Source organism: Caulobacter sp. AVps18, assembly GCF_058681425.1.
Window position 1 is genome coordinate 733,187 of the sequence record NZ_CM178737.1, and the last position, 54,257, is coordinate 787,443.

At 66.5% G+C, this 54,257-nt stretch carries 60 protein-coding genes and 2 pseudogenes (2 of these 62 running past the window's edge); 24 read left to right on the forward strand and 38 right to left on the reverse strand.

Annotated features, from left to right (window positions below):
- Nucleotides 1-475 carry the 5' portion of a pirin family protein gene (locus tag ACW179_RS03410; RefSeq protein ID WP_492062905.1) on the reverse strand. 356 nt of this gene lie to the left of the window's left edge, so only the first 475 of its 831 coding nucleotides appear in the window; it begins with the start codon at nucleotides 473-475; its stop codon lies off the left edge, out of view.
- Nucleotides 476-596: 121 nt separating this feature from the next.
- Between ACW179_RS03410 and ychF the strand changes: the two genes are divergently transcribed.
- From ychF to ACW179_RS03445, 7 genes are all read left to right on the forward strand, one after another.
- Nucleotides 597-1,697, forward strand: a complete 1,101-nt coding sequence (gene ychF / locus ACW179_RS03415) for a redox-regulated ATPase YchF (RefSeq protein ID WP_492062906.1) — start codon at nucleotides 597-599, stop codon at nucleotides 1,695-1,697.
- Between the two features lie 65 nt (nucleotides 1,698-1,762).
- Complete coding sequence (locus ACW179_RS03420; protein ID WP_492062907.1) at nucleotides 1,763-2,587, forward strand: hypothetical protein; 825 nt, start codon at nucleotides 1,763-1,765, stop codon at nucleotides 2,585-2,587.
- A 182-nt stretch (nucleotides 2,588-2,769) separates the two neighbouring features.
- Nucleotides 2,770-3,627 carry a hypothetical protein gene (locus ACW179_RS03425; RefSeq protein ID WP_492062908.1) on the forward strand — a complete coding sequence of 286 codons (858 nt, stop codon included), beginning with the start codon at nucleotides 2,770-2,772 and terminating at the stop codon, nucleotides 3,625-3,627.
- 124 nt (nucleotides 3,628-3,751) lie between these two features.
- Nucleotides 3,752-4,588: a hypothetical protein gene (locus ACW179_RS03430; protein ID WP_492062909.1), complete on the forward strand. Its 837-nt coding sequence runs from the start codon at nucleotides 3,752-3,754 to the stop codon at nucleotides 4,586-4,588.
- Between the two features lie 18 nt (nucleotides 4,589-4,606).
- The gene (locus tag ACW179_RS03435; protein WP_492062910.1) at nucleotides 4,607-5,110 is read left to right on the forward strand and encodes a hypothetical protein; all 504 of its coding nucleotides are present in this window, start codon (nucleotides 4,607-4,609) and stop codon (nucleotides 5,108-5,110) included.
- 51 nt (nucleotides 5,111-5,161) lie between these two features.
- Nucleotides 5,162-5,842 carry a dienelactone hydrolase family protein gene (locus ACW179_RS03440; RefSeq protein ID WP_492062911.1) on the forward strand — a complete coding sequence of 227 codons (681 nt, stop codon included), beginning with the start codon at nucleotides 5,162-5,164 and terminating at the stop codon, nucleotides 5,840-5,842.
- Nucleotides 5,842-6,519: a dienelactone hydrolase family protein gene (locus ACW179_RS03445; RefSeq protein WP_492062912.1), complete on the forward strand. Its 678-nt coding sequence runs from the start codon at nucleotides 5,842-5,844 to the stop codon at nucleotides 6,517-6,519. The genes ACW179_RS03440 and ACW179_RS03445 overlap by 1 nt, the downstream gene beginning before the upstream one ends.
- Nucleotides 6,520-6,557: 38 nt before the next feature.
- Here ACW179_RS03445 and ACW179_RS03450 read toward each other — a convergent pair.
- Both ACW179_RS03450 and ACW179_RS03455 read right to left on the reverse strand, forming a co-directional pair.
- Nucleotides 6,558-7,859 (reverse strand): annotated as a pseudogene (locus tag ACW179_RS03450) (methyl-accepting chemotaxis protein); the annotation flags it as partial.
- 72 nt (nucleotides 7,860-7,931) lie between these two features.
- Nucleotides 7,932-8,465, reverse strand: a pseudogene (locus ACW179_RS03455) (MCP four helix bundle domain-containing protein); the annotation flags it as partial.
- A gap of 355 nt (nucleotides 8,466-8,820) precedes the next feature.
- Here ACW179_RS03455 and ACW179_RS03460 point away from each other — a divergent pair.
- Together ACW179_RS03460 and ACW179_RS03465 are read left to right on the forward strand one after the other, a co-directional pair.
- Nucleotides 8,821-9,584 (forward strand): IS5 family transposase gene (locus ACW179_RS03460; RefSeq protein WP_492059466.1). Its coding sequence is split into 2 segments (ribosomal slippage): nucleotides 8,821-9,156 and nucleotides 9,159-9,584, totalling 762 coding nucleotides; the frame shifts between segments, so codons are not numbered across the junction.
- A 226-nt stretch (nucleotides 9,585-9,810) separates the two neighbouring features.
- A complete protein-coding gene (locus ACW179_RS03465; RefSeq protein WP_492062913.1) occupies nucleotides 9,811-10,566 on the forward strand; it encodes a hypothetical protein in 756 nt (251 codons plus the stop codon).
- 61 nt (nucleotides 10,567-10,627) lie between these two features.
- On the opposite strand, the gene ACW179_RS03470 is transcribed toward ACW179_RS03465, so the two are convergent.
- Genes ACW179_RS03470 through petA form a run of 3 tightly spaced genes read right to left on the reverse strand, consistent with a single transcriptional unit; the run spans nucleotide 10,628 to nucleotide 13,313 of the window.
- The gene (locus ACW179_RS03470) at nucleotides 10,628-11,473 is read right to left on the reverse strand and encodes a cytochrome c1 (protein WP_492062914.1); all 846 of its coding nucleotides are present in this window, start codon (nucleotides 11,471-11,473) and stop codon (nucleotides 10,628-10,630) included.
- A gap of 5 nt (nucleotides 11,474-11,478) precedes the next feature.
- A complete protein-coding gene (locus ACW179_RS03475; protein ID WP_492062915.1) occupies nucleotides 11,479-12,756 on the reverse strand; it encodes a cytochrome b in 1,278 nt (425 codons plus the stop codon).
- 5 nt (nucleotides 12,757-12,761) lie between these two features.
- The gene (gene petA, locus ACW179_RS03480) at nucleotides 12,762-13,313 is read right to left on the reverse strand and encodes a ubiquinol-cytochrome c reductase iron-sulfur subunit (RefSeq protein WP_492062916.1); all 552 of its coding nucleotides are present in this window, start codon (nucleotides 13,311-13,313) and stop codon (nucleotides 12,762-12,764) included.
- A 205-nt stretch (nucleotides 13,314-13,518) separates the two neighbouring features.
- On the opposite strand from petA, the gene ACW179_RS03485 reads away from it, so the two are divergent.
- Nucleotides 13,519-13,977 (forward strand): tRNA (cytidine(34)-2'-O)-methyltransferase, encoded by a 459-nt coding sequence (locus ACW179_RS03485; RefSeq protein WP_492062917.1) that lies wholly within the window; start codon nucleotides 13,519-13,521, stop codon nucleotides 13,975-13,977.
- Between the two features lie 164 nt (nucleotides 13,978-14,141).
- Here the strand turns inward: ACW179_RS03485 and folP are convergent, their stop codons facing one another.
- The 10 genes from folP to ACW179_RS03535 all read right to left on the reverse strand — a co-directional run bounded on the left by folP (nucleotide 14,142) and on the right by ACW179_RS03535 (nucleotide 23,915).
- Nucleotides 14,142-14,966: a dihydropteroate synthase gene (gene folP / locus ACW179_RS03490; RefSeq protein WP_492062918.1), complete on the reverse strand. Its 825-nt coding sequence runs from the start codon at nucleotides 14,964-14,966 to the stop codon at nucleotides 14,142-14,144.
- A 69-nt stretch (nucleotides 14,967-15,035) separates the two neighbouring features.
- Nucleotides 15,036-16,907 carry an ATP-dependent zinc metalloprotease FtsH gene (gene ftsH / locus ACW179_RS03495; protein ID WP_492062919.1) on the reverse strand — a complete coding sequence of 624 codons (1,872 nt, stop codon included), beginning with the start codon at nucleotides 16,905-16,907 and terminating at the stop codon, nucleotides 15,036-15,038.
- Nucleotides 16,908-16,983: 76 nt separating this feature from the next.
- Complete coding sequence (gene tilS / locus ACW179_RS03500) at nucleotides 16,984-18,237, reverse strand: tRNA lysidine(34) synthetase TilS (protein WP_492064246.1); 1,254 nt, start codon at nucleotides 18,235-18,237, stop codon at nucleotides 16,984-16,986.
- On the reverse strand, nucleotides 18,234-19,085 hold the full coding sequence (gene ybgF / locus ACW179_RS03505; protein WP_492062920.1) for a tol-pal system protein YbgF: 852 nt from the start codon (nucleotides 19,083-19,085) through the stop codon (nucleotides 18,234-18,236). Before ybgF ends, tilS begins: the two co-directional genes overlap by 4 nt.
- 159 nt (nucleotides 19,086-19,244) lie before the next feature.
- On the reverse strand, nucleotides 19,245-19,805 hold the full coding sequence (gene pal / locus ACW179_RS03510; protein WP_492062921.1) for a peptidoglycan-associated lipoprotein Pal: 561 nt from the start codon (nucleotides 19,803-19,805) through the stop codon (nucleotides 19,245-19,247).
- Between the two features lie 198 nt (nucleotides 19,806-20,003).
- Nucleotides 20,004-21,302: a Tol-Pal system beta propeller repeat protein TolB gene (tolB, locus tag ACW179_RS03515; RefSeq protein ID WP_492062922.1), complete on the reverse strand. Its 1,299-nt coding sequence runs from the start codon at nucleotides 21,300-21,302 to the stop codon at nucleotides 20,004-20,006.
- A 20-nt stretch (nucleotides 21,303-21,322) separates the two neighbouring features.
- Entirely contained in the window at nucleotides 21,323-22,129 is an 807-nt protein-coding gene (gene tolA / locus ACW179_RS03520) for a cell envelope integrity protein TolA (RefSeq protein ID WP_492062923.1), read from the reverse strand.
- A gap of 7 nt (nucleotides 22,130-22,136) precedes the next feature.
- Nucleotides 22,137-22,655: an ExbD/TolR family protein gene (locus ACW179_RS03525; protein WP_492062924.1), complete on the reverse strand. Its 519-nt coding sequence runs from the start codon at nucleotides 22,653-22,655 to the stop codon at nucleotides 22,137-22,139.
- Between the two features lie 3 nt (nucleotides 22,656-22,658).
- Nucleotides 22,659-23,360 carry a protein TolQ gene (gene tolQ, locus ACW179_RS03530; protein ID WP_492062925.1) on the reverse strand — a complete coding sequence of 234 codons (702 nt, stop codon included), beginning with the start codon at nucleotides 23,358-23,360 and terminating at the stop codon, nucleotides 22,659-22,661.
- A gap of 111 nt (nucleotides 23,361-23,471) precedes the next feature.
- Entirely contained in the window at nucleotides 23,472-23,915 is a 444-nt protein-coding gene (locus tag ACW179_RS03535) for a YbgC/FadM family acyl-CoA thioesterase (protein WP_492062926.1), read from the reverse strand.
- A gap of 144 nt (nucleotides 23,916-24,059) precedes the next feature.
- Between ACW179_RS03535 and ACW179_RS03540 the strand changes: the two genes are divergently transcribed.
- Nucleotides 24,060-24,239 carry a hypothetical protein gene (locus tag ACW179_RS03540; RefSeq protein ID WP_492062927.1) on the forward strand — a complete coding sequence of 60 codons (180 nt, stop codon included), beginning with the start codon at nucleotides 24,060-24,062 and terminating at the stop codon, nucleotides 24,237-24,239.
- A 57-nt stretch (nucleotides 24,240-24,296) separates the two neighbouring features.
- Here ACW179_RS03540 and ruvB read toward each other — a convergent pair whose 3' ends face one another.
- From ruvB to ruvC, 3 genes are all read right to left on the reverse strand, one after another.
- On the reverse strand, nucleotides 24,297-25,340 hold the full coding sequence (gene ruvB / locus ACW179_RS03545) for a Holliday junction branch migration DNA helicase RuvB (protein WP_492062928.1): 1,044 nt from the start codon (nucleotides 25,338-25,340) through the stop codon (nucleotides 24,297-24,299).
- Nucleotides 25,341-25,461: 121 nt separating this feature from the next.
- On the reverse strand, nucleotides 25,462-26,079 hold the full coding sequence (gene ruvA, locus ACW179_RS03550; protein ID WP_492062929.1) for a Holliday junction branch migration protein RuvA: 618 nt from the start codon (nucleotides 26,077-26,079) through the stop codon (nucleotides 25,462-25,464).
- Nucleotides 26,076-26,597 (reverse strand): crossover junction endodeoxyribonuclease RuvC, encoded by a 522-nt coding sequence (gene ruvC, locus ACW179_RS03555; protein ID WP_492064247.1) that lies wholly within the window; start codon nucleotides 26,595-26,597, stop codon nucleotides 26,076-26,078. The genes ruvA and ruvC overlap by 4 nt, the downstream gene beginning before the upstream one ends.
- 122 nt (nucleotides 26,598-26,719) lie before the next feature.
- On the opposite strand from ruvC, the gene ACW179_RS03560 reads away from it, so the two are divergent.
- A complete protein-coding gene (locus tag ACW179_RS03560) occupies nucleotides 26,720-28,132 on the forward strand; it encodes a M20/M25/M40 family metallo-hydrolase (protein ID WP_492062930.1) in 1,413 nt (470 codons plus the stop codon).
- Between the two features lie 253 nt (nucleotides 28,133-28,385).
- Here the strand turns inward: ACW179_RS03560 and ACW179_RS03565 are convergent, their stop codons facing one another.
- The 8 genes from ACW179_RS03565 to ACW179_RS03600 all read right to left on the reverse strand — a co-directional run bounded on the left by ACW179_RS03565 (nucleotide 28,386) and on the right by ACW179_RS03600 (nucleotide 34,990).
- Nucleotides 28,386-29,333 carry a nucleoside hydrolase gene (locus ACW179_RS03565; RefSeq protein WP_492062931.1) on the reverse strand — a complete coding sequence of 316 codons (948 nt, stop codon included), beginning with the start codon at nucleotides 29,331-29,333 and terminating at the stop codon, nucleotides 28,386-28,388.
- A gap of 142 nt (nucleotides 29,334-29,475) precedes the next feature.
- Nucleotides 29,476-30,231 (reverse strand): YebC/PmpR family DNA-binding transcriptional regulator, encoded by a 756-nt coding sequence (locus ACW179_RS03570; RefSeq protein ID WP_492062932.1) that lies wholly within the window; start codon nucleotides 30,229-30,231, stop codon nucleotides 29,476-29,478.
- A gap of 75 nt (nucleotides 30,232-30,306) precedes the next feature.
- Nucleotides 30,307-31,128 carry a TIGR00282 family metallophosphoesterase gene (locus ACW179_RS03575; protein WP_492062933.1) on the reverse strand — a complete coding sequence of 274 codons (822 nt, stop codon included), beginning with the start codon at nucleotides 31,126-31,128 and terminating at the stop codon, nucleotides 30,307-30,309.
- Between the two features lie 30 nt (nucleotides 31,129-31,158).
- A complete protein-coding gene (locus ACW179_RS03580; protein WP_492062934.1) occupies nucleotides 31,159-31,755 on the reverse strand; it encodes a 5-formyltetrahydrofolate cyclo-ligase in 597 nt (198 codons plus the stop codon).
- Nucleotides 31,752-32,000, reverse strand: coding sequence for a hypothetical protein (locus ACW179_RS03585; protein ID WP_492062935.1), 249 nt, complete (start codon nucleotides 31,998-32,000; stop codon nucleotides 31,752-31,754). The genes ACW179_RS03580 and ACW179_RS03585 overlap by 4 nt, the downstream gene beginning before the upstream one ends.
- A 221-nt stretch (nucleotides 32,001-32,221) precedes the next feature.
- The gene (locus tag ACW179_RS03590) at nucleotides 32,222-34,195 is read right to left on the reverse strand and encodes an alpha/beta hydrolase family protein (RefSeq protein ID WP_492062936.1); all 1,974 of its coding nucleotides are present in this window, start codon (nucleotides 34,193-34,195) and stop codon (nucleotides 32,222-32,224) included.
- A 90-nt stretch (nucleotides 34,196-34,285) separates the two neighbouring features.
- Nucleotides 34,286-34,624 carry a cell division protein ZapA gene (locus ACW179_RS03595; RefSeq protein WP_492062937.1) on the reverse strand — a complete coding sequence of 113 codons (339 nt, stop codon included), beginning with the start codon at nucleotides 34,622-34,624 and terminating at the stop codon, nucleotides 34,286-34,288.
- A 3-nt stretch (nucleotides 34,625-34,627) separates the two neighbouring features.
- Nucleotides 34,628-34,990, reverse strand: coding sequence for a DUF4164 family protein (locus ACW179_RS03600; protein WP_492062938.1), 363 nt, complete (start codon nucleotides 34,988-34,990; stop codon nucleotides 34,628-34,630).
- Nucleotides 34,991-35,207: 217 nt separating this feature from the next.
- Between ACW179_RS03600 and gap the strand changes: the two genes are divergently transcribed.
- The 4 genes from gap (at nucleotide 35,208) to fba (ending at nucleotide 39,420) form a co-directional block, all read left to right on the forward strand.
- On the forward strand, nucleotides 35,208-36,215 hold the full coding sequence (gene gap / locus ACW179_RS03605) for a type I glyceraldehyde-3-phosphate dehydrogenase (RefSeq protein WP_492062939.1): 1,008 nt from the start codon (nucleotides 35,208-35,210) through the stop codon (nucleotides 36,213-36,215).
- 90 nt (nucleotides 36,216-36,305) lie between these two features.
- Nucleotides 36,306-36,965, forward strand: a complete 660-nt coding sequence (locus ACW179_RS03610; protein ID WP_492062940.1) for a DUF6891 domain-containing protein — start codon at nucleotides 36,306-36,308, stop codon at nucleotides 36,963-36,965.
- Between the two features lie 9 nt (nucleotides 36,966-36,974).
- On the forward strand, nucleotides 36,975-38,165 hold the full coding sequence (locus tag ACW179_RS03615; protein WP_492062941.1) for a phosphoglycerate kinase: 1,191 nt from the start codon (nucleotides 36,975-36,977) through the stop codon (nucleotides 38,163-38,165).
- Between the two features lie 163 nt (nucleotides 38,166-38,328).
- Nucleotides 38,329-39,420 (forward strand): class II fructose-bisphosphate aldolase, encoded by a 1,092-nt coding sequence (fba, locus tag ACW179_RS03620; protein ID WP_492062942.1) that lies wholly within the window; start codon nucleotides 38,329-38,331, stop codon nucleotides 39,418-39,420.
- 58 nt (nucleotides 39,421-39,478) lie between these two features.
- On the opposite strand, the gene ACW179_RS03625 is transcribed toward fba, so the two are convergent.
- From ACW179_RS03625 to ACW179_RS03635, 3 genes are all read right to left on the reverse strand, one after another.
- A complete protein-coding gene (locus ACW179_RS03625) occupies nucleotides 39,479-40,132 on the reverse strand; it encodes an NrsF family protein (protein WP_492062943.1) in 654 nt (217 codons plus the stop codon).
- A 164-nt stretch (nucleotides 40,133-40,296) separates the two neighbouring features.
- A complete protein-coding gene (locus ACW179_RS03630) occupies nucleotides 40,297-40,932 on the reverse strand; it encodes an NrsF family protein (RefSeq protein ID WP_492062944.1) in 636 nt (211 codons plus the stop codon).
- Complete coding sequence (locus tag ACW179_RS03635; protein WP_492062945.1) at nucleotides 40,919-41,458, reverse strand: sigma-70 family RNA polymerase sigma factor; 540 nt, start codon at nucleotides 41,456-41,458, stop codon at nucleotides 40,919-40,921. The genes ACW179_RS03630 and ACW179_RS03635 overlap by 14 nt, the downstream gene beginning before the upstream one ends.
- A 184-nt stretch (nucleotides 41,459-41,642) precedes the next feature.
- On the opposite strand from ACW179_RS03635, the gene ACW179_RS03640 reads away from it, so the two are divergent.
- From ACW179_RS03640 to ACW179_RS03665, 6 genes are all read left to right on the forward strand, one after another.
- Nucleotides 41,643-41,921, forward strand: coding sequence for a BufA1 family periplasmic bufferin-type metallophore (locus tag ACW179_RS03640; protein ID WP_492062946.1), 279 nt, complete (start codon nucleotides 41,643-41,645; stop codon nucleotides 41,919-41,921).
- A 145-nt stretch (nucleotides 41,922-42,066) separates the two neighbouring features.
- A complete protein-coding gene (bufB, locus tag ACW179_RS03645; RefSeq protein ID WP_492062947.1) occupies nucleotides 42,067-42,897 on the forward strand; it encodes an MNIO family bufferin maturase in 831 nt (276 codons plus the stop codon).
- Nucleotides 42,890-43,657, forward strand: coding sequence for an HvfC/BufC family peptide modification chaperone (locus ACW179_RS03650; protein ID WP_492062948.1), 768 nt, complete (start codon nucleotides 42,890-42,892; stop codon nucleotides 43,655-43,657). The genes bufB and ACW179_RS03650 overlap by 8 nt, the downstream gene beginning before the upstream one ends.
- Entirely contained in the window at nucleotides 43,654-44,097 is a 444-nt protein-coding gene (locus ACW179_RS03655; RefSeq protein ID WP_492062949.1) for a DoxX family protein, read from the forward strand. Before ACW179_RS03650 ends, ACW179_RS03655 begins: the two co-directional genes overlap by 4 nt.
- Before the next feature lie 128 nt (nucleotides 44,098-44,225).
- A complete protein-coding gene (locus ACW179_RS03660; protein WP_492062950.1) occupies nucleotides 44,226-44,714 on the forward strand; it encodes a response regulator in 489 nt (162 codons plus the stop codon).
- Nucleotides 44,711-45,136: a chemotaxis protein CheE gene (locus ACW179_RS03665; RefSeq protein ID WP_492062951.1), complete on the forward strand. Its 426-nt coding sequence runs from the start codon at nucleotides 44,711-44,713 to the stop codon at nucleotides 45,134-45,136. The genes ACW179_RS03660 and ACW179_RS03665 overlap by 4 nt, the downstream gene beginning before the upstream one ends.
- Before the next feature lie 17 nt (nucleotides 45,137-45,153).
- Here the strand turns inward: ACW179_RS03665 and ACW179_RS03670 are convergent, their stop codons facing one another.
- A complete protein-coding gene (locus tag ACW179_RS03670) occupies nucleotides 45,154-45,726 on the reverse strand; it encodes a tryptophan-rich sensory protein (protein ID WP_492062952.1) in 573 nt (190 codons plus the stop codon).
- Nucleotides 45,727-45,919: 193 nt separating this feature from the next.
- Between ACW179_RS03670 and ACW179_RS03675 the strand changes: the two genes are divergently transcribed.
- On the forward strand, nucleotides 45,920-46,426 hold the full coding sequence (locus ACW179_RS03675; protein ID WP_492062953.1) for a GNAT family N-acetyltransferase: 507 nt from the start codon (nucleotides 45,920-45,922) through the stop codon (nucleotides 46,424-46,426).
- On the opposite strand, the gene ACW179_RS03680 is transcribed toward ACW179_RS03675, so the two are convergent.
- Nucleotides 46,427-46,879 carry a hypothetical protein gene (locus ACW179_RS03680; protein ID WP_492062954.1) on the reverse strand — a complete coding sequence of 151 codons (453 nt, stop codon included), beginning with the start codon at nucleotides 46,877-46,879 and terminating at the stop codon, nucleotides 46,427-46,429.
- Between the two features lie 159 nt (nucleotides 46,880-47,038).
- On the opposite strand from ACW179_RS03680, the gene ACW179_RS03685 reads away from it, so the two are divergent.
- Complete coding sequence (locus ACW179_RS03685) at nucleotides 47,039-48,826, forward strand: methyl-accepting chemotaxis protein (protein WP_492062955.1); 1,788 nt, start codon at nucleotides 47,039-47,041, stop codon at nucleotides 48,824-48,826.
- A 4-nt stretch (nucleotides 48,827-48,830) separates the two neighbouring features.
- Here the strand turns inward: ACW179_RS03685 and bfr are convergent, their stop codons facing one another.
- From bfr to obgE, 6 genes are all read right to left on the reverse strand, one after another.
- A complete protein-coding gene (gene bfr / locus ACW179_RS03690; protein WP_492062956.1) occupies nucleotides 48,831-49,316 on the reverse strand; it encodes a bacterioferritin in 486 nt (161 codons plus the stop codon).
- A 143-nt stretch (nucleotides 49,317-49,459) separates the two neighbouring features.
- Nucleotides 49,460-49,645 (reverse strand): (2Fe-2S)-binding protein, encoded by a 186-nt coding sequence (locus tag ACW179_RS03695; protein WP_492062957.1) that lies wholly within the window; start codon nucleotides 49,643-49,645, stop codon nucleotides 49,460-49,462.
- A 156-nt stretch (nucleotides 49,646-49,801) separates the two neighbouring features.
- Entirely contained in the window at nucleotides 49,802-51,337 is a 1,536-nt protein-coding gene (locus ACW179_RS03700) for a UbiD family decarboxylase (RefSeq protein ID WP_492062958.1), read from the reverse strand.
- Nucleotides 51,338-51,433: 96 nt separating this feature from the next.
- On the reverse strand, nucleotides 51,434-52,456 hold the full coding sequence (locus tag ACW179_RS03705) for a cupin-like domain-containing protein (protein ID WP_492062959.1): 1,023 nt from the start codon (nucleotides 52,454-52,456) through the stop codon (nucleotides 51,434-51,436).
- Entirely contained in the window at nucleotides 52,453-53,607 is a 1,155-nt protein-coding gene (gene proB, locus ACW179_RS03710; RefSeq protein WP_492062960.1) for a glutamate 5-kinase, read from the reverse strand. The genes ACW179_RS03705 and proB overlap by 4 nt, the downstream gene beginning before the upstream one ends.
- A protein-coding gene (gene obgE / locus ACW179_RS03715; protein ID WP_492062961.1) for a GTPase ObgE crosses the window boundary here: on the reverse strand, nucleotides 53,604-54,257 show its 3' portion. The gene runs 411 nt beyond the window's last position; the window shows 654 of its 1,065 coding nt (coding positions 412-1,065); its start codon lies off the right edge, out of view — the gene reads right to left on this strand; its stop codon occupies nucleotides 53,604-53,606. The genes proB and obgE overlap by 4 nt, the downstream gene beginning before the upstream one ends.

Sequence of the window (54,257 nt, forward strand, 5' to 3'; positions counted from 1 at the left end):
CTCCCGAGATCACCTTGACCGTGACGCCGCCGTCGCGTGCCGCGACCGGGATCGCGTCGCTCTCGAACTCGCTATAGCCCGGCGCGCTCATCTTCAGCTTTGCGGGCAGGTTCACCCACAGCTGGAAGCCGCGCATCCGGCCCTCGCTCTGCTCGGGCATTTCGGAATGGACGATGCCGCGCCCGGCCCGCATCCACTGGATGCCGCCCGGGCCGATCACGCCTTCGCGCCCGGTATTGTCGCGGTGCCGCATCCGGCCTTCCAGCATGTAGGTCACGGTTTCGAAGCCGCGATGCGGATGGTCGGGGAAGCCGCCCATATAGTCGGAGGCCTGGTCGTTGTCGAAACAGTCCAGCATCAGGAACGGATCGAACATCTGGGCTTCCGCCGTGCCCAGCATGCGGGTCAGGCGCACGCCGTCGCCGTCCGAGGCGGGGACGCCCTTTACGATCTTCACCACGGGTCGAAGGCTCATGTCGCCGCTCCTTGTCCGCGATCAATATCGGCAGCGGTTACAGTTGGTTCAAGTCCCCCCGCCCTTCGCGTTCGCCGTCGATCCGTGCTAGTTCGCCCCCAACGAAATTCACGAGAGTTCCATGGCCCTTAAAGTCGCCATCGTCGGCCTGCCCAACGTCGGCAAGTCCACCCTGTTCAACGCCCTGACCCAGACGGCGTCGGCTCAGGCCGCCAACTATCCGTTCTGCACGATCGAGCCCAATACCGGCGAGGTCGCGGTGCCCGAGCCGCGCCTGGACGCCCTGGCCAAGGTGGCCGGCTCCAAGGAAATCATCCCGGCCCGCATCACCTTTGTCGACATCGCCGGCCTGGTGCGCGGCGCGTCCAAGGGCGAAGGTCTGGGCAACCAGTTCCTGGCCAATATCCGCGACTGCGACGCCGTGGCCTTTGTGGCGCGCTGCTTTGAAGACGGCGACATCGTCCACGTCGAAGGCCGCATCGACCCGATCAGCGATCTCGAGATCATCGAGATGGAACTGATGCTGGCCGACCTGGAAAGCCTGGAAAAGCGCGTTCCCGCCCTGGAAAAGCGCGCCAAGGTCGGCGCCGACAAGGACAGCGCCAACACCCTGCGCCTGGCCAATATCGCCCTGGCCCTGCTGCGCGAAGGCCGCCCGGCCCGCGCCGCCAAGATCGACGCCGATGACGAGAAGGCGTGGCACATGCTGCAGCTGCTGACCTCGCTGCCGGCGCTCTATGTCTGCAATGTCGACGAAGGCAGCGCCGACAAGGGCAACAAATTCTCCGACCTCGTCGCCGAACGCGCCGCCAAGGACAACGCCAAGAGCGTGGTCATCTCGGCCCAGATCGAGAGCGAGATCGCCCTGCTGGACGCCGAGGAGCGCGCCGAGTTCCTCGAAACCCTGGGCCTGGAAGAGCCGGGCCTCAACCGCCTGATCCGCGAAGCCTATAAGCTGCTGGACCTGCAGACCTATTTCACGGTCGGCCCCAAGGAAGCCCGCGCCTGGACTATCCATGTCGGCGACACGGGCCCGCAGGCGGCCGGCGTCATCCATACCGACTTCGAGAAGGGCTATATCCGCGCCGAAACCATCGCCTTCGAAGACTTCATCGCCCTGGGCGGCGAAAACGGCGCCAAGGAAGCCGGCAAGATGAAGGCCGAAGGCAAGGACTACATCGTCAAGGACGGCGACGTGATGCACTTTCGGTTCAACGTTTGATTGCGCTTGATTTCGACTGACGCCCTGTTCCATCCTGCAGCGGGATAGGGGCAGGGCGTTATTCAATGAAGTTCGGAGTTCTGGGCTGCGCCCTTGCGGCGAGCCTTGTATGCGGCGTGGGCGCGCGCGCCCAAACCACCACGGGGTCTGCAGTCTATGTGATTCATGCGGCCCCAGCGCCCCAGGGGGAGCAGGTGGCCGAAAAGGGCCAGCCGCTGTTCACCCAGCCGATCACGGCGACGCGTGCAGCGGCGCTGGACGGCGAGACCCCCACCCCCGGCGGCTTTGGCAAGGTCAAGAGCTTCCCGCCCGGCACGAAGATGTTCGGCGTGCGCTCTGGTGCCGGCTGGGCCTATTGCGCCGTCGCTGCTTCCACCCAGCGCTGGTGGTCGGGCGACGAACTGGCCTGTTTCGAGGACACTGATCGCGACGGCGCCTTTGATCAGGTCCGCCCTTCCGGTGCACCGTTCATGGGCGTGGCGCTGTTCGTGTTCCAACTCGGCGCTTCCCGGCCCCTGGCCGAGCCGGCGCGCTATCATATGCTGCCGCATGGCGAAGGACCTTCCATCGACTTCGCGGTCAATTGGTCCGTGATCACCGACAAGCCCAAGCGAGACGCGCCGCCGCCGCCCTTGAGCGGCTATCGCGTCAGCGGAGCCTTGCAGAACCGCTACGGCTTTCAGGACATCCGTGGCGACGGCGCCGTCGCCCGTTCGCTCGATGGCAAGACCGCCACCCTCGACTATCGCGGCGCGAAGGTAACCTTCCTGGGCCTCACGCCCAGCGGCGGTGTGCGCTACCGCGTCGATGCGGGCCTGCCGAGCCAACTGAGCAGCGTCACCATGACCGTGACCACGACCACAACCTATGTGCCGATCTTCATCCGATGAACAAGCAGCTCATTTTGACTGTGACGACCGTACTGGCCGTCACGCTCCAGTCTCCGGCGGCTTTTGCCCGCCAGGCGCTTCGTGAGCCCGTCGCCCCCGCAACCGCGCCATCGCCTCCGTCTGGACTGCCGCCAGGGGGTCTCCTGCCCTACCCGGAAACCTGGGAGGATCTGCCACTTCCCTTGCGTATGCGCCTGGAAGCAGAGATGGGCCGTGAAGGTCCCGCTGCCGTTCTGCTGGTCGAGGCCGCCGTCGCCGCCGACGCCGCGCCCCGTCGGGTCGAGGTGGGCGATATGCTGAGCCTTCAGGCCGTTCGTCCTGGCAAGGGCGTCGTGTTGAAGACCGCAGCGGAGCGGGAGAAATATGGGCTGGTCGGCGACCTGCTCTGGCCGGTGAAGGTGGACGGCAAGGCCGCCTATTGTCGGCGCGCGGCACCGCCGAGCAAGGCCAAGCTTGTCGGCGTGGCGATGATGGGCATGATCCCCGCCGTCACCGGCAACGTCTATTGCTATCTCGACAGGGACGCCGACGGTCGCTTTGAGACCCTGTTCGAGAACAGCGCGGGCCCCACCGCAACCCTCCCGGGCAGCACCTTCCAGATCTCTAGCCTGGGGCGGGACGAAAAGCTTCAAACCCCGATCGCCTATGAGCCTTCCGACAAGAGCCTCGCTTTCGTTGAACAGGTTGGTCTGCGGTATGGTGGTCCCAATGCCGGCCTGGTCGGCCCTGACGGCCGCGTAACCAAGGGCTACACCCGGCTGGAACTGATGATCGGCTCCACACCTGACACGCTTGTCGTCGCAAAGACATTCTCGGTGAGGCTGGATGAGAAGGGGGCAGGCCGCCTTGATTTGCCCGGTGGCTTCGCTGTGGAAATTCTCGATGCGGGTGTGGAGGGCGGTGCCCATCTGCGCTTGTTGCGTGGCCTGCCCGCTGGGGAGGCCGCTCTGACCAGCAACGGCGCTCGGGAAGAACTGTTGCGTGCCGTCCAGGAAATGATCCGCACCCGCAACGCCGGCCAGGAGCCCGACCCGTCCTGAAGATGCCTCAGACGGCACCGGGCCTGGCTTTGCGCCTGGCCAGACGGCTTCGCGCTAATGACACTCAAAGGTCGTACAGTTGACGCGTCGTTCAAACTGAACAGAACACCGCAGAGCACGCGTTATGATGGCATCTGAAGCCTTGAGATGGCTGGGTATTCTCTGCGTCATCGCCACAGCAATCTGGGCAACAGCTGCCCAATGTCGAGAAGAACCGCTGTTGGCGCTTCCCAAACCATTGGGAAGTGAGGCGGTCAACACGCTGAAGGTTTCCGGCCCGCTTGAGGTCAGGCCATCGCCCAACCTGGAGATTGGCGATGTTCTATTGACCGTGCCAGTACGTCACGCCCTGACCGGTACGTTGTCTGTGGACATATACAGCAAGGGGCGCGTTGTCTTGCCCGTCGGCACACCGGTCTTCGGGATGCGTATTTCAAACACGATGCTCTTGCCCCAGACCGAGTGGGCTAGGCGCAACGGGGTTCCCGCGAGGAGCATCCCGATGAACAACCAGACTGTCTGGTGTACCGTCGGTCCTCACAGACTGAAGCCCGAGTCCAAAGACGTCACTGCCTGTCTCCCGATGTACGGAGCGTACTTTCGCTGGGTGGAAGCAAGCCCTGCACTCTTCCCGGCGGTGATGGAGATGTCCTCCAAAACGCCATGGGTTGATAGCTTCCCACAAGTCACGCCCGGGCCGATCGAAGGCTTGCCGGAAATGCGACTGTCCTATGCCTTTGGCGGCTGGACAGATGCCGGTTTGGAGTTGGTCAAGACGCTCGAGCAGAACGGAACGAGGTTGATGACGATACGAAGCGTCGTGCCGCGCGATGGCGGAAGATCAGTCACGCTGCGCATCCAGGGCGGGAGATTTCGGTTCTCACAAGAGACCGAAAGCATCGACAGGGCCGTCGTCTCGATCGAGCTGCCACCCTCGCCCGACATTGCTCCGTCACTCTAAACGCAGACCATTGAGCCGTTGGCCAGCAGCCCCCAGACCCTCTCCGTCCGCACCTCGCCGACCGAGGTCCTGCTGCCGATCTGCATCATCTGCGCCGTGATGGGCGTGATGAGCCTGTCGTTTGACTACATGACGCCAAGGTCGCGGCTGGTCGTCTGGCTGGGCTTCAGTGCGCTGCTGCTGGCGGCGGGGCTAGCGCAGCTGTCGGTCAAGGGCCCGCGCCTGGTTATCGCGCCCGACGGGCTGAGTTGGCGTACGACGCGGGGCGAGGCGCTGGACAGCCTGCCCTGGTCGGCGATTGCAGCGGTTCGTTTCGTGCAGCCTGCGCCACGAGAGCGCGCGCCACCCTGCCTGAGGCTCATTCTGGCCGAGAGCACGGCGCTGAAGGTCGTCAGTGCCGGTGAGACGGCCCGCCATATCGACATTCCGATCGACGGTATCGACCGGTCACGGGCCACACTGAGGCAAGCCATCCATGCCGCAGCGCCGCACCTCTTTGCGCCCGGCGACGGCAAGGCTTGACCGCCTCGCCGGGAAGGCGTTTCGATCCCCGCGACCGCGCAGGAGCCCGCCATGACCGACACCCTCACCCTGACCGCCGGTCATGACGGCTTTGGCTTCGACGCCCTGCACGCCCAGCCGACCGGCCCGCGCAAGGGCGGGGTGATCGTGGTGCAGGAGATCTTTGGCCTCGACCGCTATGTGCGCGAGGACGTGGCGCGCTGGGCGGCGCTGAGCTTTGAGGTTCTGGCCCCGTCAATGTTCGACCGGCAGCAGAAGGGCTTCGTCGCCGAGCATGATCCGGCCGGGTTTGAGGCCGGCGTGAAGTACGCCAAGGCCAACGGCCCTGACAACGCCATGGGCGACATCCAGGCCTGTATCGACTTTCTGGCGCCACGCGGCCCAGTGTTCCTGACCGGCTACTGCTATGGCGGCACCATGGCCTGGCTGGCGGCGTCGCGTTGCGAGGGCCTGGCGGCGGCGGCCAGCTGGTACGGCGGTCAGGTCGCCGGCATGGCCAGGTTCAGGCTGTCTTGCCCGGTTATCGTGCATCTGGGCCGCAAGGACCCGCACATCCCGGCCGACGAGGTGAAGGCCGCCATCGCCGCCGCCCACCCCGAAGTGGCCGTCCATATCTACGAAGCCAGCGGCCATGGCTTCAACAATGACGGCCGGCCAGACTCCGATCTCGCCGACGCCGGGCTGGCCCGCGAGCGGACCCTGGCGCTGTTTCAGGCCCAGGGCGCGGCCTGATGGGCGAGCAGATCACCCTGACCACGCAGGCGGGTGAGGCCGTCTTGGCCTATCACGCCCCGCAGCAGGATGCCCGGCGGGGTGGCCTCGTGATCCTGCATGCGATCTGGGGTGTGACGCCGCACATTCGCGAACTGTCCGACACCCTGGCCGAGCAGGGCTATGAGGTGATCGCGCCGTCGCTGATCGACGCCGCCGACGCCCCCTTTCCGGCCGCCAATACCGAGCCGGCGATCCTGGACCAGCGGATGGCCATGGGCGAGGCCACCGGCTGGGGCCTGACCGCCCTGCCCCGCGTTCAGGCCGCGATCGATGCCCTGCAGGGTCCGGTGTTCGTGATGGGCTTCTGCTATGGCGGCACCACGGCCTGGCTGGCGGCGGCGCGCTGCACGGGGCTGCAGGCGGTGTCGTGCTTCTATGGCGGCGACATCGCGGCCTATGCCGGCGAGGCGCCCCAGGTCGCCACCGCCCTGCATTTTGGCAAGACCGACCCGATGATCCCGCTGGCCGATATCGAGGCGATCCAGGCGGCCCATCCCGACCTGCCCGTCTGGCTTTACGACGCCGGTCACGCCTTTGTGGCCCCCAGCGGCCACCATGCCGACAGCGCCCGCCTGGCCATGCTGCGCACCCTGAAGCTGTTCCAGAGATCGGGCGGCAGCAAGGGCGAGGTCTGAGGCCCCGCGACCTGCTCAGTGGGGGCCGGCCGTTCGCTCTAGACAGCTTTCCAACGGGCGGTGCCGCCGCGCCCTGCGGTCTTCAGGACCGATAGGCTGGCTGAAGGGCGCGAGGGCTGTCGCGCGGCGGCGCTGTGCGTCGGGGCGTCCTGGCTGACCTGGAAGCGCCCGATGAGACGGGCCAACCCTTGGGCCTCCTGCGACATGCTCTGGCTGGCGGCGGTGGCTTCCTCCACCATCGCTGCATTCTGCTGGGTCACCTGATCCATGTGGTTGATGGCGGAATTAACCTCGTTCAGGGCTGTGGCCTGCTCCTGGGCGGACGCGGCGATCACGACGACGATGTCGTTGATCTGGTCAACCTGAACCATGATGCGGCTCAAGGCCTTGCCGGTCTCGCCGACGAGCTCCACGCCGGTTTTGACCTGCAGGTCCGAGTTCGAGATCAAGGTCTTGATCTCCTTGGCCGCCGCAGCCGATCGCTGGGCCAGCGCGCGCACTTCGGACGCCACAACCGCAAAGCCGCGACCGGCGTCACCGGCCCTCGCCGCCTCGACGCCCGCGTTCAGGGCCAGGAGGTTGGTCTGGAAGGCGATCTCGTCGATCACGCCGATGATCTGGCTGATCTCCTGGGACGATTTTTCGATACCGCCCATGGCGGCAACAGCCTTCTGGACCACGTCGCCGGACTGTTCGGCGGCAGACTTGGCCAAGCCGACGACGCTGCGGGCGTGGTCCGAACCCTCGGCGGTCTTGCGCACCGTGGCGGTGATCTGATCCAGCGCCGCAGCGGTCTCTTCCAGACTGGCCGCCTGCTGCTCGGTCCGGCGCGACAGGTCTTGGGACGCCACGGCGATCTCGGCGGCACCGGCCTGGAGGGTGGTGGTATTGCCAGACACCATCTTCATGGTGTCTTGCAGGGTGGTCATCGCAGCATTGAAATCGGCCCGCAGCTTTTCATATTCGGGCGCAAAACGGGTGCTCAGGCGATAGGCAAGATTGCCTTCAGAAAGTTGCTCCAGACCCGAGGCGACAGCTTCGACCACCAAGGCCTGGGTCCTCGCCATTTCAGCTTCGGCCTTTTGGCGTGCCGCACGTTCACTGTCGGTCATTTGACGCGCCTCGGCATTCTCCTGCTCCAGGCGAAGGGTCCTGGCGCCGGCCTCCTTGAAGACCTGCACGGCCTTGGCCATCTCGCCGACCTCATCCTTGCTTCCCAGGGACGGGACCGCGACGGACAGGTCGCCCGAGGCGAGCTTGCCCATCGCCGTTGTCAGGGCGCCGAGCGGCTTGACGGCGCGGGCCGACCACGCCGCGACGGCGACACCCAGAACCAGCGCCCCGCCACACATTGCGATGTTCAACCAGACGAAGCCGGCCGAAATGTCGTGGACTTCAGACCCGATCTGCTTGTTCTTGGCCTCTTGCAGGTCGATGAACTGATTGATCTGCTTCAGCCAGACCATGAACATGGGCCTTGCGCCGTTCATCAGTAGCGCCTTGGCGGCGTCGACCTCACCGGCCTTCTGCAGTCGGATCACTTCCGAGATCAGCGGCAGGCCCTGCGCCTGCGTGGCCTTGATGCTGTCGAGAATGGCCGTCTCATCGGGGGTCACGCCAGCGCCCTTGGCCATGAGCTCATCAAGCGGACCGGCGGATTTGTCATAGGCCGCCTCAAGGCGCCCTATGGTGGCGATGGCCGCATCAAGCTCGCCCGCATCGCTGACCAGGATGACGTCGCGAAGGCTGATGGCGCGGTCATGCACGCTGCCGCGGAAATTGATGGCGAAGCGCTGTTTGGCGCTGTTCACGTCGTTGATCGTTGTGAGGCTGCGGTCGATCGCATTGACGCGGGTTTGAGCCACCAGGCCAATGCCTGCCATCATCAAGAGAATCACGCCGAAGCCGACGGCGAGACGCTGACCAATCTTCAGGTTCGGCAGCATGGCGAAGTTTTACCCTGTAAAAGTTGCTGGCACCGGTGCTCTCCGAGGAGCTAACAGCTTCCTAAATTCAGCCCTCGGCGACGCCGAACCAAAGTTTTATTTTTCCCATACTTGGTAAACAGAGATTTCCGCGCCGATTAGTCACATAGAAATCCAGATAAATCACAGATTTGGTGGCCGTATTCATGGCCCAGGCTCATTGGATCGGGCGATCATCTTGACGCCCGTCAGAGCGAAGACCACGTAATCGGGACGGCGCGGATACCAGAACAGGCACGGGCCCTAGGAGCTGTGGACTCTAGGGATTCCCGAAGGGTGCGAAGCGTGATTCAAGACTGTCTTTTGGGAGGCGGTCTTGGGTGTGATGGATCGTTTGGTGCTGAGTGACGCTGATTGGGACCGGATGTCTGGCCTGATCATCGGGCGTCCTGACCAGAAGGGCTCGACCGGCCGCGACAACCGGATGTTCGTCGAGGGCGTGTTGTGGATCGTGAGGACGGGCTCGCCCTGGCGCGATCTGCCCGAGGTGTTCGGCGATTGGAATAGCGCCTTCCGGCGGTTCAGTCGCTGGAGCCAGAAGGGCGTCTGGCGGCGGATCTTCGAGGCGATGTCGGGCGATCCAGACTTCGAATACCTGATCATAGACTCCACCATCGTCCGCGCCCACCAGCACGCTAGCGGGGCCAAAAAGGGGGGTCTGAAGATCAAGCCCTTGGACGCTCGCGCGGCGGACTGAGCACCAAGGTCCACATGGCCGTGCGAGGCCTGGGCCAACCAGTCCGGTTCATTCTCACGGCCGGGCAACGGGGAGACGCACCTCAAGCGGGTCCGTTGATCGAAGGCTTGCCGGCCAAGGTCGTCATGGCCGACACCGCCTACGATGCAGATCATCTGCGTCAGGCGATCACCGCCAAGGGCGCCGTCGCCGTCATCCCCAACAATCCTTCACGCGCTCAGAAATATACGCTCGACCCGCACCTCTACGCCCAGCGCCACCTCGTCGAGTGCTGCTTCAGTCGCCTCAAGCAGTTCCGCCGTGTCGCCACCCGCTTCGAGAAGACGGCGAGAAACTACCTCGCCGTCCTGCACCTCGCTGCCGCAATACTCTGGATGCGATAAGTGTCCACAGCTCCTAGAGCAACGCGCGCTGAATCCAACTCGCTCGCCTTGCTCTAGCTTTTTGTTTGCGCATCGCTTTTGCGGAAAACCGGCGGCCACTTTTCCGCGCGATGCTCTAGCTTTTTACACAGAGCGCCTGCCGCAATTTTCGCCTTGCTCTCGCCGGGCTGCAGCGTGCCACTGACTCTGGTCGCGCTGTGCCCGCAGCTTGGCTAGGATCGCGGCCATGGTTCGCCGCGTCGCCCCCCTGATCTTGCTGCTGTCGCTGTCGGCGGCCGGCGCGGCCATGGCCGGCGAGACGGCCTGCTGGTTCGAGAACGGGGCCATTGTCGCGCCCGCAGCCGTCGCCGACATGACCGGCGACTTCGTAATCGACCTGTCTGCGCCCCGCACCCTGCTGCACGACACCAAGGCCCAGACCGGCGGCTATGCCGGAACCGACCTGGCCCTGCCTGTGCGTCTGGCCGGCCAAAGGCTGGAGGCTGCGCCGATCCTGGTCCGCGACCTCGACTATCGCAGCGCGGGCTTTGTCGCGCCGATCATCGGCGTGATCGGGGCTGACATTCTGGACCGCTACGTGCTGAGTCTGGACTTCGCGCCCTGCCGGCTGCGGCTGGACACGCCGGGAGCCTCGGCCAACCCCTCAGGACGCGGCCTGGTGGTGACGATGATCGGCGGCGCGCCGACAGTGCAGGCCGCTGTTTCGGAGGGCGACCACGGCCTGATCGGAGCCTTTGCGCTGGACACCGCCTCGAACGGCGGCGTGCGGGCCCGCGGCAAGGCCGAGGCACCGCGCCAGCGGCCAGTCGGAACCTTGAGCGCTCTGTCGCTGGACGGGGTGGTGTATCGCCGCCTCAAGGCCGTGGTGGCCGGAGACCTGCCCGACGGCGTGGTCGGAGCCCTGGGCGTCGACATCCTGTCGGCCTACAGCCTGCGCCTCGACCCCTGGGCCGGCCGGTTGTGGCTGGTCCCGAGGCCCTGAACTGAAAAAGGCCCGGCGTTTCCGCCGGGCCTTGATCTTGCGTCGTCTGAGACGAAACGGGTCAGTGCGACTCGTTCTTCCAGACCTGACGGTAGGCGGCGTACAGCAGCCCAGAGAACATCAGCAGATAGAGGATGACCACAAAGCCCATCTTCTTGCGCTCTTCCATCTTGGGCTCGGCGGTCCACATCAGGAAGGCGGTGACATCCTTGGCCTGCTGCTCAACAGTCGACTTGGTGCCATCGTCGAAGGTCACCAGGCCGGCCTTGAGCGGCGCCGCCATGGCGATATAGCCACCGGGCGGAACATGCTCGTGGCTGCCCGACCAGGCCGAGGTCAGGTCGCCCGCCATATAGGGGTTGTAGTGCTGGCCGGGGCCAACCTTCAGCCCCGCCGGCGGCTCCTTGTAGCCGGTCAGCAGCGAGTAGATGTATTCCGGGCCACCCGAGCGGGCCTTGGCCAGCAGCGACATGTCCGGCGGCAGGGCGCCGCCGTTGCCGGCGCGGGCCGCAGCTTCGTTGGCGTAAGGCGACGGGAAGCGGTCGGCGGCCGTGGCCGGGCGCTTGATCACGTCGCCGGTTTCAGAGTCGATATCGGCGACCTCGTAGTCCTTGGCGATCGCCTTGACCCACGGGTTGTCGTTCGAGTTCTTGTACTTGTCGTTATAGAACGGCCCGCCCTTGTCGCCCAGGTTGCGGAAGCTGACCAGGTGCATGGCGTGGCAGGCCGAGCAGACCTCGCGATACACCTTGTAGCCGCGTTGCAGCTGGGCCTGGTCGAACTTGCCGAACGGACCTTCGAACGACCAGTGGACGTCCTTGGGCGGCAGCGGGTGACCCGCGGCCAGCGCCTGGCCGCCGATCATCAGGCCCGCGACGGCGGCGATGATGGAGAGTTTGCGCAGCATCGGGTTCAGCCCTTCTTTTCAGGCGACAGCGCCGGGGACGCGATCGAGTCCGGCACGGGCAGAGGCGTTTCCTTCAGGCCCAGGATCGGCAGGATCGCGAGGAAGAAGGCGAAGTAGTAGAGCGTCGCGACGCGGCTGAGCCAGACGAAGCTGTTCAGGTCGGCGTCGATCAGCAGGAACGTCTTCAGGTGCGGGATGACCGGGTCATCGGGCAGCTTGGCGCCGCAGACGCCCAGGATGCAGCACGCCACCACGAAGAACAGGAAGTAGACCTTCGCAGTCGGGCGATAGCGCATCGAGCGCACCTTGGAGGTGTCCAGCCAAGGCAGGGCGAACAGGCAGGCGATGGCACCGAACATGGCCAGCACGCCCATCAGCTTGTCGGGAACGGCGCGCAGGATCGCGTAGAACGGCAGGAAGTACCATTCGGGAACGATGTGGGCGGGCGTCACCAGCGGGTTGGCCGGCACATAGTTGTCGGCGTGGCCCAGGGCGTTGGGCATGTAGAAGACGAAGATCGAGAAGAGGATCAGGAAGACGCTCATCGCGAAGCCGTCCTTCACCGTGGCGTACGGCGTGAAGGGCAGGGTATCGGCCTTCGACTTGGGCTCGACGCCGGTCGGGTTGTTCTGACCGACCACGTGCAGGGCCCAGATGTGCAGGATCACGACGCCCGCGATCATGAAGGGCAGCAGGTAGTGCAGCGAGAAGAAGCGGTTCAGGGTCGGCGTGTCGACGGCGAACCCGCCCCACAGCCAGGTGGTGATGCTCTCGCCCACGATCGGCAGGGCGCCGAACAGGTTGGTGATCACGACGGCGCCGTGGAAGGACATCTGACCCCAGGGCAGGACATAGCCCATGAAGGCGGTGGCCATCATCAGCAGGTAGATCACGCAGCCCAGCAGCCACAGCACTTCGCGCGGGGCCTTGTACGACCCGTAATAGAGACCGCGGAACATGTGGATGTAGACGGCGATGAAGAACATCGACGCCCCGTTGGAGTGCATGTAGCGGATCAGCCAGCCGTAGTTCACATCGCGCATGATGTGCTCGACGCTGTTGAAGGCGTCGCCCACATTGTAGTGCATCACCAGGATGATGCCGGTGATCAGCTGCGAGGCCAGGCACAGCGACAGGATGCCGCCGAACGTGTACCAGTAGTTGAGGTTACGCGGCGTGGGATAGTCGACGAAGCTGTCGTAGCCCAGACGCACGATCGGAAGACGGGCGTCGAGCCAACGCTCGAAACCGGTCTTGGGTTGATAGGTCGAATGTCCGCTCATCTCGCTTAACCGATCTTGACCTTGGTGTCGGACAGGAACTCGTACTCCGGAACCGCGAGGTTCAGCGGCGCGGGACCCTTACGGATCCGGCCGGACGTGTCGTAGTGCGAGCCATGGCAGGGGCAGAACCAGCCGCCGTAATCGCCGCCGCCGAAGGTCGGCACGCAGCCCAGATGGGTGCACGAGCCGATCAGCACCAACCACTGCGCCTTGCCGGGCTTGACCCGTTCGGCGTCGGTCTGCGGATCCTTGAGGGGCGCGCTGTCGTCCTTCACCGCGCTGGCGATTTCCGCCGGCGTGCGGTTGCGCACGAACAGAGGCTTGCCGCGCCACTTCAGCGTGACCTGCTGCCCCTCGGCGACCTTGGTCAGGTCGAACTCGGTCGAGGCCAGGGCCAGCGTGTCGGCCGACGGGTTCATCTGATCGACGAACGGCCAGACCAGCGACGCGCCAGCGCCAGCGGCGCCGGCGATGGCTGCGATATAGATAAAATCGCGCCGGCTGGGATCAGACCCATGTTCCGGTTCGTTGTTTGCGCCCACGGCGGTGTCGGCCACCTTAAGTCACCCTTCGATTCCGCCGTGCCGAGAATACGGCCGGCCAGGAGATGCGCCTTGCGGCGCCGTAACTGTTCTCGACCCGCAAGCGGATCTCCGCCACAAGGCAGCGGTCGGATCGTCCTATCGGACGCACGGCGCGAGTCCGCAAGTCCTTTCGATTCGCAGCAATGTCCCTGCTGCCTCTGTGGTTGGTTCGCTTAGAATGCGTGTCGCACTTTTTCAACCAGGCATTCCTCAAAACGTCGGTGCCGCGATCCGATTAGCCGCCTGTTTCGGGATTGGCCTGGACATTATCGAGCCTTGCAGCTTTCCGCTGGACGACAAGAGCCTGAAACGCGCTGCGCTCGATTATGGGCCGTTGGCCCACATGAAACGCCATGATTCCTGGCAGACCTTCCTGGCGGCGCCCGAGCGGTCCGAAGGGCGGCTGCTGCTGTTCACGACTCGCGGGGCCACGCCGTTCCACCGCTTCGCCTTTGAGGCGGGCGACACCCTGCTGTTTGGCAATGAGAGCCGGGGCGCGCCCGACGAGGTCCATGCCGCCGCCCAGGGGCGCCTGGTGATCCCCCTGCGGCCCGAGGCCCGCTCGATGAACCTGGCCACCACGGCGGCCATGGCCCTGGGCGAGGCCCTGCGCCAGACGGACGGCTTTTCGGGTTAGGGCAATGATGGTTTTTCTCGAAGCCTTCCTCAAAGCCGCTCCTCCCCGCGAAAGCGGGGACCCAAGCTGAGCTAACCAAGCCTTTGCCGGACATCCAGCTTGGATCCCCGCTTTCGCGGGGAAGAGCGGAGTCGATCTTCGATACCGACTAAGCGCGACTGGCTCTAGCGACCCGCGCTCTGGATCGCGGCCCATACCTGCAAGGCCTGGGCGGTCTCGCGCACATCGTGGACGCGCACCGCCGCCACGCCCGCCACCGCGCCGGCCAGATGCGCCGCCAGCGAGCCGCCCAGCCGGCCTTCGGCCGCTTCGCCCAGCGGATCGATAGAGGCAATGAAGCGCTTGCGACTGGCCCCCAGCAGCACCGGAAAGCCCAGTGCGACAAATCGAGGCAGGGCCGCCAACAGGGCCAGATTGTGCTCCAGCGTCTTGCCAAAGCCGATACCGGGATCCAGCCACAGCCGCTGGCGCGCCACACCGGCGGCCAGGGCCACCTCGACCCTGTGCAGCAGGAAGGCCTCGACCTCGCCGACCACGTCGTCATAAGCCGGAGCGGCCTGCATCGTGCCCGGCTCGCCCAGCATGTGCATCAGGATCACCTCGCAGCCCAGTTCGGCGGCCACATCGGGTGCGTCGGGCGCGAATCGCAGGGCCGCCACGTCGTTCCAGAGGCTGGCCCCGGCCGCCACGGCGGCGCGGGCCACGGCGGGCTTCATGGTGTCGATCGAGATCGTCACGTCGCTGCGCGCCCGGATCGCCGCGATCAACGGCACGACGCGCGCCAGTTCGTCGGCCTCTGAAACCGGCGTCGCCCCCGGCCGGGTGCTCTCGCCGCCGATATCGAGGATGTCAGCCCCCTCGCTGATGAGCCGCAAGGCGTGGTCCAACCCGGCCGAGGGGTCCAGGAACCGTCCACCGTCGGAAAAGCTGTCGGGCGTGACGTTGACGATGCCCATGACGCGGGGGCGGGAGATCGGGCTGAGGATCATGGGGCAGGTTCTAGGGCTGTAGCGCCCAGGAAAAAAGCCGGCCCCGCGAGGGACCGGCTTTTGCGTTCCTTAGGCCGTTACGCTGGTCGGCGAGACCGGCACCGAGGCCGAGGGGCCTGCCGGCTTGCGATCTTCCTCGTCCTTGCGGACGGGCTGGACGCCCTTCATGACGCCGATGATCTCATCGCCGCTGAGGGTCTCGAACTCCAGCAGGGCCTTGGCGACCGAGTGAAGGTTGTCCAGTTCCTCGGTCAGGATCCGGCGCGCCTCGTCCTCGCCGCCCTTGACCAGGCGACGCACTTCGCTGTCGATCTTGATCATGGTCTCGGGCGAGACGTTCTGGGTGCGCGCCACCGAATGGCCCAGGAACACCTCGTCCTGATTGTCGCCATAGGCCACGGTGCCCAGCTCGTCAGAGAAGCCCCAGCGGGTGACCATGTTGCGGGCCAGGCCCGTGGCGGCGCTGATGTCGCTGGAGGCGCCCGAGGTGATCTTCTCCTTGCCGAAGATCAGCTCCTCGGCCACCCGGCCGGCCATCATGATCGCCAGTCGCGAGGTCATCATGTCGAAGCTCATCGAGTAGCGGTCGCCCTCGGGAAGCTGCATGACCATGCCCAGGGCTCGGCCGCGCGGCACGATGGTGGCCTTGTGGACCGGATCGGCGACGGGAACGCGCAGGGCCACCAGGGCGTGGCCGCCCTCGTGATAGGCGGTCAGCTTCTTTTCAGCGTCGCTCATGGCCATCGAGCGGCGCTCGGCGCCCATCATGACCTTGTCCTTGGCGTGTTCGAAGTCGTGCATGGTGACCATGCGGCGGTTCTTGCGTGCGGCGGTCAGGGCCGCCTCGTTGACCAGATTGGCCAGATCGGCACCCGAGAAGCCGGGGGTGCCGCGCGCCAGGGTGCGCACGTCGACATCGGCGGCCAGGGGGACGTTCTTCATGTGGACGCGAATGATCTTCTCGCGGCCCGAGACGTCGGGATTGGGCACCACGACCTGACGGTCGAAGCGGCCCGGACGCAGCAGGGCGGGGTCCAGAACGTCAGGACGGTTGGTGGCGGCGATCAGGATGATGCCTTCATTGGCCTCAAAGCCGTCCATCTCGACCAGCAGCTGGTTGAGGGTCTGCTCGCGCTCGTCATTGCCGCCGCCCAGGCCGGCGCCGCGATGGCGACCGACGGCGTCGATTTCGTCGATGAAGATGATGCAGGGCGCGTTCTTCTTGGCCTGCTCGAACATGTCGCGCACGCGGCTGGCACCGACGCCGACGAACATCTCGACGAAGTCAGATCCCGAGATCGTGAAGAACGGCACGCCCGCCTCACCGGCGACGGCGCGGGCGATCAGGGTCTTGCCGGTACCGGGAGGGCCGATCAGCAGGGCGCCCTTGGGAATCTTGCCGCCCAGGCGCTGGAACTTGGCCGGATCCTTGAGGAAATCGACGATCTCCTGCAGCTCTTCCTTGGCCTCGTCGACGCCGGCGACGTCGTCGAAGATGACCTTGTTCTTGTTCTCGGTCAGCAGCCGAGCCTTGGACTTGCCAAAGCCCATCGCGCCCTTGGCGCCGCCCTGCATCTGCCGCATCAGGAAGAACCACACCCCGATCACCAGGATGATCGGCAGCAGGTTCATGATGATGGCGAACAGGCTGATGCCGCCACCCTTGAACTTGACGTCGGCCCCCTTGGCCACCAGGCGGTTGACCAGCTCGTCCGAATTGCTCGGCGCGTTGACGGTCACCACCTTGCCGGCGGTGTCCTTGGCCGCAACGATCTGGCCGGCGATTTCGGCGGACTTGATCTCGCCGTTGTCGACCTTGCTCAGCAGCTGCGAATAGCTGATCTCGCCGCCGCTTTGCGGCCGCGAGGTCTGGGTGACAAAGAAGGTGACGGCGAGACCCGCCACGATCACCAGCCAGATGGCCAGATTCCTGAAATTCATACGCGTCGTCTTCCCAACGATAGCTCTAGGCTGACAGAGATAGGACGTCCGAGGCGCTTGCGCCACGCGCGCGATGTCAGGTCACGCATTCTTGGTCGATCAGGCCGGTCGCGGCCCTGAACCGTTCCAGGAAGAGAACCTCAATTCGCACGGCCTGATGCGGTGCAAGAGCCGGACCGGCCAGTATGGGACAGGTCACGGCCCCTTCGGCGTCAACCAACACGGGCAGGGCGGGCCGGGCGGCAGCGGGGACGGCCTTCAGCGCCTCGCGCTCGGCCCTGGGCAGGCCTGCGGCCAATCCGCGCAGGGCCATGACCTGGACCTCTGCCGGCCCCGCCGTGAGGGCATAGCGGCCGTCCCAGACGCCGGCCTGGCCCGGCATCAGTCGCAGTGGGGCCAGTCCGCCCCGCACGGCCTCCCCGGCCTCGCGACAGAGGGTGATGGCACCGGCAGAGGATCCCGCCTCGATCCGCGCCCCGGCCAGGGTTGCCGTGAAGGCCTCGCCCGAGCGTAGCCGGCGAACCAGGGCCTGCACCCGATCGCCGCGCGGTGGACGCTCGGTGCCGGCCATGCACAGACAGGCCATGGCCAGCTGGGCGGCAGACACCTCGCGCGGCAGGGTCAGGACCCCGGTCTCGCTCCCGTCAAACCACGCTGGGCCAGAGTCGATGGCGTCGGACGGAGCCAGCGGCTGGAGCGCCGTTCCGCCCGCCAGCGCCTTGCGGGCCCGGGCGCGGGCATAGCGCAGGTCTTCATTGGCGGGATCGTCCAGCCAGGTCTCGCCGACCGCCAGCAACCCGTCGCGAAGGTCCTCGCGCCGCTCTTCCAGCAGGGGTCGCAGCAGGAAGACGCCCCGCCCCTCCGGCCAGACCGGCGAGGGGGACCACTCGCGCGGATCAGACACTGTCGAGCCGGCGGCCCGCATGGCGGCGGCCTCATGGCGGTCATCGGCGGTGTGGCCCAGCAGCAGCACGCGGGCTCCGGCCTGACGGGCGGCGTCGGCCAACAGGGCGTGGCGGGCGCGGCGAGCGGCGGCGGGCAGGCCCGTCAGGGGCTTGTCGCCTGTCCAGACCAGCGCCCGGGCGTCTGCGCCCAGGGCCCGGGCCTTGGCCACGGCATCGCGGGTCCAAACTCCGCTGCCGGCTTGCAGGCCATGGTCAACGGTCAGGCTCAAGACAGGCCGGCCATGGCGCCTTGCCCAGTCCAGCGTGAACTTCAGGAGGGCCAGGGAGTCGCTTCCGCCGGAAAATCCGACGGCCAGAGGAGCCTTGCTGGCCGGGTCCAGCCGCCGGTCGAAGGCGGCCAGGCTGGTGGTCAGACTGGTGTTCAGGCGCACTTGGCCGCGAGACGGGTCGCAGCCGCGCGCGACAGGACGGCCGGTGGGGCCTTGGGATAGCGCCGGGCCAGCTCGTCCAGCGTCTTGCAGGCGTCAGCGGGCTTCTTGAGCGCCACCAGGGCGCGCGACAGCTTCAGGGTGGCGTCGGGCGCCCAGCTGGTCTGGGGCCAGCCGCGCACCGCGCCCAGATAGGCGCCGGCGGCGTCGCCATAGGCCTCGCGGACGAACAGGGTCTCGCCCAGCCAGTAGCGCGCCTCGGGCGCGCGGGGGCTGTCGGGATAATTGGTCACGAAGGTCGAGAACGCCGCTTCGGCATTGGCGTAGGCGCCGTCCAGCAGCAGCTGGCGCGCCGAGTTGAAGGCCACGGCCGGATCGGCAGGCGGCGCAGGCGGAGCCGGAACCTCGGCGGCGACCGACGCGGCGGCGGCGGCGGCCTCCATATCGGTCAGCTTCTTTTCCAGCGCTGCGAGCCGGGATTCCAGGGCGTCGCCCCGGGCCTTCTGCTCGCCCGAGCCCCGGCGGGCCTGGTCCAGATCGTAGGTCAGGCTCTCGTTCTGGCGGTTGAGGCGCTGCAGGGTCTGCTCAAGATCGCCGATGCGGTCAGACAGGGTGGCGATCTGGGCGTCGGTCTCGGCCGACTGGACCACCACCGGCTTTCCCGTGTCCCGGCCTTGGAAAACGATCGAACGCAGCTCGCGCACCACCTTTTCCATCCGCTCGACGCGCTTGACCGAGCGGTCGTCCAGCGGATCGGGCATCGGGGTCTGGGCCAGGGCCGGGACGGCTCCTACGGCCAGAACGGGGGCCAGGAGGGCAGCGAGCAGAACAGATTTAACGGTCATGTCGGCGATTATGCCCTGATTGCGGACAAAAGTGGGGCAAACCCGAAAGCCCTCCCCCTTTGACGGGGGAGGGCTTGGAGAGGATCAAGGGGCGGTGCGGCATTGCCGCCGCATCACCCCCATACCTGCCGTTCCCCCATCAAGGGGAAGGCGGCGTAATCAGCGCGCGCCGTCCGTGAGGGCGGTGCGGGCATTGCGGTTCTTGGCCCAGGCTTCTTCGGTGGTCCCCGCGTCGATGGGACGTTCCTTGCCGTAGGACAGGGTCTCGATGCGCGAACCCGAAACGCCCTGGGCGACCAGGAAGTCACGCACGGCGTTGGCACGGCGGGCGCCGAGGGCGAGGTTGTATTCGCGGGTGCCGCGTTCGTCGGCATTGCCTTCGATCCGCACCTTCACCGCCGGATAGCGGTTCAGCCACTGGGCCTGACCGGCCAGAACCGGCTGGGCGTCGGCGCGCACCACATATTCGTCGGTGTCGAAATAGATCAGGTCGCCGATATTGACGACGAAGTCCTGAGTCGAGCCGGGGATCGGGCCAAGCGGGGCCTTCGGAACTTCCGGTGGGGTGTAGGGACGCTCGGGCGCGGTGGGCTGAGCGACCGGCGCGGGCACTTCCGGCGTCACCGGGGTCGGCTTCGGGCGCGAAGCGCAGGCGGCGAGCGAGGCGGCCGCAAGGCCGATCAGCGCCAGTCTAGCAGCACCCTTGGTATCGAAGTTCATCCAGCTTCTCCTCGAAAACTCCGGTTCGGACCCGATTGATATCCGTCGAGGACCTCAACGGAACAGTCAAAATGTCAGACCAAACCTCACAATGGCGTCAGAAGACCCTGCCGGGACCTTGCTCGACTTGCAAGGTGCTCCGAAAGGCCAACGCCTCCTATAGGCCAAGGTTGCCTCGGCCCGATGACAGATCGACCGTCAGTCGAGCAAAGGTGACCATGCCGGGTCGGACGCCGCGCCCTGATAGGCCGCCGGACGCAGGATCCGGCCGGTAATGTCGACCGTCCACAGGCGGGGAATGCCGCTGCCCCCCTCCCGGAAATACATCAGCACCCGGCCGTTGGGTGCCCAGGTGGGCCCCTCGTCGAGATAGCTGGTGGTCAGCAGGCGCTCGTCGCTGCCGTCGGTGCGCATCACGCCGATATGGAACTGACCGCCGGTCTGCTTGGTGAAGGCGATGAAGTCGCCGCGCGGGCTCCAGACGGGGGTCGTATAGCGGCCGCCGCCGTACGAGATCCGCCGCACCCCCGAGCCGTCGGCGTTCATCACATAGAGCTGGGCCTGGCCGCCCCGGTCGGAGTTGAAGACGATCTTCGTTCCGTCCGGCGAGAATGACGGCGAGGTGTCGATCGACGGGTCAGTCGTGATCCGGGTCGACTGCCGGCTGCGCAGGTCCAGCACATAGATGTCGCTGTTGCCCGCCTTTTCGACGGAGAACGCCACCTTGCTGCCGTCGGGCGAGAAGCGCGGGGCGAACACCATGCCGGGGAACTTGCCGACCGTTTCCTGACGGCTGGTCTCGAGATTGAGCAGGTAGATCGACGACCCGGTCGGCCGCAGGGCCATATAGGTCAGCTCCTGGCTGGTGGCCGAGAAGCGCGGGGTCATGACGATATAGGAGCCGTCGGTCAGGAACTGCGGATTGGCCCCGTCCTGGTCCATGATCGCCAGGCGCTTGATGCGGGCCATCTTGGGGCCGCTCTCGGCGACAAAGGCCACGCGGGTGTCGAAATAGCCCTTTTCGCCGGTCAGGCGCTCATAGACGGCGTCGCTGATCTTGTGGGCCACCCGGCGCCAGTTGTCGGGCGTCGAGCTGAACTGCAGGCCCAGCAGCTGCTGCTGTGAAAAGACATCCCACAGGCGGAAATCGACGCGCAGGCCACCATCGGGGCCGACCGTCACCTGGCCGTTGATCAGGGCCTGGGCCCCGGTCGCCTGCCAGTCGGGAAAGCGCGGCTGCACGTTCACGTCAGGCAATTTGTCTGACACATTGGCCACGTTCAGGGGCTGAAACAGACCCGAGCGCTCGAGATTGCCGGTAATCACCTGGGCGATCTCGGCCCCGCGTCCCGCGCCGGAAAAGGCCGGTACGGCGATGGGCAGCGGCTTGACCGCGCCGGCATTGATGTCGACCTCGATCTGGGCCGAGGCCGGTCCAGCCAGGACGGCCCCGCCCAGCAGGGCGGCGACCATCAGCATCAGGACTTTCAAGCGCATCACGTTTCCCTTCGGCGACATTATCGGGAGCAAGCCTGTTTTGCGTTGAAGTTCAGGGCGATTTTCTGACCGTAGAGGTCCGGCGGCAGATAGGCGAAGGGCGAGGCCTGCAACAGGGCGCGAACCGCCCGGTCGGATGCGGCCTTGACCACCGGGTCCGGCGACGCGGTGCCCGGCGACTCCGGCTGGCCGACCACGCGGCCGCCCGCGCCGATCACGAACACCACGCGCACATTGACGTTGGAACCGCCCTCGACCTCGCAATTGGGGTTCCAGCGGTCCTGCACCTCGCCCTGCAGGCGGCCCAGGGCCGCCGCCGACAGGCCGGTGGCCGCCCCGGCGGCGGGACGGGCCGAGACCGAGGTCTCTGCCCGCGTCGGCCCCTTGGGCGCATTGGCCACGGGCTTGCCGGTCGACTTCTGGGTCTTGGACAGCGAGGCCTCCAGCGAGGCGAAGAAGTCTTCATTGGCCTTGGCCGGCGTCGGCTTTTTGGCGGGCGACGGGGTGGGCGTGGGCTTGGGCGCGGACTTCGATGGCGGTGTCGGGGCCGGGCTTGGAACCGGCGCGGGAACGGGGGCCGGCGGCTGGGGCGAGGCCTGCGGGACCGGGTCCTCGGTCTGGGCCGTCTGCTCAACCGGCGCCTCCTGCGCCGGACGCACATTGGTGGGGCCCTGGGTGACGATGGTCACCGGCACGCTTTCGCCCAGGGTGATGGGCGTGGGCGTCTTCCACGGCCAGCCGATCAGGATCGCCGCCGCGACGGCGCCGTGCAGGGCGACCGATCCGATCAGGGCCGGCGAGAAGCCGGTGTCGCGGGAAGCGCTCATGCGCGGCCTATTGCGCGGGCCGCAGGTCGCCCGAGCCTTCGGGCAGGGCGTCGCGCGGGGTCGCGCCCGAAGACGGTCCGCCCGTCTCGGTGATCAGGTTGATCTTGCTGAAGCCGGCGCTGGACAGGGCCGCCATGGTCTGGGCGACGACGGCGTAGGTCGCTGCGCCATCGGCGCGAACGAAGATCGGCTTGTCATAGCCGTCGCCGGCGATGGCGGTGATGCGCGGGGCCAGGTTCTCGAACGGAATCTGTGTCTCGCCGACATAGATGTCGCCCTCGCGGTCGATCGAGACGGTGATCGGCTCCTGCTGGTTCTGCAGGGCGGCGGCCTCGGTCTTGGGCAGCTCCAGCGGCACGCCGGCCGTCAGCAGGGGCGCGCTGATCATGAAGATGATCAGCAGCACCAGCATCACGTCGACCAGAGGCGTGACATTGATCTCGGACAGGGCCCCGCGTGAGCGGCGGCCGCGCCGGCGACCGCGACGGCCACCGGTGGCGAAGGCGTCATTGGCAGACATGGCCATGGCCTAGACCTTCTCGGCCAGGCGACGCTGGATCGCGGTGGACAGGTCGTCGGCAAAGCCTTCCAGGCGGCCGGCATACTTGCCCGCGTCGGTCGAGAACTTGTTGTAGGCGATATAGGCCGGGATGGCCGCCACCAGGCCGATGGCGGTGGCGAACAGGGCCTCGGCGATGGACGGGGCCACCACGGCCAGCGAGGTGTTCTTCGACAGGGCGATGCTCTGGAAGGCATGCATGATGCCCCAGACCGTGCCGAACAGACCGATGAACGGGCTGGCCGTGGCGACGATGGCCAGGCTGCCCAGCCCCTCTTCGACCTTGGCGGTCTCGCGCGCGATCATGGTGTCGAGGATGCGGTCGATGCGCTGGATCAGGAAAGCCGCCTGGCTCTCATTGATCGGGCCCCGCGCCTTGGCCTCGCGCCATTCGCGCAGGGCCGCCTGCAACATGCGCGGCAGGGGATGACGCGGATTGGCCCCCGCTTCGCCCGCCACATCTTCCAGCGAGCGGCCAGACCCGACCTGGGCCTCGAACTTGTTTGCCGCGCTGTTGAGCCCACCGAACCGGAACAGCTTGTCCAGAATCACCGCCCACGAGCCCAGCGAGGCCAGGATCAGGCCGATCATCACCGCCTTGACCACCCAGTCGGCCTGCAGAAACAGGGACATGAACGAGAAACTGATGGGGGCGGCGGCTGCGGCGTCCATGCGGGGGTCCTGCTCCGTTGAGGCGTCAAAAACAATAGCGCCTTACTGACATGAAGCGGCGCTTTGGTGAAACTATGACAATTGCCGGAGGATCCCGAAAATCGATGTCGCTCAGGCTTCCAGCCACGGCGACAGCTTTGCGATCATCTCCGCCGTCGGCTTGCGCGGCCGTCCGTCCAGGGTGATGCAGACGGCGATGCCCTGCGCCTGGCAGATGATCTCGTCGCCCCGGGTGATCGTCTGGCTAACAAACAGGCGCGGCCCCTTCACCCGCTCATACAGGGTGCGCACCACCAGGGCGTCGTCGATCCGCGCCGAGCGCTTGAAGTCCAGCTCCATGCGGATGATCGCAAAGGCGGTGTCGGCCTGGGCCAGCTCGGTATGCGAGATCCCGACCAGCCGAAAGAAATCGCTCCGCCCCCGCTCGAAATAGCGCAGGTAGTTGGCGTGATAGACGATGCCGGAAAAGTCGGTGTCTTCGTAGTAGATGCGGACGGGCAACTGGTGCTCGCGGCCGTCGAAGACGCCGGCGGTGGGGTCTGGGGTGGCGCTCATGCCGATCCTTCTAACCCTCTCCCATAGGGAGAGGGAGGGGCCCATCGCAAAGCGATGGGAGGGTGAGGGGTTTCAGCGTCGGACGGCGTGCGGGCACGCCTGTTCGGACCTGAACTTCAGCTGTCGATCTGATATGTATGAAACATGCAAAAAGGACCCTCCATCTTCGATAATCCGAGTGATGCAACGGAAGCAGACGCCGATGCGCGGGCTGAGGCCGACATTAAGGCGGGTCGAGTCGTGAGCCATGAGGCGGTAAGTTTCTGGCTCTCATCGTGGGCGAATGGAGAGCCAAGAGCCGCGCCAAAGCCTGAAGCGTTTTAACCCCTCATCCTCCCACCGCTGCGCGGCGGGCCCCTCCTTCTCCCTGTGGGAGAAGGATCATGCGTCCTCCCCGAACAACCCCGCCTGCCCCGGCGACGGGGCGGGTGCCTTCAAACCCAGGTGCAGATAGGCCTTGCCGCAGGCGACCCGGCCGCGTGGGGTGCGCTGGATGAAGCCCTGCTGCATCAGATAGGGCTCGATGACGTCTTCGACGGCGTCGCGGGCCTCGGCGATGGCATAGGCGAGGGTCTCGACCCCGGCCGGGCCGCCGCCATAGTGCTCGATCAGGGCGCGCAGATAGCGGCGGTCGAGACTGTCGAGGCCGACCTCGTCGACTTCCAGCCTGGCCAGGGCCATGCCCGCCGCCTTGCGGTCGATCAACGTCGCGCCGTCAGCCTCGGCGAAGTCTCTCACCCGGCGCAACAGGCGGCCGGCGACGCGGGGCGTGCCGCGGGCCCGGGCGGCGATCTCGGCGGCGCCGTCCTCCGACAATGGCGCGCCCATCTTGCGAGCCGCGCCCAGCAGCACGTGCTTGAGCTCGGCGTGGGTGTAGAATTCCAGCCGGATCGGGATGCCGAAGCGGTCGCGCAGCGGCGTGGCCAGCATCCCGGCCCGCGTGGTCGCCGCCACCAGGGTGAAGGGGGCCAGGTCGATGCGGATCGAGCGCGCCGAGGGCCCCTCGCCGATCACCAGGTCCAGAACATGGTCCTCCATGGCCGGATACAGGATCTCCTCGACGTTCGACGACAGGCGGTGGATCTCGTCGATGAACAGGACGTCGTTGGCTTCAAGGTTGGTCAGGATCGCCGCCAGGTCGCCGGGCTTGTTCAGCACCGGACCCGAGGTGGCGCGGAAATTGACGCCCAGCTCGCGGGCGACGATCTGGGCCAGGGTGGTCTTGCCCAGCCCGGGCGGGCCAAACAGCAGCACATGGTCCAGGGCCTCGCCCCGGCCCTTGGCGGCCTCGATGAAGACGCGGAGATTGCCCTTGGCCTGCTCCTGACCGACGAACTCGGCCAGGGTCTGGGGCCGCAGGGCCTTGTCGGCGGCCAGCGGGACGGCTTCGTGGGGCTGGGCTTCGCCGGAGATGATGCGGGTCATGCAGCGCCATCCCCCTCAGTCGCTCCGCGACAGCTCCCCCAAGGGGGGAGCATCTGCTCGGGATAGATCCTCCCCCCTTGGGGGAGGTGGCCCGGAGGGCCGGAGGGGGTCAGCGCCGCCCTCACCGCCCCAGCTCCTGCAGCCCGGCCTTGATCAGCGCCTGCACCGTCGCCTCGTCGCCCAGCTTGGCCGCCGCCGCCTCGACCACGCGGCGGGCGTTCACTTCGGCCACACCCAGACCCATCAGCGCCGCGACGGCATCGCCGGTCGGTGCGGGCTTGGCCTTCGCGGGCGCGGAGCCCGAGGTCGGCGCGGTCATCAGCACCGGTCCGTCGGTAATCGGCTTGTCCTTCAGCTCGGTGACGATCCGCAGGGCCAGCTTGGGGCCCACGCCCGAGGCGCGACCAACAGCGGCCTTGTCATCACGGGCCACAGCGGAGGCCAGTTCGGCCGGCGACAGGATGTCGAGCACCGCCATGGCCGCCTTGGGACCCACGCCCTGGATGGCCTGCAGCAGCACGAAGGCCTTGCGGTCCTCGCGCGTGCCAAAGCCATAGAGCCGCAGGCCGGCGCTTTCGCTCCACTGGCTCTCGATGTGCAGCAGGGCCTCTTCGCCCAGGGCCGGCAGGCGCGACAGGGTGCGGGAGCCGCAGCGGACCACATAGCCCACGCCCATGACGTCGATCAGGGCCTCTTCCTCGCCGACCTCGGCGACGGCCCCCCTGAGACGACCAATCATGCCACCCTCCGGTTGGCGACGCGCAGATTGGCGTGGGTGATGGCGACGGCGAGAGCATCTGCGCAGTCGGCCGTGGTCTTGCCCGCCGTGGGCAGCAGGCGAGCGATCATGAAGCCGATCTGGGCCTTGTCGGCCGCGCCGGTGCCGACCACCGCCTTCTTGACCAGACGGGTCGAGTATTCAGCCACCGGCAGGCCGGCGCGCGCGGGCGCGATCAGGGCGGCGGCACGGGCGTGACCCAGCTTCAGGGTCGACTGGGCGTTGGTGTTGAGGAAAACCTCCTCGACCGCCGCCTCGTCGGGCCTGTGCTGCTCGATCACAGCGCAGATGCCTTCAAAAAGATGCAGCAGGCGCTGGGCGAAGTCGGCCTTCTCGTCGGGCACGATCACGCCATGGGCGACGTGGCTCATGCGCGAGCCCTCGACCGCGATCACGCCCCAGCCGGTGCGGCGCAGGCCGGGATCAAGCCCAAGGATCCGGATCGGGATGCGATTCATGTTCATCATGTGTTCTCGCAACATCGCCTGTTCCGCGCCCGAGGAAAAGCCCCTGTATTGCTAACGAGTGGTAAACGGGGGGCCTTGCGCACAACCGCTTTGCGGGCTCTGCTCCGGCTCAGTTCCTCGGGGAGAGAAAATCAATGCGTATGGTCGGATGGATGACGGCGGCGGCTGTGCTGGCCCTGCCGATGGCGGCGAGCGCGCAAACCGCGACCCCGCGCCCCGACCAGTTGAAATTCCGCGAGCTCTACAAGGAACTGGTCGAGATCAACACCACCCTGTCGGTCGGCAGCTGCACGAGGGCCGCCGAGGCGATGGGCGCGCGCCTTAAGGCGGCGGGCTATGCCGACAGCGATGTGCAGGTGGTGGTCGATCCGAAGTATCCCCGCGAAGGCTCGCTGGTCGCGGTGCTGCGCGGGACCGACGCCAAGTCAAAGCCGATGCTGCTGCTGGCCCATATCGACGTGGTCGAGGCCAACCGCGCCGACTGGACCCGCGACCCGTTCACCCTCGTCGAGGAGAACGGCTATTTCTACGGACGCGGCACGTCCGACGACAAGGCCCAGGCCGCCATCTGGACCGACAGCCTGATCCGGCTCAAGCAGGCCGGCTACAAGCCCAAGCGCGACATCAAGATGGCCCTGACCTGTGGCGAGGAAAGCGAAGGCTATAACGGCATCGAAGACCTGCTGAAGACTCACCGCCCGCTGGTCGACGCCGAGTTCGCCCTCAACGAAGGCGCCGACGGCCTGCTGGACGAGCAGGGCCGAGAAGTGGTGCTGGAGGTCCAGGCCGGCGAGAAGGTCTATCAGGACTTCACCCTGACCACGACCAATCCGGGCGGGCACTCCAGCCGCCCGCACGGTGCCAACGCCATCTATCAGCTGTCGGCGGCGCTGGACCGGATCGGCGCCTATCAGTTCCCGACACGCTTCAATGACGCCACCCGGGGCTATTTCACCCAGATGCAGCCGCGCGTTCCGGCGCAGCAGGCGGCGGCGATGAAGGCCCTGGTCGCCAATATCGAAGACGCGGAGGCGCTGAAGGTCGTCACTGCGGATCCGATGTGGAACTCGATGCTGCGCACCACCTGCGTCGCCACGATGGTCAGCGCCGGCCACGCGCCCAACGCCCTGCCCCAGCGCGCGACCGCCAACGTCAATTGCCGCATCCTGCCCGGCACCCCGGTCGAGGAGGTGCAGGCCAAGCTTTCCGAACTGGCGGCTGATCCCGCTGTGGCCGTGACCCTGGCCCACGCCTCCAAGCCCGCTTCGCCGCCGCCGCCCCTGACGCCGGCGATCATGGGCCCGATCACCAAGCAGGCCGCCAAGCTGTGGCCGGGCGTGCCGATCGTGCCCATCCTGCTGACCGGCGCCACCGACGGGGTGCACACCAATGCCGCCGGCATTCCGACCTATGGCGTCACCGGCCTGTTCGGCGGGTCTGACGGCGACGGCATCCACGGCCTCAACGAGCGCATCCGCGTCAAGTCACTGTATCAGGGCCGGGATTTCCTGCACGGCCTGATCCAGGACTATGCGGGCGGGAAGTAGGGGCCGCTCCGTCGCTATCTGATTGTCATCCCGGGCGGCTTAGCCGGCCCGGCCATCGCCGGGCTGCGGCCGTTAATACTGACCTCAGATGGGCCAGAATCTGAAGATACTCCGTCACCCCGGGACTTGTTCCCGGGGCCCATGGGTCAGCTTCATCGTGAGCGTTTCATTCTGTGCCGCACTTGCGGTGGAACGATGGGCCCCGGGAACAAGTCCCGGGGTGACGAGATGAATAGAGCACAAGGCGTCGAGCTCAGCGGCGGTTGGTATCAGCTGCGGCCGTCTTCGCCCCAAACAGCGTCGTCAGGATCAGCCGCTCCACCACCACGACATCGACGCTGACACACACCTCTGCATTGGACGCGCCGTCGATGCGGTCGATGCGGCCCTGGCGCAGGCCGTCGGTCGTCACCCTCAGGCGGGCCGGCTCGAAGGTGAAGGCCTCGGGCGCGATCAAGGTGGCTGCGGCCACGGCGTCGTGGGGGTGGCAGGCCTCGCTTGTGCCCCAGGCCTGGGCATGGAAGTCCATATAGGGTCCGGCCGCCCGCGCCAGCCGGGCGGAAAGCGGCGATCCGCAGCAGGCCACACCGGCCTCCAGCGCCGCGCGGGTCAGGGTGACCTGGCTTGAGACATCCATCGGGATCAGCCGGGGCCTTACGCCGGCTTCGAGAACCCGCTGCAGGGCTTCAGGATCGCTCCAGCTGTTGAAGTCGGCCCCGCCGACCGCCTTGCCCTCAACCGCAAAGGCCCCGGCCATGACCGTCGGGCGCCAGTCGCGGAAGGCGGCCGGATCGTCCAACAGCCCCTGGGCCAGGTTGGTCACGGGCCCCAGGAACAGACCGCTGATCTTGCGACGCGCCACAAAGGCCAGCAGGCTGGTCCCATGTCCCCGGTCCAGCTCCGGCAACTTCCAGCGCTGCGAGAAGCCCACGCCGTTCAGGCCATCCACCCCGTGGGCCGGACGCATCCGCTCGACCCGCCGCCGGGCCAGGCCCGAGCCGGCACCGATATAGACCTCGGCCCCGCAGCCGGCCAGGCGCAGCACGCCGCGCGCATTGGCGGCCGCCTGGTCGACATAGGTGTTGCCGAACACCGCCGACACCGAGCCCACCTCGACGACGTCGCGCGCCCGCGCCAGCAGGGCCAGCGCCAGGGCGTCGTCCACGCCGCAGTCGGTGTCGATGTGAACGCGAAGGGTCATGACGCCAGTGTAGCCGACGTCATGTGGCGGGGAGAAGCCGTCTTGGAGCGCGTTCCGAAAAGTGGGAACCGGTTTTCGGAATAAAACCCGCGTGAAAACAAAAGACTAGAGCGGGTGATCTGATTCCATCAGATCACCCGCTCTAGCCCAGGGCCGCCAGATCCTCGTCGCTGATCTCTTCGTTCGAATAGACCGCCTGGACGTCGTCATCGTCATTGAGCATGTCGAGCAGCTTCATCAGCGTGGCCACAGAATCGCCAGTCACCGGAACCTGCATCTTGGGACGCCAGCCGATCTTGGTGTTGGCAGCCGGGCCAAACTTGGTTTCCAGCGCGGCGGACACCTCATTGAGGTCTTCAAAGGCGGTATAGACCGTGTGGCCTTCGGCCTCCTCGTCCATGTCGGAGGTCACGTCGTCGGCGCCGGCCTCAATGGCGGCTTCCATCATGGCGTCTTCGCTGGCGACCTTGGCCGGATAGGTGATCTGGCCGACGCGATCATAGTTGAACGCCACCGAGCCGGTCGCGCCCATATTGCCGCCCAGCTTGGTGAAATAGGACCGCACATTGGCCGCAGCGCGGTTTTTGTTGTCGGTCAGCACCTCAACGATGATGCCGACGCCGCCGGCGGCCACGCCCTCATAGCGGATTTCCGAATAGTCGGCCGCATCGCCCATCTGCGACTTCTTGATCGCGCGATCGATGACGTCCTTGGGCAGGCTTTCGGCCTTAGCGTTGTTCACGGCCAGGCGCAGGCGCGGGTTCATGTTCGGGTCGGGCAGGCCGGCCTTGGCGGCCACGGTGATTTCCCGCGACAGCTTGGAGAACAGCTTGGAGCGCGCAGCGTCGGCGCGGCCCTTGCGGTGCATGATGTTCTTGAATTTCGAGTGGCCGGCCATTCGCGGGGCTCTTCTCTGATCTGACGATGGTGGAGTGGGCGCGCTTCTAGCCCCTGGAGCGGGGTTTTGTCACGCCTAGACGACCGGCACGCTTTCCTTCAGCCGTCCACCGACCCTGATCGGCTCGACGCGCAGCGCCAGGCCCGTGCGGTCGTCGGTCTCGACGAAGACGCCGCAGACCGTGGCCGGACCCGAGGCCGGGGTATAGCGGCCGCCGCTGATCTTGGTGGTGAAGCGCCGCAGGGGCTCTTCCTTCTGGTTGCCGATCACGCTGTCGTAGTCGGCGCAGGCCCCGGCGTCGGTCTGGTAGGCGGTGCCGCCCGGCAGGATCTGGGCGTCGGCGGTGGGCACGTGGGTGTGGGTGCCCACCACCAGGCTGGCGCGGCCGTCGCAATAGTGACCCATGGCCATCTTCTCGGAGGTGGCTTCACAGTGCATGTCGACCACCACCGCGTCGGCCACTTGGCCCAGCGGGGCCTTGTCCAGCTCGCGGTCGGCGGCGGCGAAGGGGTCATCCATGGCGTCCATGTGGACGCGGCCCAGCAGGTTGATGACCATGATGGTGCGGCCACGCTCGGTCTGGAACAGATGGCTGCCGCGGCCCGGGGCGTCCGACAGGATCGGATAGTTGGCCGGTCTTATCAGTCTGGGTTCGCGGACGATGTAGGTGAGCGCCTCGCGCTGGTCCCAGCTGTGATTGCCCAGCGTCAGACAGTCGGCCCCGGCCTCGAACAGCTCGCGCGCGGTGTTCTCGGTGATTCCGAAGCCCGCCGCCGCGTTCTCGGCATTGATGATCACGAATTCCAGATCCAGCTGGCGGCGCAGGGCGGGCAGATGATCGGCCAGACCGTCGCGGCCCGACTTGCCGACGACATCGCCGAAGAAAGCAAAACGCATCGAATTTCCTTACCAGACCCCCTTTGGGTCTCAGTCGCTCACCGCGATATACGCGTTTTCAGTGAGAATGGCGTCCAGAGCCTGATCATGCGGCTCATTGGGCAGGCCGGCTGTGTCCTGGCCGCCATAGGCGAGGCCCAGAACCAGAACCGTGCGACGGGCCCGCAGGGCCTGAAGGGCCCGGTCGTAGTAACCCCCACCCTGCCCCAGCCTCCGGCCGGTACGGTCGAAAGCCAGCAGCGGGACCACCACCAGATCGGGCTCGACGACCGGCTGACCGGGGTCGGGCGCCCTCTGGCCAGCCGCATCGCGGACCAGCGGGATCGATCGGTCCCACCGCCGAAACACCATCGCCCCCGCCTCGCCCTCGACCGACGGCAGGGCCAGGGTCCAGCCGGCGGAGGCCAGTCCTCGGGCGAGCGGTTCAGGATCGATCTCCGACCCTGCGGGCTGATAGAGGGCCGCGACCTTGCCGACCGGATCGGGAAAGGCTTCAGACAGGGCCGGCAGACCGATCACGGCGGCCTGCTGTCCAGCCTCGGGACAGTCGCGCGCCAGCAGCTTGCGCCGGGTCCGCACGAACATTCTCAGGGCAGCCTTGGCGGCGACAGGATCGGGGATCGTCAAGGCGGCGGCGCAGCGCGATAGGTCAGGGCGATGATCCCCAGGATCAGGATCACCAGACCCACCTGGGCCCACAGCCGAAAGCTGTCCGGCACGAAGGTGGTGCAGATCATGGCGATCACAAAGATCAGGGTCGTCAGCCAGCCCTGCCATCCGGTCGGCCGCGCGCCGACTCCGAAGGTCTTGGGCCCGAACCAGCCGGATTTCATCATCGCCTCGGCGAATGGGAGGAAAGGTGGCGGCGCCATGAAGAACCGTGAAGACGTTTCAATCCACTCGAACCTGTTAGTTACAGGTGGGCCCCGTGTTCCCGCAGCCACGGCCACGGGAGGGAACAGGTCCCGATAGAGAGATTAAGGTCCCTGGGAATAGAAATCTTCGACGAGGGCCACAGCAGACCCGCCGCTGAGGAATATAGGGCGTCAGGCCTCCCGACGATAGAGGCGTTCCGTCGCGGCCGACGATATCCTCAAAGCCCCAGCGAGGCCTTGAGGAACGCATCGGACTTGCCCAGCATCTCGGTCCGCGCGGCATCGTCGCTCAGCTGGTGGTCGAGTCCCTTGAACTCGATCAGCTCGACCTTGCGCCCAACGTCGCGAAGCTTGCGCGCCATCAGGCGCGACTCTCCGATCCCGACATTGGTGTCAAGATCGCCGTGGAACAGAAGAACCGGCGCCTTGATCACGGCGGCGTTCTGGGCCGGCGAGCCCTCGGTCACGTGCGGCCCCTTCCCAATGAACTCGCTGACCTGAAGGTAATTGCTGAAGTTAAGGTATTCCGCCCGCAGCGTCTCCAGGTCGGTGACCGGGGCGATCGCGACGACCGCCTTGAACAGGTCGGGATCCAGCACGGCCGATTGCAGCGCCGCATAGCCGCCGTAGGACCAACCGACGATCGCCATCTTTCCGGGCGCGGCGACGCCTTGCTGCTCAAGCCAGCGGCCGCCGTCGTTCACATCGCTGATCGCGGTGCGCCAGGACTGGAAGCCGTTCTTCTGGAACCACTGCGCCCCATAGCCACTGGAGCCGCGATAGTTCGGCTGCAGCACCGCGAAGCCCCGCTGGGCGAAGTACTGCGCCAGCCAGTCGAAGCCCCACTCGTCACGAGCGCTGGGACCGCCATGTGGCATGACGATCGCCGGCAGGTTCTTGCCGTCGCTGCCCGGCGGCAGGGTCAGGTAGCCGGGGATCTGCGTGCCGTCAGCCGCCGGATAGGTGATCGCCTTCACCGTGGCGAGCTTCATGCCCTCCAGCTGCGGGCGAGACGCCGCCAGATCCTGCAGTTTGCGGGTGGTCTTGTCGAACAGGTAGTAGACACCCGGATAGCTGTCGCCACCGGCGAAGAGCAGCAGCTTCGACTCGTCGGCCGAGGCGTCGACAAAGGTGACGATCCGCCCCGGCATGGCCTTGCCGATCGCCTGTCCCAGCTTGCGCAGCTCCGGATCGAAGAATTCGGTTTCCCGCCGGTCGGTGACGAAGGACGCTCCGACCACGCGGTTCTCCCGGCCGATCCGCACAAGGCCCGAGACGTCGACGTCCGGTCGCGCCACGACGAGGTCGCGCGTCATCGAGCCGTCGAGGGCGATCTTGTAGAGCGCCCTGCGCCCGTCCTTGTCGTCGAAACCGTAGGCGACGTTGAGCTTTTGATCGACGGCGTAGGGGTTGAACCCGCTCCAGCCGACCGAACCGCTGGTCAGCTGGCCCAGCGGCAGCCATTCGCGGCTGTCGGGCTTGCGATAGAGATAGGAGATCTTGCCGCCGGAATAGCCGGAATTCCCCCGGGTAGGCTGCATGCCCATGATCCTGACCGTCCCATGCCCGTCGCCGATATACTCGACGGCGGTGCTGAAGGGCTTCTCGACGATCTTTCGCACAAGGGTCAGCGTATCGACGCGCTCGACACCCAATCCCTCGTCTTTCCTGGTGGTGCGACTGACGCCGGCCTCCTCCAGGTACTCGCGGGTCATCAGCACCCCGCTCTGGGCGTCGTCGATCGACCAGTCGACGATGGAGCCGCCGTTCTGGGCTACACCGATGGTCCGGTTGCTGTTCTCGGCGGTCAGCATCTTCAGTTCGCTGCCGTCACTGTTGAGCGCCAGCAGGCGAGTATAGCCAACCTTGCTCTCGCCGTTCTTGATCAAGGCGTAGATCTGGCAGACCAGGCGCGTGTTGGTCGACCAGCGGCAGTAGGTCAGCCGCTCAGGATCGCCACTGGAGACCAGTATGGTCTTGGACGCCCCGGTCGTGACGTTGATGGCCACCAGCTTGGAGCCCCGAGCGGAACCGGGGACAATCATCGCCACCTGCTGACCGTCGGGCGAAAGGCTGATTTGCTGGATGTATTCCCGCGCCCCGAACGCGGCGGTCGTAGGATCCGCGCTGAACGCGGGCGCGCCTGGCGCGAGACAGACGACCGTAAACGCAAACACCGTAACAAAACGCATCGACTGCCCCACCAAGCTTGGCCTCAACGATAGGCGAGTCTGGAGGCAAGACAACCCGAAGTGCATCAGGGCGCGCGATATCGATTCAGTCTAGTCGAGCGCCAGCTTCTCAATCCGCTCGGCCGCCGCATCAATCGCGCGGATGGCGGCGATCTCGATGCGGTTGGCTTCGCGGTTCTGTTCGGTCTGCAGGCGGGCCAGCTCGCTCTGGGCGTGGGCCAGGCGCAGCTTGAGGTCGCTCATCTCGTCGGCCAGCAGCAGGGCGCCCATCAGGAACAGGCGGGTCTCGCCCAGCTGGCCGACATCCTGGCTGACCTGGCGCACCTGACGGTCGAACAGGCGGGCGATCTCCAGCAGATGGGCTTCCTGCCCGTCCTCGCAGCCCACCGAATAGGGCCGGCCGTTCACCTGGATGGTCAGTTGCGCCATGGCTCAGCCCTTCCCCGGACGGTCGAACAGCGCGTCGACTTCGGCGTCGGTCCGATCGTGTGGATGATCGTCATTGGCTGTGGCGGCCTCGTCGCCCAGGGCGGCGCGGATTTCGGCGATGGCGCGACCCAGGGCGACCGAGGCCTGGGCCCCGGCCTCTTCCAGCGCCCGCTCGCGCTCGCGGGCGGCGTTCAGCTCGGCCTTCAGATGCTCGCGGTCGGCGTCGACCTCGAACAGGTCGCCCTCGCGCGGCGACACGGAGGCCGAGGCAGCCGTACGGGCCGCCAACCTCTGGGCCAGCTGGGTCACGGCGCGGTCCAGCCGGCGCACGGCCAGGTCGAGGGCGCTTGTTTCGCCCGGAGTCATCGGCGGGTTCCAATCATGCACTGCAACATATAGATCAGGATCACCTTCGCCACCCGCTGCGGCGACAATACGGTCATCAAATACCCATAGCAGCATTCGGTCATGCGTTGTTACCGGTCACGGGCTTGACTTCCCCGCCATCGCCCGCAAAACGCGCTGCAAAATCAAGGAACGCCGGTCGATCTTGGACGGCGTCCGTCATGAGGAGAACGACACCATGGCCCTTCGCGTCGCCATCAACGGTTTCGGCCGCATCGGACGTCTGGTCCTGCGCTCCATCGTCGAGCATGGCCGCACCGACATCGAAGTCGTGGCGATCAACGACCTGGGCCCCGTCGAAACCAACGCCCACCTGCTGCGCTATGACAGCGTGCACGGCCGCTTCCCGGGCGTGGTCACCTCGGGCGAGGACTGGATCGATGTCGGCACCGGCAAGATCAGGGTCACCGCGATCCGCAACCCGGCCGAACTGCCGCACGCCGAACTGAACGTCGACATCGCGTTCGAGTGCACCGGCCTGTTCACCACCAAGGAAAAGGCCAGCGCCCACCTGACCGCCGGCGCCAAGCGCGTGCTGGTCAGCGCCCCCTGCGACGGCGCCGACCAGACCATCGTCTACAAGGTCAATGACGACGTGCTGAGCGCCGCCGACCTGGTGGTCTCCAACGGTTCGTGCACCACCAACTGCCTGGCCCCCATCGCCAAGGTCATTCACGACCTGGTCGGCATCGAGCGCGGCTACATGACCACCATCCACTCCTACACCGGCGACCAGCCGACGCTGGATACGATGCACAAGGATCTGTATCGCGGCCGGGCTGCTGCCCTGTCGATGATCCCCACCTCGACCGGCGCCGCCAAGGCCCTGGGCCTGGTTCTGCCGGCCCTGAAGGGCAAGCTGGACGGTTCGTCGATCCGCGTTCCGACCCCGAACGTCTCGGTGGTCGACCTGAAGTTCGTGCCCTCGCGCGACACCACCGCCGCCGAACTGAACGAGGCCCTCAAGGCCGCCGCCGCCGGTCCGCTGAAGGGCGTGCTGGGCGTCACCGACGAAGCCCTGGTCTCGACCGACTTCAACCACATCGCCGAAAGCTCGACGGCGGCTCTCGCCCAGACCCAGGTCATCGAAGGCAAGCTGGGCCGCGTGCTCAGCTGGTACGACAACGAATGGGGCTTCGCGACCCGCATGAGCGACACGGCGCTCGTGATGGCGAAGTACCTGTAAGAGACGCCACCCAGCAGCCGCCCCGAACTTCGGGGCGGCTGTTTCTTTATGGATAGCTAAACCGTCAGAGCGGGCGCGAAGGGAGGACGGATGCTGAGATCTTGGCTGCAACGCTTTTTCAGCGCGCCCTCTTCCGCAAAATCTGTAGCGGTCACGGTGCCGTCGTCCGAAATCGTTACCGACATCGTCAGACAGATCGACGCCGATGTAGCGGGCGGCTTTTCCACCAAAGATGAAATCATCCAGTCCATTGTCGACATCCATGCTGATGACTATGGCGACGTGGCCGCGTTGCGCGACGCGGCCGTGTCATTGACAGACGAGTCCTTCAGGGCACACCGCCTCAAGCAAGCGGAATGGCCCACAGTCACAGACTGCGACCGTCTCGACGCAGCGTTTGCCCAACTGGAAGCTGACGGCGTCATCTCACGGCAGAACTTTACCTGCTGTGGAACGTGCGGCTCGGCGGAAATCTGGGACGAGATCAACAGTGCCAAAGACGCCGGAAAACCGGCACGTGGATATGCCTTCTATCACATGCAAGACACTGAATCCGCAGTGGACGGCTACGGCTTGTATCTCAACTACGGCTCCTGCGAAGAGGGACCCGAAGCCGCCGTTGCGATCGGTCACGAAATCATCGCTCGCCTAAAAGATCACGACATCAAAACCGAATGGGACGGTCGCATTGAGCGGCGCATTGCCGTCTCGCTCGACTGGAAGCGCCGCCGCTCCGACCTCTCAGCCTGAAAGAAGCCCATGCCCTTCCGCACCCTCGACACCGCCGATCTCGCCGGCAAGACCGCCCTGGTCCGCGTGGACTTCAATGTTCCCGTCGAGGCTGGAAAGATCACCGATGACACCCGCCTGCGCTCGGCCCTGCCGACCATCCAGTTCCTGACCGGCAAGGGTGCCAAGGTGGCGCTGCTGGCCCACTTCGACCGGCCCAAGGGCAAGGTGGTTCCCGAGATGAGCCTGGCCTTCGTGGCCGAGCCCCTGGCCGCCCTGCTGGGCGCGCCGGTGAGCTTTGCCGCCGACTGCATCGGCGACGCGGCCGCTGCCGCCATCGCCGCCCTGTCGGCCGGCGGCGTCACCCTGCTGGAAAATGTCCGCTTCCACGCGGGCGAGGAAAAGAACGACGCCGCCTTCGCCGCCGAGCTGGCCAAGCTGGGCGACGTGTATGTCAATGACGCCTTCAGCGCCGCCCACCGCGCCCACGCCTCGACCGAAGCCCTGGCCCACGCCCTGCCGGCCTATCCGGGCCTAGCCATGCAGCGCGAGCTGGAAGCCCTCGACTCGGCCCTGGGCAATCCGCAAAAGCCGGTGATCGGCATTGTCGGCGGCTCCAAGGTCTCGACCAAGCTGGACCTGCTCAACAACCTGGTCGCCAAGCTGGACCGCCTGGCCATCGGCGGCGGCATGGCCAACACTTTCCTGTTCGCCCAGGGCCATGACGTGGGCGGCTCGCTCTGCGAAAAGGACCTGGCCGACACCGCCCGCCAGATCATCGAAAAGGCCAAGGCCGCCGGCTGCGAGTTGCTGCTGCCGGTCGATGTGGTGGTGGCCAAGACCGTCAAGCCGGGCGTCGACGCCCAGACCCGCGCCCTGGGCGATGTTCAGCCCGACGACCTGATCCTGGACGCCGGTCCCGAGACCGTGAAGCGCCTGCTGGCCGCCATGGACGACAGCAAGACCCTGATCTGGAACGGCCCTCTGGGCGTTTTTGAAGTTCCACCGTTCGACGAAGCGACCGTTTCGGCGGCAAAGCATGCCGCAAGCCTCGCAAAATCAGGTAAGATCGTCGCAGTGGCCGGTGGCGGTGATACGGTGTCAGCCTTGAACCATGCTGGCGTGGTCGGCGACATGACCTTTGTCTCGACCGCCGGCGGCGCCTTCCTTGAATGGATGGAGGGCAAGGACCTGCCGGGTGTGTCAGCTTTGAACACTTGAGGCCGGTTTAGCCCCGTTTCGGCGGGGTGAGAGATCAAACTGGGAGGAGGAGCGGCCGCAGTCATGCGGTCGCTGGACTGGAAGACCGGGCAAAGAGCGCTTCAGCGCCGGGCCCCAACAACAAAAAACGACTCAACCTTTTCAAGCCTGCAGGAGAGACCCCGTGGCGAGGATCACGCTAAGACAGTTGCTGGACCATGCGGCCGAGAATGACTACGGCCTGCCCGCGTTCAATATCAACAACATGGAACAGGGCCTGGCGATCATGGAGGCGGCCGCTGCCGTCGACAGCCCGGTCATCATCCAGGCCTCGCGCGGCGCGCGGACCTATGCCAACGACGTGGTCCTGGCGCGTCTGATCGACGCGCTTGCCGAGCTCTATCCCAATATTCCGGTGTGTATGCACCAGGACCACGGCAACGGCCCGGCAACCTGCGCCACGGCGATCCAGTACGGCTTCACCTCGGTGATGATGGATGGCTCGCTGATGGAAGACGCCAAGACGCCGGCCTCTTACGACTACAATGTCGAGGTTACCCGCAAGGTGGTCCAGATGGCTCACAGCTGCGGCGTTTCGGTCGAGGGCGAACTTGGCGTGCTCGGGTCACTCGAGAGCGGCATGGGTGAGGCCGAAGACGGTCACGGCTTCGAGGGCGTGCTGAGCCATGACGAGCTGCTGACCGATCCCGACCAGGCGGTCGACTTCGTGCAGCAGACCGGCGTCGACGCCCTGGCCATCGCCATGGGCACCAGCCACGGCGCCTACAAGTTCACGCGCAAGCCGGACGGCGACGTCCTGGCCATGAACGTGATCGAGGAGATCCACCGTCGCCTGCCCAACACCCACCTGGTGATGCACGGCTCGTCCAGCGTTCCGCAGGACCTGCAGGACATCATCAACCAGTACGGCGGCGAAATGCCCCAGACCTGGGGCGTGCCGGTCGAAGAGATCCAGCGCGGCATCAAGCATGGCGTGCGCAAGATCAATGTCGACACCGACTGCCGGATGGCGATGACCGGCGCGGTGCGCAAGATCATGATGGAAAAGCCGGGCGAGTTTGATCCCCGCGCCTATCTGAAGCCGGCCAAGGAAGCCATGCGCAAGGTCTGCCAGGACCGTTTCGTGCAGTTCGGCTCGGCCGGTCACGCAGGCAAGATCAAGCCGATCTCCACGGCGACCATGGCCAAGCGCTATACGTCGGGCGAGCTTCACGCCAAGTTCGGCGCCGAGGCGGCCAAGGCGGCTGCGGAATAGTCTCCGCCTTCGTCAGATGATGAAACAGGGCCTCCCGGCGAAAGCGGGGAGGCCTTTTTCAGATCTGCGTGGACTTGCCTCCCCAGAGCATCGCGCCCGCGCCGATAATAGCGCACAGCGCAATTCCGGAAGTGTCCCAAAGACCCACGAACACCAGGTTCGACTGGTAGCAGTGCAAACCATAGACGGCGTCCGCCACCCCGCCGCTGAGCAATCCGGCCGCCAGTCCCATCAGGCCCGGCCGTTCCAGATCAATCCGCTTCAGCCCCAGGATCGAGAAGACCAGCATCGGCGCCGCCAGGGCCAGAATGTTACGCAGGCATGTGCCGCCGCCCAGGGCCCCCAGCATGTCGTGCAGCACCGGCACACCCTGCCGGCCGGCAGTCGCCCCCGCCAGGATGATCACGACGCCCGCCAGAAGCCCGGCCATGGCCAGGGCGAGGCGAGGCGATCCCCCCCGCGACAGGGCCGAGATGGCCGCCAGCGCCGTTAGGGCCAGCACGCCGCCATAGGCCATCCGCAGCCAGAACGAGATGTCGTAGGGCACCAGGGCGATATCAGGTCTGGGCTGCAGCCAGAACAGAACCAGCAAGATGCTCGCCAGGGCGCCGGCCGCGGCAATCTCGACAAGACGAACCGGAACAGTGGCCGGCGACCAGGCCCGCGCGGCCTGTCCGCCGCCATCGAATGGCAGGGGCGAGTCGTCGATCATCGTGCTCCCGCGCTCACCTGCGTTTGAATGCGGCGGCGCGTTTATGCATGTCGCTCGCAACAAAGGTGGGCGAGACTGCTAAGGTGAACGGCGTTTTGTCAACCAGCGACGCGCAGGTCAGCACGACGCGCGGCAAGGGCGCCGATTGCGCACTCAGCCGGCGCTCACCAACGCAGCGCCCAACGGCCCACCAGTCCACCCAGCAGAGCGCAGGCCACAACGCCCAGGCTGTACCAGACGCCGACGAAGACAAAGGTGCTCTCGGCGCAGTGCAGGCCATAGACAGTGGCCGCCACCCCGCCGGCCAGGGCCCCGACCGCCACGCCGGCCCGGCCCGGACGCGCCGGGGCCAGGCCCCGCACCACCCACAAACCCAGCAGCGTGGTCGGGCCGCCCAGCGCCAGAATGTTGAGCGTACACCGCGACCAGGACCCGCCCCGCAGCATCGCCATGGGGTCGCCGGCCATGCCAAGCTGAATGGCGCCCATCAGTCCAAACGCGCTCAGCACCAGCAGGCCCAGGATCAGGCCGCGCCGGGGCGAACCCAGGGGGCGCGCCAGTTGCTCGACGGCCAGATAGCCCGCCAGACCCAGGGCGCCGGTATAGGCCGCCTTGAGCCAAAAGAAGCCGCCGCCCATCGCCGGCATAAGGTCGGGTCGCACCTTCAGCCAGGCCAGCACGCCGACCAGGGCCAGTGCTGCACCGACCACGGCCAGTCCCACCAGTCTTGCGCGCGGACCGCCGCCGGGGGCAGGGCCGCCGTCGGCGGCGAGGGCATCGATGAGGTCATCGGTTCGCATCGCGCATCCTTTCGGCCAGGGCCTTGAGCGCCCGGTGCAGAGCGACCTTGGCCGCGCCCTCGGAGATGCCGGCCCGCGCCCCAGCCTGGGCCAGGCTCAGCCCGACCAGCTTGACGTCGCTCACCAGCGTGCGCTGACGCTCCGGCAGGCTGGCCAGAGCGCGGTCCAGTTCCAGGCCCACGCCAGGGTCGTGCTCCTCGGCGACCAGAAACGCTTCATGATCCTCGATCGGCAGGGTCTGGCGGATCTTGCAGCGCCGCCAATGGTCGATGAGCTTGTAGCGCGCCACCGCATGCGCCCAGGCGGTGAACGGCTGGGTCGCGTCCCAGGTCGCCCGCTTGAGATGCACCGCCAGCAACGTCTCCTGCACCAGATCCTCCACATCGCCGGGCGCACCGGACATCCGGCGCGTGAAATAGGTGCGCAGGCGTACACCGAGCAGCGACAGACACTCGCGATAGGCGGGGGCGTCACCCTCCAGCCCGCGCAGCATCAACGCCTTCAAACGGGTCTCGATGTCCGTCACGCAGTCCCCTATTCGCGCGTCAGGCCCGGATGGTTACACGGCTCGCGCGCGCGTCGGAACCGTCGCCGGCCGGCGTCCGAAAAAATTGTTCCACGACCGGTGTAACCTTCGCCCGCCTGGCTCCGTATTCCCCTCTGACCGAGCCGATGGAGCCGGTCGTCAGACCCACCCAAGGAGCCACCCCATGAACCGTACCGCTTCCGCCGCTCTCGCTGCCGTCTTCGCCCTGTCCGCCGGCGCCGCCCTCGCTGACGACATGGCCGCCAAGAAGCCCGCCATGGAAAACTGCTACGGCGTCGCCAAGGCCGGCCAGAACGACTGCAAGGCAGGCGCGGGCACCTCGTGCGCCGGCACCTCCAAGGTCGACTATCAGGGCGACGCCTGGAAGCACGTGGCCAAGGGCACCTGCACGTCGATCAAGACCCCCAAGGGCATGGGCTCGCTGACCCCCAAGGCGATGTAGGCAACATCTGCGGCCGCTTGCCCCCTCCTGGCTGCTGCGCAGCCGTCCTCCCCCATAGGGGGAAGAGGATCTCATCTTCCCCCTATGGGGGAGGAGCGCGCCAGCGCGGAGGGGGCAAGCGATCGTTCAACCTGAGAGCCTTCCCATGACCCCCGCCGCAGGCCTTGGCCTGAAACCCCAGCACTATGACGAGGCCCTGGCCGCGACGGCGCCGGGTCTGTGGTTCGAGGTTCATCCCGAGAACTACATGTCGGCCGGCGGACCGCGCCTTGCGGCCCTAACGGCGATCCGCGAGCGCCATCCCCTGTCCCTGCACGGCGTGGGCCTGTCCCTGGCCGCCGATGCGGACCCCGATCCCGAGCATCTGGCGGCGCTCAAGGCCCTGGTCGATCGCTTCGAACCCTTCGTGGTTTCAGAGCATCTGGCCTGGTCGACCCATCGCGGCGTCCACCAGCCCGACCTCCTGCCCTTCCCCCGCACCCGGGCGGCGCTCCAGCGCATCGCCGCCAATATCGGACGGATGCAGGACGCGCTGGGCCGCCAGGTGCTGGTCGAAAACCCCTCACTCTATATCCCCCTGATCGGCCATGAGTTGGACGAGACCCAGTTCCTGTCGGCCCTGGTCGAGACCACCGGCTGCGGCCTGCTGGTCGACGTCAACAACGTCTTCGTCAGCGCCAGCAATCTGGGCTATGGCGCGCAGGCCTATCTGGACGCCCTGCCCGCTGCCGCCATCGGCGAGATCCACCTGGCCGGCCATGCGCCCGACGAGGGCGGCTCTGGCCTGTTGATCGACACCCACGGCGCGCCGGTGGCCGAGCCGGTCTGGGACCTCTATCGCCGCCTCATCAGCCGGATCGGTCCGCGCCCAACCCTGATCGAGCGCGACGACAATGTTCCCGCCTTCGCTGACCTGATGGCGGAACGCGACCGCGCCCAGGCTGCGCTGACCCTGCGAGCGCCGGCCCATGTCTGACCTGCTGGACTTTCAGGACGCCTTTGCGGCGGCACTGGCCGGCGCGCCCTCGGCGCTTCGCCCCTGGCTGGCCAGCCCGGCCGCCGGCGAGGCGGGGCTGTCGGTGTATCGCAACACCATCGCCAAGGGCTGTGTCGACGCCCTGGCCGCAAACTTCCCGACGGTGCTGGCCCTGGTCGGCGAGGACTGGTTCCGCGCCGCCGCCGCCCTGTTCGCCCGCGAGGCGCCACCGACCCACGCGGCCCTGCTCGACTATGGCGAAGACTTCCCGGCCTGGCTGGACCGCTTCCCGCCGGCCCGGGACCTGCCCTATCTGAGCGGCGTCGCCCATCTGGACCGACTGTGGACCGAGGCCCTGTTCGCGGCTGAGGCTCCGCCCCTGGCTGCGGCGACGTTCACGACCCTTTCGCCAGAGCATCTGGCCGGGGCCCGCGTCGCCCTGCACCCCAGCGTTCGCTTCGCCGCCTTCGAGGCGGGCCTGCCCAGCCTGTGGGCCGCGGTCCGGGAGGGCCGTGAGGACGTGGCGCTTTCCGACATCGCCGAGGGCCTGCTGATCAGCCGGTGCGGAGCGTCCGTGACCTACCGCGTGATCGGCCCCGCCGACTGCGCCTTTCTCGCGGCCTGCAACCAGGGCCTGCCGCTTGCCGAGGCCATCGGCCGGGCGGCAGAGGCCGATCCAGAGACAGACCTTCAAACCCTTTTCGCCGCCCTGATCGCCGACGGCGTCTTCAGCGGCCTCGACACCGGAACCCCATCATGACCCACGCTCTCCTCAAGCCTTTCGACCCCCTGGCCCGGATCGCCGGCAAGGTGCTCACCGACGATGTCCTGAGCCTGGTCGCCCGGCTGGGCGTGGCCGGCGTGTTCTTTCTGTCAGGCCGCACCAAGGTCGATGGCCTGCTGCACATCACCGACGGGACCTATTCGCTGTTCGCCGACGAATATGCCCTGCCCCTGATCCCGTCGGACATCGCCGCCCATCTGGCCACCTATGGCGAGCACCTGTTCTCGATCCTGCTGGTGCTGGGCCTGTTCACGCGGCTGTCTGCCCTGGCCTTTCTGGGCATGACCCTGGTGATCGAGATCTTCGTCTATCCCGACGCCTGGAGCACGCATCTGTCCTGGGCCGGACTGCTTCTGCTGATCCTCGCCAAGGGTGGCGGCCGCTTCAGCCTGGATCGCCTCTTGCGGATCCCATGAGCCAGAAACCGTCGTTCTGCGACAATACGCCCCACACGATACCGCCTTGCGAAAACTATCGTTAAACTTGCCTTATTGCGCTCATGGGATCGTCGAATATCGACGTTCAACCGAAAGAGGCGCTCAGCATGCCGGACGTGTCGACCGAGGCGGCTCCGTCCTTCAACTTCAATGACGCCAGCGTTCTCATCGTCGATGAGAACCACGGCTTCATGGACATCGCCACACAGATGCTTTCCGGGTTCGGCTTTCGAACCTTCCATCGCTGTAGTCGCCTCTCCGAAGGCCAGACCTTCGCCCGGGATCACGAGACTGACCTTGTTCTGGTGGATCCCTTTCCGGCCGCCAATGATGGCCTCACCCTGATCCGCGAGCTGCGGCAACGGCAGGAGCCTGGCGCGCCCCATCGGGTGGTCATCGTGATGACCGGGCACACGCCGCTGGACCTGATCAAGAGGGCCCGCGAGGTCGGTGCCGACTATGTCGTCGCCAAGCCGTTCTCGCCCGCAACCTTGCTGGAGCGCATTCTCTGGAGCTCCGGCTCACAGATGGAGACCACGAGCCAGCCAGACCACCGCGACGCGCTTCGTGAAGCAGCCATGGCCCTGTTGCAATGAGCTCGGCCAGCCGCCTGTCCCAGTTCATGGGTCGTCCGGGCGGGATCGATCCAGCCCAGGCCCTCGCGGCAGCGGAGGCCAATATCGAGGCCTATCGCGAACAGGCGCTGGCGCTGATCGACAAGGCCATCGCTGATCTCGCCGCAGCCGCAGATACAGCGCCTCGTGACGAAATTGCGCGCCTGGCCGACAGCATAGCCAGCCTTGCCGGCATGTTCGGCCTGCACGCGGTCACCCACGCGGCCCGCGCGCTATGCCAGACCGTGAGAGCCCTGGTGGCCGCCCAGGCCTGGGAGCAGTCCACAATCGACGTTCATGTCGCCGCCCTTCGACTGATACGGGCACACGCCGATTCACAGGATGTTGCACATCTGCTGGCGGGACTGGACCGGCTCGCAGCCCTCGCGGGCAAGCTGCGATAGCCGCCACCGACCGCAGATCAGTGCAGGGTCGGCCCCGTGGGACGTCGCCACAGTTGCGCCGTCAAGGCATTGGCCACCCCCAGCCAGCCCAGGTCCGGCGCGGTACCGCCGCCGACCTTGCCGGCTTCGATGGCATAGGCGGTTGAGGCGGCCAGCGAGGCCGTCGCGGCCGCAGCCTGACCGCCCAGCCGCTTGGCACCCAGACCCAGCCACAGGGCGTTGAAGCCCTGGGTCAGGCTCCACAGGGTCAGGGCCCGCGTACGCGCCGGACTGGCCGGGGCGTTCCAGGTGCGCAGGCCAGACAGGGTCATGGCGATGAATAGGGGCGGCAGGATCAGGCTGGTCAGCGGCTTGGGCTGATGGGCGACCGGTTCGTGCATCTCGGCGAACTCGACCGCATACATCTCGTCATCCAGAACAGCTTCGTGGCGACGCCCCATGGCCATGGCCGCCAGGATCGCGCCGCCCGCCAGCAGGGCGCCCAGGGCGATCTGCGCGGCGGGGTGGTTTTCTGCGTGCCTGTCGGCTTCGAAAGCCTCACGACCCGCGCGGGAGCTTTTCCTGTGCGATGCGCCGTTCAGGATGTTCATGCCGGACTCCTCGTTAACGTGCGTGCCTAACCCTCGGGCAGGCTTCGGGTTCCACCTCGACCGCCGTCACGCATGATGCGTCCAAACGGCTGACCACGCCAGCCTGGCCGCTGCGGGAAAGCGCCGGCAAAACGGCACGCGGCCTTCCATCCGCGACACTGGCGCCTCGCCATAGCCTAGGGCAGCATGAGGTATGACTTGCTTGATACGCCTCGCCCGCTCGTCTGAGATCGAGCAGATTCAAGACCTTGAGCGCGCCTCGGCCCAACGTTTCATCGGGATGATGGACGCGTTGGCGGCTGACGAGCCGACCCTGGCTGTCGTTCTGTCTGCGCGCCTCCAGGCCGGCGGCCTGTTTGTCGCCACGGCGGACGAAGCCCTTGCCGGCTTCGTTATGGTGCGGCCCGTCGAGGACAGTCTTTATGTCGAACAGATCGATGTCCTGCCCCGGTTCGCGCGAAGACGGATCGGCGCGGCCCTGCTGGAGGCCATTACGCAGCGGGCAAGGGCGGAAGGTCTGGCGCGGCTGACCCTGTCTACCTTCCGGGAGGTGCCGTGGAATGCCCCCTGGTACCGTCGCCTGGGCTTCATCGATCTGGCCGACACCGCATTGAGTCCTGGGTTGCTGGCGATCAGGGCCGAGCACCTCAAGCGCGGGCTCGATGAGAGCCAGCGCGTCTTCATGGCCCGAAACCTCTGACTATCGATCGCCCGGCGTTCGCTGCAGGCCATCGATGAGCTGCGCCATATTGGCGGCGTTCAGGCTGGCGGTCTGTCGGATTTCCTCACGCGCCAGGATCACCGAGGTGATGAGCACGCCGCCGTTGTCGGTGCGGAGCGCATAGCCGTTTGCTGCCAGCTTGAGCACGTGTCGACGGGTGGTCTCGACAGGCAATCCCAGCGACCGCGCAAGGGCTGAAACGCTGACCGGGCGGCGCAGATGGTCAGGAAAAAAGTCACCCGCCGCGATGTCGGGATAGTTCTGTTCCTGGCGAAGGTGTTGGGTTCCAGCCTGCGCCGCAGCGATGAAGACCATCGCCAGGCCCAGATCGCCATCGAAGAGATCCGTGAAGATTCTGATCAGCCGCAACGCGTAGTCTGCGCCCAGGCTCATGTGATGGCGTGCAATGAACGGTGTTTTCTTACGTCGCATGCATCTATAAGTCGTTGTTTAGAATGGAAATCACAAGCGGCACGCTTACTCATTTTGGGCAGATTTGCCTGGCGCTTTAAGGTGTCGTTGATGTCTTGGGCGCTTTTCTAGGCCCCTTATAGTTGGGGGGCTATCGTGCGGCTGCGTTTATCTGGGGCTATGAATCTTTTCGGCGCGATCCTGGCTGGGGGATTGCTCCTGCTGGCCGCCGTGTCGTGGTACGCCATCCAGACTGTGCGGGTCGGCGGGCCGCTGTACAAGCAGATCGTCGCCGGCAAGGACCTGACGGCGGACATCCTGCCCCCGCCCCTCTATGTCATCGACGGCTTTCTCGACGCCAAGCTGACCTTTGCAGCCGGCCCGGCCGCAGATCTCGAAGAGGCGAAATCCGAACTGGCCAAACATCGCGCCGAGTATGACGCGCGTCTTGTGTACTGGCGCGCAATCGATTTTGACCCGGCGGTCAAGTCGGTGCTGATGGGCGAATCCGACGCCCAGGCGCAGATTGTCTGGTCGGCGGCCGAAGACATGCTCAAGGCCATGGCCTCAGGCGACGTCGCCGGGGCGCAGGCCCAGGAGGTCCGCCTGACCAAGGCGTTCGAGGCCCACCGCGCTGCCGTCGAGCAGGTCGTTCCCCTGATCGCCGCCGACAGCGCCAGGGTCGAGGCCAAGGCCCAGGCCGAGCAGGTCAAGCAACTGACCCTGATGGCGATCGTCTGCGCCCTGCTGGGCGCGGCCATTGCTGCGGGCATCTTCATGATCCGTCGCGCCGTGGTGCGCCCCGTCCAGGCGATCACCGCCTATATGGGCGAGCTGGCGGGCGGCCACTACGAACGCCCTGTGCCCTTTGCGGGTCGTCACGACGAACTTGGCGACATGGCCAAGTCGGTGGCGGTGTTCCGCGAGGGCGTTCTTGAACGCCGCGAGCTGCGCCAGGAACAGGACGAGGCGCGACGTCAGGCCGAGTCGGCGCGACAGGCCAACGACGCCAGCCAACGCGCAGAGGAACAGAAACGCGATCACGCCATGAAGGGGCTGGCCCAGGGACTGGACCGCCTGTCGGCCGGCGACGTCGCCTTCCGCCTGGGGGTCGCCTTCGCGCCGGAATACGAGCGCCTGCGCGGCGATTTCAACAGCGCCGCCGAGAAGCTGACCCGCACGCTGGGCCTGATCGACCAATCGTCGAGCGGGGTCGGGTCCGGGGCCGTACAGATCGCCCAGGCCGCCGACGACCTGTCGCGTCGCACCGAGCAGCAGGCCGCCAGCCTGGAAGAAACCGCCGCCGCCCTGGATCAGATCACCAGCACCGTGCGGCAGACCGCCGAGGGCGCGCGCAAGGCCAATGAGATCGTGGTCGAGACCCGTCGCCAGGCGCAGACCACCGAGAACGCCGTCGGCGCTGCCGTACGCGCCGTGGGCGAGATCGAGACCTCCTCGGCCCAGATCGGCCAGATCATCGGGGTGATCGACGAGATCGCCTTCCAGACCAACCTTCTGGCCCTGAACGCCGGCGTTGAAGCGGCCCGCGCGGGTGAGGCCGGTCGCGGCTTCGCCGTCGTCGCCCAGGAAGTGCGAGCCCTGGCCCAGCGCTCGGCCGACGCTGCCAAGGAAATCAAGATCCTGATCAGTGCCGCCTCGGGCAAGGTCAGCGAGGGCGTGGGCCTGGTGGGCCAGACCGGCACGGCGCTGGCCAGCATCCTTGAGCGGGTCAACCAGATCGCCGCCCTGGTGTCGGATATCTCCGCCTCTGCCCAGGAGCAGTCGACGGGTCTCAATGAGGTCAACACCGCCGTCAACCAGATGGATCAGATGACCCAGCAAAACGCCGCCATGGTCGAGGAAACCACGGCGGCAGCCCATTCGCTGAAAAGTGAGGCGGCGCGCCTCGCCGACCTGGTCGGTCAGTTCAACCTGACGCCGGCGGCCCCCTCAAGGGCCGCCGCCTGAAGGCTCAGCCGCCGGCCGGCAGTTCGCCCATGGCGCTCTGCAGGTAGTTCTGCTCGCCCAGCGCCTTGACCAGGCCCAGTTGCATTTCGAGGAAGTCGATGTGCTCCTCGGTGTCGCTGAGGATCTCGCGCAGCAGCTCGCGGCTGACATAGTCGCGGGCCTGTTCGCACTGGATGATGCCCGGAATCAGGGTCTCGCGGCCGCCCAGCTCGACATTCAGGTCGCTGCCCAGGCACTCGGGCACGGTCTCGCCGATCTTCAGCTTGTGCAGGTCCTGCAGGTTGGGCAGGCCTTCCAGGAACAGGATGCGGTTGATCAGCTTGTCGGCGTGCTTCATCTCGCCGATCGACTCGTCGTAGGTGATCTTGCCCAGGCGCTTGAAGCCCCAGTTGTCGTACATCCGCGCGTGCAGGAAATACTGGTTCACAGCGGTCAGCTCATTGGTGAGCACCGCATTGAGCAGGCGGATAATGCCAGGATCGCCTTGCATGGCGCGCCTCCTTGAAGATTGAGTCGGGGGGACCGTGAGGCAAGGCGCAGTCGGCTTCAACTGCTATGTCTGCAAGTGTTTCGCGCTTTCACGGATATCGCCGCAAGCGCAAATCGTTCTCAGGATTTCACCCGAAAAGCGGCCTATTCGGCGGCGTAAGCCAGGGCCTGGCGGCTGTCGTCGATCATCTGGCGCATCTCGCACACGCACTTGGCGCACTGGGCCTGACAGCCCTTGTGGCGAAAGATCTCGGCCGGACGGCTGGCGCCCGCGTCGATGGCGGCGCGCACTTCGCGCTCGCGGATACCGTTACAATTGCAGACGTACACGAAAACGCGCCCCGCCGAATGAGTGTCATTCGCATCTAAGCACATCCTGCTGAGTTTGCAACTGACTCTCACTATGGTTAAGCGAGGTTCGACCCGAAGGTCGCTGGGCGCACGGCAACTACCCCCGGCCCGGCGCAGGCCAGGCCGGGATGGCCGTCATTTGGCCTTCCAGATCGGCTTGCCGTCCCCCGGCAGACCGAGCCTGCCCCACATGTCGCTGACCTTGTCCACGACAGCCTGATCCATGCGGATCTCCTCGCCCCATTCGCGCTTGGTCTCCGGCGGCCACTTGTCGGTGGCGTCCAGGCCGATCTTGGAGCCCAGGCCGCTCTCGGGGCTGGCGAAGTCGAGATAGTCGATGGGGGTGTGCTCAATCACCGTGATGTCCCGCGCAGGGTCCATCTTGGTGGAGATGGCCCACATCACGTCCTTCCAGTCGCGGGCATTGATGTCGTGGTCCACGACGATCACCCACTTGGTGTACATGAACTGGCGCAGATAGCTCCAGACTCCCAGCATCACGCGCTTGGCGTGGCCCGGATAGGCCTTCTTCATCGAGACCACAGCGATGCGATAGCTGCAGCCCTCGGGCGGCAGCCAGAAGTCGACGATCTCGGGAAACTGCTGACGGATCAGCGGCACGAACACCTCGTTCAGGGCCTCGCCCAGCACCGCGGGCTCATCCGGCGGCCGGCCGGTGAAGGTGGTCAGATAGATGGGGTCCTTGCGCATGGTGATGGCCGTCACCTGGAAGACCGGGAACTTCTCGACGCTGTTGTAGTAGCCGGTGTGGTCGCCGTAGGGACCCTCGTCGGCATACTCGTCGAGCAGGACATAGCCCTCGATGACGATCTCGGCGTGGGCCGGGACCATCAGCGGCACGGTCTTGGCCGGCACCAGATCGACCTTGGCCCCGCGCAGCAGGCCGGCGAACTGGTACTCGGAAAGCGTGTCGGGCACTGGGGTCACGGCGGCCAGGATGGTGCCGGGGTCAGCGCCCAGCACGGCGCAGGCGGGAAGCGGCTCGCGGGTTCCCGACTTCTTGTGGCGGGCATAGTGCTGGGCCCCGCCGCGATGGGCCAGCCAGCGCATGATGCAGCGGTCCTTGCCCAGCACCTGCATGCGGTAGATGCCCAGGTTGAAATCGTCCTCGCGATCCTTGCCCGGCCCCTTGGTCACCACCAGCGGCCAGGTAATCAGCGGGGCCGGCTCGCCGGGCCAGCAGGTCTGAACGGGCAGTTTGGACAGGTCGATGTCGTCGCCGGTCAGGACGATCTCCTGCACGGGGGCCTTCTTCACTGTACCCGGCCGCATGGCCATGACCGTCTTGGCCAGGGGCAGCATGTCGATGACGTCCTTCAGCCCCTTGGGGGGCTGGGGCTGGCGCAGGAAGGCCAGGAGCTCGCCCACTTCACGCAGTTCGGCCGCCGTCTCGCGCGGTTCGCCGCCCAGGGTGACGCCCATGGCCACGCGCTTGACCGTGCCGAACAGGTTGGCCAGGGCCGGCATGGATGAGCGGCTGCCGTCGGGCAGCAGCACATGCTCGAACAGCACCGCAGGGCCGCCGGTGGCCAGCAGGCGGGTCTGGATCTCGGTCATCTCCAGAACGCTGGAAACCGGCTCCTTGACCCGCACCAGTTCGCCCTTGGCCTCCAGGACGTCGATGAACTCGCGTAATGAACGATAGGCCATGAGAACTCCTGCGAACGGGCCGGAACCTAGTGCGTCACGCCCCCGGACGGAATCACCATTTCCGTTTTGCGCACGAAAGCCGCAGCGGCGGCCAGGTCAGGCCTTGGTCAGGGCGCCGACCAGGATCTTGCGGATACGGGCAATGTGCTGGGGCGTCATCGCGCCCAGCGAGCCGCGAACCTCCGGCGGGATGTGGGCGGCGGGGTCGCCGTTCTGCTGGAACACGAAGTGATCGAATGCCCCGCGCCAGATCTCGCGCTCGGCCGGCGACAGCTCTCGGATCGAGGCTATCGCATGCAGCAGGGCCTCCAGGGGCCTGCCCAGGGTCTTGCGGGGCTCTTCCCACCAGTAGTTCACCAGCACCGTGAACGGGTCGAGCGACTCGACATTGTGGAACCAGAAATAGGGGATGTAGATCGCATCGCCCGGTTCCAGTTCGGCGACCTGGGCCGTGGCCCAGGCCTGCTCGAAGCGCGGAAAGCGCTCAAGATCGGGCTTGGCGATATCCACCAGGCTGACCGGCGGCCCGGCGGGGGTGAACTCCAGCGGACCCAGATACAGGTTCTTCAGCTGGTCGGGGGGGAACAGGGTGAAGCGCCGCCGGCCCGTCACCGCGCAGGCGATGTTGTAGTTCATGTCGAAATGGGTGGCGGTGGTGATGGCGTTGCCGATCCAGATCCGGGGGCCGACTGTGGCGTCGAGCAGCGGCTGGGCGTTGGCTGTGGCAAAGCCGGGCAGCGCGCTTTGGGTCGGCGTCGATTGCACCGCGATCGCCGGCGGCTCGGCGGCGTCTCGCAGGGTCAACAGCGCGCTCAACGCCTCGCCCAACGGCACGGTGCGCCGTTGAAAGTTCACGCCGGCCATGTCGTCGGTATAGAAGAACCGGCCACCGATCTCCGGGCCGCCAAACAAGGCGGTCACCGGCCGGCCGACGTCCAGGTTCATCAGATAGTCGGCCATGACCTCGTCGGAGGCCCGACCGGCGGCCACCGCCGGCCAGTCGCCGACCAGGCCACGCAGGATGGCAGGCTGGTTGGTCGGCATGATCTGGTCGCGAAAGGTCGCCCGGTCCACATCGCGCCACTCGGGCGTCCGGGCGAGAACCGCCAGCAGGCTCACGCCAGGGGCTCCGCCACGGCCAAATCGTCGGCGTGGATCATCGGACCCTCGGAATAGCCCAGTTCAGCTTCAATGGCGTCGGAGCGCAGACCGGCGATGCGGTGGGCGTCGGCGCTGTCATAGCGCACCAGACCACGGGCCACCTCCCGACCGGTCTCGTCACGCACCCGCACGGCATCGCCCTTATCGAAGGGGCCCTCGATGGCGCGGACGCCGGCGGCCAGCAGGCTCTTGCCCTTGGCCAGGGCTGCCGCCGCGCCGGCGTCGACCGACACCCAGCCCTGCGGGGCCAGCGACCCGGCGATCCAGGCCTTGTAGGCGGCGGCGGGACTGGCTCCGGCCTCGAACAGGGTCGCCTTGGCACCCTCTGCGATGGCCTTGAGCGGATGGGAGCGTGAGCCCAGGGTGATCAGGGTGGCGCAGCCGGCCGCGCGGGCGATGCGGGCGGCGGCGATCTTGGTGGCCATGCCGCCGGTCCCCACGCCCGAGATCGCATTGGCGCCCCCGGCCATAGCCTCGATCTGCGGAGTGATCTCGCTGATCAGCGGCAAATGCGCGGCTGCGGGATCGCGACGCGGATCGGCGGTGTAGAGCCCGTCGATATCGGACAGCAGCACCAGCAGATCGGCCCCGGCCAGTTGCGCTACGCGTGCGGCCAGACGGTCATTGTCGCCGTAGCGGATTTCCTCGGTAACGACCGTGTCGTTCTCATTGACCACAGGCACGACGCCCAGCGACAGCAGGGTCTCGACCGTGGCGCGGGCATTGAGCCAGCGGCGGCGGGTCTCGGTGTCGTCGCGGGTCATCAGGATCTGGGCGACGGCGATCCCGTGCGGCTCGAAAGCCTCTTCCCAGGCCCGCATCAGCAGTGACTGGCCCGCCGCAGCGGCGGCCTGCTTCTCGGGCAGGGTCAGGGACTTGCGCCCCGTCAGGCCCAGGCGCCGGCGCCCCAGGGCCACCGCGCCGGAGGACACCACCACCACCTGCTGGCCCCGCGCGCGCAGGGCGGCGGCATCGTCGCAAAAGGCCTTGAGCCAGGCATGGTCGGCTGCGCCGGTCTGCGCGTCGACCAGCAGGGCGGAGCCGACCTTGAAGACGATCCGCCTGGCGACGCCCAGGGGGCCTCCCCAGGTCGCGGGGGGGAGACTCACGGGGTCCAGCCCCCCGGGGTCTCCGGAACATGATCTTCTTCTTCGTCGATTTCCTCGATCTCGTCGCCGCGGCGCACGCGGACCTGGCGATAGGCGGCGCGCAGCAGTTCCTTGACGCCCCTGCCCGAGACGCCCGACACCAGACGCGGCCTGACGCCGGCCACCGCCTCAAGCTCGGCCATCTTCTCGGCGATGGTCTCCTCGTCGAGAGCGTCCACCTTGTTCAGGGCCAGGAGCTCGGACTTGTCGCCCAGCTCATCGCCATAGGCTTCCAGCTCGCCGCGGATCGTGGTCCAGGCACCGGCGACATCGTCCTGCGTGGCGTCGACCAGATGGATCAGCACCGCCGAGCGCTCGACATGACCCAGGAAGCGCGTGCCAAGGCCGGCGCCTTCTGACGCCCCCTCGATCAGGCCGGGAATGTCAGCCAGCACAAACCGCTCGCTGGTCGACAGATCGACCACGCCGAGATTGGGCGTCAGGGTGGTGAAGGGATAGTCGGCGATCTTGGGCTTGGCGGCCGTGGCGGCCGCCAGGAAGGTCGACTTGCCCGCATTGGGCAGGCCCACCAGACCCACATCGGCGATCAGCTTCAGCCGCAGCCAGATCCAGCGATCCTCGCCCTCCTGGCCGGGATTGGCGTATTTGGG

Coding starts and splice junctions, on each gene's coding strand:
- ychF (WP_492062906.1), top strand. CDS start 597: ATGGCCCTTAAAGTCGCCATCGTCGGCCTGCCCAACGTCGGCAAGTCC.
- ACW179_RS03420 (WP_492062907.1), top strand. CDS start 1,763: ATGAAGTTCGGAGTTCTGGGCTGCGCCCTTGCGGCGAGCCTTGTATGC.
- ACW179_RS03430 (WP_492062909.1), top strand. CDS start 3,752: ATGATGGCATCTGAAGCCTTGAGATGGCTGGGTATTCTCTGCGTCATC.
- ACW179_RS03440 (WP_492062911.1), top strand. CDS start 5,162: ATGACCGACACCCTCACCCTGACCGCCGGTCATGACGGCTTTGGCTTC.
- ACW179_RS03445 (WP_492062912.1), top strand. CDS start 5,842: ATGGGCGAGCAGATCACCCTGACCACGCAGGCGGGTGAGGCCGTCTTG.
- ACW179_RS03465 (WP_492062913.1), top strand. CDS start 9,811: ATGGTTCGCCGCGTCGCCCCCCTGATCTTGCTGCTGTCGCTGTCGGCG.
- ACW179_RS03470 (WP_492062914.1), bottom strand. CDS start 11,473: ATGCTGCGCAAACTCTCCATCATCGCCGCCGTCGCGGGCCTGATGATC.
- ACW179_RS03475 (WP_492062915.1), bottom strand. CDS start 12,756: ATGAGCGGACATTCGACCTATCAACCCAAGACCGGTTTCGAGCGTTGG.
- ACW179_RS03485 (WP_492062917.1), top strand. CDS start 13,519: ATGCGTGTCGCACTTTTTCAACCAGGCATTCCTCAAAACGTCGGTGCC.
- folP (WP_492062918.1), bottom strand. CDS start 14,966: ATGATCCTCAGCCCGATCTCCCGCCCCCGCGTCATGGGCATCGTCAAC.
- ftsH (WP_492062919.1), bottom strand. CDS start 16,907: ATGAATTTCAGGAATCTGGCCATCTGGCTGGTGATCGTGGCGGGTCTC.
- ybgF (WP_492062920.1), bottom strand. CDS start 19,085: ATGACCGTTAAATCTGTTCTGCTCGCTGCCCTCCTGGCCCCCGTTCTG.
- pal (WP_492062921.1), bottom strand. CDS start 19,805: ATGAACTTCGATACCAAGGGTGCTGCTAGACTGGCGCTGATCGGCCTT.
- tolB (WP_492062922.1), bottom strand. CDS start 21,302: ATGCGCTTGAAAGTCCTGATGCTGATGGTCGCCGCCCTGCTGGGCGGG.
- tolA (WP_492062923.1), bottom strand. CDS start 22,129: ATGAGCGCTTCCCGCGACACCGGCTTCTCGCCGGCCCTGATCGGATCG.
- ACW179_RS03525 (WP_492062924.1), bottom strand. CDS start 22,655: ATGGCCATGTCTGCCAATGACGCCTTCGCCACCGGTGGCCGTCGCGGT.
- tolQ (WP_492062925.1), bottom strand. CDS start 23,360: ATGGACGCCGCAGCCGCCGCCCCCATCAGTTTCTCGTTCATGTCCCTG.
- ACW179_RS03535 (WP_492062926.1), bottom strand. CDS start 23,915: ATGAGCGCCACCCCAGACCCCACCGCCGGCGTCTTCGACGGCCGCGAG.
- ACW179_RS03540 (WP_492062927.1), top strand. CDS start 24,060: ATGCAAAAAGGACCCTCCATCTTCGATAATCCGAGTGATGCAACGGAA.
- ruvB (WP_492062928.1), bottom strand. CDS start 25,340: ATGACCCGCATCATCTCCGGCGAAGCCCAGCCCCACGAAGCCGTCCCG.
- ruvA (WP_492062929.1), bottom strand. CDS start 26,079: ATGATTGGTCGTCTCAGGGGGGCCGTCGCCGAGGTCGGCGAGGAAGAG.
- ACW179_RS03560 (WP_492062930.1), top strand. CDS start 26,720: ATGCGTATGGTCGGATGGATGACGGCGGCGGCTGTGCTGGCCCTGCCG.
- ACW179_RS03565 (WP_492062931.1), bottom strand. CDS start 29,333: ATGACCCTTCGCGTTCACATCGACACCGACTGCGGCGTGGACGACGCC.
- ACW179_RS03570 (WP_492062932.1), bottom strand. CDS start 30,231: ATGGCCGGCCACTCGAAATTCAAGAACATCATGCACCGCAAGGGCCGC.
- ACW179_RS03575 (WP_492062933.1), bottom strand. CDS start 31,128: ATGCGTTTTGCTTTCTTCGGCGATGTCGTCGGCAAGTCGGGCCGCGAC.
- ACW179_RS03585 (WP_492062935.1), bottom strand. CDS start 32,000: ATGGCGCCGCCACCTTTCCTCCCATTCGCCGAGGCGATGATGAAATCC.
- ACW179_RS03590 (WP_492062936.1), bottom strand. CDS start 34,195: ATGCGTTTTGTTACGGTGTTTGCGTTTACGGTCGTCTGTCTCGCGCCA.
- ACW179_RS03595 (WP_492062937.1), bottom strand. CDS start 34,624: ATGGCGCAACTGACCATCCAGGTGAACGGCCGGCCCTATTCGGTGGGC.
- ACW179_RS03600 (WP_492062938.1), bottom strand. CDS start 34,990: ATGACTCCGGGCGAAACAAGCGCCCTCGACCTGGCCGTGCGCCGGCTG.
- gap (WP_492062939.1), top strand. CDS start 35,208: ATGGCCCTTCGCGTCGCCATCAACGGTTTCGGCCGCATCGGACGTCTG.
- ACW179_RS03610 (WP_492062940.1), top strand. CDS start 36,306: ATGCTGAGATCTTGGCTGCAACGCTTTTTCAGCGCGCCCTCTTCCGCA.
- ACW179_RS03615 (WP_492062941.1), top strand. CDS start 36,975: ATGCCCTTCCGCACCCTCGACACCGCCGATCTCGCCGGCAAGACCGCC.
- ACW179_RS03625 (WP_492062943.1), bottom strand. CDS start 40,132: ATGATCGACGACTCGCCCCTGCCATTCGATGGCGGCGGACAGGCCGCG.
- ACW179_RS03630 (WP_492062944.1), bottom strand. CDS start 40,932: ATGCGAACCGATGACCTCATCGATGCCCTCGCCGCCGACGGCGGCCCT.
- ACW179_RS03640 (WP_492062946.1), top strand. CDS start 41,643: ATGAACCGTACCGCTTCCGCCGCTCTCGCTGCCGTCTTCGCCCTGTCC.
- bufB (WP_492062947.1), top strand. CDS start 42,067: ATGACCCCCGCCGCAGGCCTTGGCCTGAAACCCCAGCACTATGACGAG.
- ACW179_RS03650 (WP_492062948.1), top strand. CDS start 42,890: ATGTCTGACCTGCTGGACTTTCAGGACGCCTTTGCGGCGGCACTGGCC.
- ACW179_RS03655 (WP_492062949.1), top strand. CDS start 43,654: ATGACCCACGCTCTCCTCAAGCCTTTCGACCCCCTGGCCCGGATCGCC.
- ACW179_RS03660 (WP_492062950.1), top strand. CDS start 44,226: ATGCCGGACGTGTCGACCGAGGCGGCTCCGTCCTTCAACTTCAATGAC.
- ACW179_RS03665 (WP_492062951.1), top strand. CDS start 44,711: ATGAGCTCGGCCAGCCGCCTGTCCCAGTTCATGGGTCGTCCGGGCGGG.
- ACW179_RS03670 (WP_492062952.1), bottom strand. CDS start 45,726: ATGAACATCCTGAACGGCGCATCGCACAGGAAAAGCTCCCGCGCGGGT.
- ACW179_RS03675 (WP_492062953.1), top strand. CDS start 45,920: ATGACTTGCTTGATACGCCTCGCCCGCTCGTCTGAGATCGAGCAGATT.
- ACW179_RS03680 (WP_492062954.1), bottom strand. CDS start 46,879: ATGCGACGTAAGAAAACACCGTTCATTGCACGCCATCACATGAGCCTG.
- ACW179_RS03685 (WP_492062955.1), top strand. CDS start 47,039: ATGAATCTTTTCGGCGCGATCCTGGCTGGGGGATTGCTCCTGCTGGCC.
- bfr (WP_492062956.1), bottom strand. CDS start 49,316: ATGCAAGGCGATCCTGGCATTATCCGCCTGCTCAATGCGGTGCTCACC.
- ACW179_RS03700 (WP_492062958.1), bottom strand. CDS start 51,337: ATGGCCTATCGTTCATTACGCGAGTTCATCGACGTCCTGGAGGCCAAG.